Source organism: Mesorhizobium sp. CCNWLY176, from assembly GCF_037153935.1.
GTDB lineage: Bacteria > Pseudomonadota > Alphaproteobacteria > Rhizobiales > Rhizobiaceae > Mesorhizobium_M > Mesorhizobium_M zhangyense.
Window position 1 is genome coordinate 56,725 of record NZ_JBBBDZ010000008.1, and the last position, 56,058, is coordinate 112,782.

Annotated in this window: 55 protein-coding genes and 1 tRNA gene (1 of these 56 only partly in view); 25 read left to right on the plus strand and 31 right to left on the minus strand. The window is 61.1% G+C overall.

The genetic code is table 11. The features are described from left to right. Both WBQ96_RS14880 and WBQ96_RS14885 read left to right on the plus strand, forming a co-directional pair. Positions 1-588, plus strand: the 3' portion of a protein-coding gene (locus WBQ96_RS14880) for an SDR family NAD(P)-dependent oxidoreductase (RefSeq protein WP_336551103.1). 198 nt of this gene lie to the left of the window's left edge; 588 of the gene's 786 nt are visible here — the last part of the coding sequence; the start codon falls outside the window, past its left edge; it ends in the stop codon at positions 586-588. Positions 589-602: 14 nt separating this feature from the next. Next, positions 603-1,994 (plus strand): FAD-dependent oxidoreductase, encoded by a 1,392-nt coding sequence (locus tag WBQ96_RS14885; RefSeq protein WP_336551104.1) that lies wholly within the window; start codon positions 603-605, stop codon positions 1,992-1,994. Positions 1,995-2,000: 6 nt separating this feature from the next. Here WBQ96_RS14885 and WBQ96_RS14890 read toward each other — a convergent pair whose 3' ends face one another. Both WBQ96_RS14890 and WBQ96_RS14895 read right to left on the minus strand, forming a co-directional pair. Next, positions 2,001-2,336, minus strand: a complete 336-nt coding sequence (locus tag WBQ96_RS14890; RefSeq protein ID WP_336551106.1) for a hypothetical protein — start codon at positions 2,334-2,336, stop codon at positions 2,001-2,003. Next, entirely contained in the window at positions 2,336-3,202 is an 867-nt protein-coding gene (locus tag WBQ96_RS14895) for a DUF6772 family protein (protein ID WP_336551578.1), read from the minus strand. The genes WBQ96_RS14890 and WBQ96_RS14895 overlap by 1 nt, the downstream gene beginning before the upstream one ends. 214 nt (positions 3,203-3,416) lie before the next feature. Here WBQ96_RS14895 and WBQ96_RS14900 point away from each other — a divergent pair, with 214 nt between their 5' ends. From WBQ96_RS14900 to uxuA, 8 genes are read left to right on the plus strand one after another with little or no spacing between them, the layout of a single operon-like run. Next, positions 3,417-4,175, plus strand: a complete 759-nt coding sequence (locus tag WBQ96_RS14900) for a FadR/GntR family transcriptional regulator (RefSeq protein WP_165113790.1) — start codon at positions 3,417-3,419, stop codon at positions 4,173-4,175. Continuing rightward, positions 4,172-4,963 (plus strand): SDR family NAD(P)-dependent oxidoreductase, encoded by a 792-nt coding sequence (locus WBQ96_RS14905; RefSeq protein ID WP_336551108.1) that lies wholly within the window; start codon positions 4,172-4,174, stop codon positions 4,961-4,963. The genes WBQ96_RS14900 and WBQ96_RS14905 overlap by 4 nt, the downstream gene beginning before the upstream one ends. Continuing rightward, positions 4,960-5,865 (plus strand): SMP-30/gluconolactonase/LRE family protein, encoded by a 906-nt coding sequence (locus WBQ96_RS14910; RefSeq protein ID WP_336551109.1) that lies wholly within the window; start codon positions 4,960-4,962, stop codon positions 5,863-5,865. The genes WBQ96_RS14905 and WBQ96_RS14910 overlap by 4 nt, the downstream gene beginning before the upstream one ends. 33 nt (positions 5,866-5,898) lie before the next feature. Further along, positions 5,899-7,146: an ABC transporter substrate-binding protein gene (locus WBQ96_RS14915; RefSeq protein WP_336551111.1), complete on the plus strand. Its 1,248-nt coding sequence runs from the start codon at positions 5,899-5,901 to the stop codon at positions 7,144-7,146. A 13-nt stretch (positions 7,147-7,159) separates the two neighbouring features. Further along, positions 7,160-8,086, plus strand: a complete 927-nt coding sequence (locus WBQ96_RS14920) for a carbohydrate ABC transporter permease (RefSeq protein ID WP_336551112.1) — start codon at positions 7,160-7,162, stop codon at positions 8,084-8,086. Next, the gene (locus WBQ96_RS14925; RefSeq protein ID WP_336551113.1) at positions 8,083-8,925 is read left to right on the plus strand and encodes a carbohydrate ABC transporter permease; all 843 of its coding nucleotides are present in this window, start codon (positions 8,083-8,085) and stop codon (positions 8,923-8,925) included. The genes WBQ96_RS14920 and WBQ96_RS14925 overlap by 4 nt, the downstream gene beginning before the upstream one ends. Before the next feature lie 12 nt (positions 8,926-8,937). Further along, positions 8,938-9,966, plus strand: a complete 1,029-nt coding sequence (locus WBQ96_RS14930) for an ABC transporter ATP-binding protein (protein WP_336551114.1) — start codon at positions 8,938-8,940, stop codon at positions 9,964-9,966. Between the two features lie 59 nt (positions 9,967-10,025). Further along, positions 10,026-11,216, plus strand: coding sequence for a mannonate dehydratase (gene uxuA, locus WBQ96_RS14935; protein ID WP_336551115.1), 1,191 nt, complete (start codon positions 10,026-10,028; stop codon positions 11,214-11,216). A 105-nt stretch (positions 11,217-11,321) separates the two neighbouring features. On the opposite strand, the gene WBQ96_RS14940 is transcribed toward uxuA, so the two are convergent. The 4 genes from WBQ96_RS14940 to msuE all read right to left on the minus strand — a co-directional run bounded on the left by WBQ96_RS14940 (position 11,322) and on the right by msuE (position 14,582). Then, complete coding sequence (locus WBQ96_RS14940; RefSeq protein ID WP_336551116.1) at positions 11,322-12,599, minus strand: MFS transporter; 1,278 nt, start codon at positions 12,597-12,599, stop codon at positions 11,322-11,324. A gap of 126 nt (positions 12,600-12,725) precedes the next feature. Then, complete coding sequence (locus tag WBQ96_RS14945; protein WP_336551117.1) at positions 12,726-13,169, minus strand: cupin domain-containing protein; 444 nt, start codon at positions 13,167-13,169, stop codon at positions 12,726-12,728. A 38-nt stretch (positions 13,170-13,207) separates the two neighbouring features. Further along, on the minus strand, positions 13,208-14,017 hold the full coding sequence (locus tag WBQ96_RS14950) for an alpha/beta fold hydrolase (protein ID WP_336551118.1): 810 nt from the start codon (positions 14,015-14,017) through the stop codon (positions 13,208-13,210). Positions 14,018-14,030: 13 nt separating this feature from the next. Next, positions 14,031-14,582, minus strand: a complete 552-nt coding sequence (gene msuE / locus WBQ96_RS14955; protein WP_336551119.1) for an FMN reductase — start codon at positions 14,580-14,582, stop codon at positions 14,031-14,033. Positions 14,583-14,802: 220 nt separating this feature from the next. On the opposite strand from msuE, the gene WBQ96_RS14960 reads away from it, so the two are divergent. Beyond that, positions 14,803-16,026 carry an acyl-CoA dehydrogenase family protein gene (locus tag WBQ96_RS14960; RefSeq protein WP_336551580.1) on the plus strand — a complete coding sequence of 408 codons (1,224 nt, stop codon included), beginning with the start codon at positions 14,803-14,805 and terminating at the stop codon, positions 16,024-16,026. A gap of 147 nt (positions 16,027-16,173) precedes the next feature. Beyond that, complete coding sequence (locus WBQ96_RS14965; RefSeq protein ID WP_336551122.1) at positions 16,174-16,977, plus strand: LuxR C-terminal-related transcriptional regulator; 804 nt, start codon at positions 16,174-16,176, stop codon at positions 16,975-16,977. A gap of 113 nt (positions 16,978-17,090) precedes the next feature. On the opposite strand, the gene WBQ96_RS14970 is transcribed toward WBQ96_RS14965, so the two are convergent. Then, positions 17,091-17,166 (minus strand) — tRNA-Lys (locus WBQ96_RS14970). A 376-nt stretch (positions 17,167-17,542) separates the two neighbouring features. On the opposite strand from WBQ96_RS14970, the gene WBQ96_RS14975 reads away from it, so the two are divergent. Next, complete coding sequence (locus tag WBQ96_RS14975) at positions 17,543-18,070, plus strand: BA14K family protein (protein ID WP_165113761.1); 528 nt, start codon at positions 17,543-17,545, stop codon at positions 18,068-18,070. 67 nt (positions 18,071-18,137) lie between these two features. Here the strand turns inward: WBQ96_RS14975 and glpK are convergent, their stop codons facing one another. The 7 genes from glpK to WBQ96_RS15010 all read right to left on the minus strand — a co-directional run bounded on the left by glpK (position 18,138) and on the right by WBQ96_RS15010 (position 26,001). Then, positions 18,138-19,625: a glycerol kinase GlpK gene (glpK, locus tag WBQ96_RS14980; protein ID WP_336551123.1), complete on the minus strand. Its 1,488-nt coding sequence runs from the start codon at positions 19,623-19,625 to the stop codon at positions 18,138-18,140. A 149-nt stretch (positions 19,626-19,774) separates the two neighbouring features. Beyond that, a complete protein-coding gene (locus WBQ96_RS14985) occupies positions 19,775-20,539 on the minus strand; it encodes a DeoR/GlpR family DNA-binding transcription regulator (RefSeq protein WP_336551124.1) in 765 nt (254 codons plus the stop codon). 85 nt (positions 20,540-20,624) lie between these two features. Next, positions 20,625-22,037, minus strand: coding sequence for a pyridoxal phosphate-dependent decarboxylase family protein (locus WBQ96_RS14990; RefSeq protein WP_336551125.1), 1,413 nt, complete (start codon positions 22,035-22,037; stop codon positions 20,625-20,627). Between the two features lie 33 nt (positions 22,038-22,070). Then, positions 22,071-22,802, minus strand: a complete 732-nt coding sequence (locus WBQ96_RS14995; RefSeq protein WP_336551126.1) for a proteasome-type protease — start codon at positions 22,800-22,802, stop codon at positions 22,071-22,073. 30 nt (positions 22,803-22,832) lie between these two features. Further along, entirely contained in the window at positions 22,833-23,627 is a 795-nt protein-coding gene (locus tag WBQ96_RS15000; RefSeq protein WP_336551127.1) for a transglutaminase family protein, read from the minus strand. After that, positions 23,627-24,568 carry an alpha-E domain-containing protein gene (locus WBQ96_RS15005; protein ID WP_336551128.1) on the minus strand — a complete coding sequence of 314 codons (942 nt, stop codon included), beginning with the start codon at positions 24,566-24,568 and terminating at the stop codon, positions 23,627-23,629. Before WBQ96_RS15005 ends, WBQ96_RS15000 begins: the two co-directional genes overlap by 1 nt. 20 nt (positions 24,569-24,588) lie before the next feature. Beyond that, a complete protein-coding gene (locus WBQ96_RS15010) occupies positions 24,589-26,001 on the minus strand; it encodes a circularly permuted type 2 ATP-grasp protein (RefSeq protein WP_336551129.1) in 1,413 nt (470 codons plus the stop codon). 293 nt (positions 26,002-26,294) lie between these two features. On the opposite strand from WBQ96_RS15010, the gene WBQ96_RS15015 reads away from it, so the two are divergent. Further along, on the plus strand, positions 26,295-26,714 hold the full coding sequence (locus WBQ96_RS15015) for a DUF4864 domain-containing protein (protein WP_336551130.1): 420 nt from the start codon (positions 26,295-26,297) through the stop codon (positions 26,712-26,714). A 22-nt stretch (positions 26,715-26,736) separates the two neighbouring features. Here the strand turns inward: WBQ96_RS15015 and tgt are convergent, their stop codons facing one another. From tgt to coaD, 6 genes are read right to left on the minus strand one after another with little or no spacing between them, the layout of a single operon-like run. Then, on the minus strand, positions 26,737-27,867 hold the full coding sequence (gene tgt / locus WBQ96_RS15020; RefSeq protein ID WP_336551131.1) for a tRNA guanosine(34) transglycosylase Tgt: 1,131 nt from the start codon (positions 27,865-27,867) through the stop codon (positions 26,737-26,739). Beyond that, complete coding sequence (queA, locus tag WBQ96_RS15025) at positions 27,864-28,940, minus strand: tRNA preQ1(34) S-adenosylmethionine ribosyltransferase-isomerase QueA (RefSeq protein WP_336551132.1); 1,077 nt, start codon at positions 28,938-28,940, stop codon at positions 27,864-27,866. Before queA ends, tgt begins: the two co-directional genes overlap by 4 nt. After that, positions 28,940-29,389, minus strand: coding sequence for a DMT family transporter (locus WBQ96_RS15030; protein ID WP_336551133.1), 450 nt, complete (start codon positions 29,387-29,389; stop codon positions 28,940-28,942). The genes queA and WBQ96_RS15030 overlap by 1 nt, the downstream gene beginning before the upstream one ends. Before the next feature lie 18 nt (positions 29,390-29,407). Continuing rightward, positions 29,408-29,923: a peptidylprolyl isomerase gene (locus WBQ96_RS15035; protein WP_165113736.1), complete on the minus strand. Its 516-nt coding sequence runs from the start codon at positions 29,921-29,923 to the stop codon at positions 29,408-29,410. A 28-nt stretch (positions 29,924-29,951) separates the two neighbouring features. Further along, the gene (locus tag WBQ96_RS15040; RefSeq protein ID WP_442920838.1) at positions 29,952-30,542 is read right to left on the minus strand and encodes a peptidylprolyl isomerase; all 591 of its coding nucleotides are present in this window, start codon (positions 30,540-30,542) and stop codon (positions 29,952-29,954) included. Positions 30,543-30,559: 17 nt separating this feature from the next. Next, positions 30,560-31,060, minus strand: a complete 501-nt coding sequence (gene coaD, locus WBQ96_RS15045; RefSeq protein WP_165113732.1) for a pantetheine-phosphate adenylyltransferase — start codon at positions 31,058-31,060, stop codon at positions 30,560-30,562. Positions 31,061-31,232: 172 nt separating this feature from the next. On the opposite strand from coaD, the gene WBQ96_RS15050 reads away from it, so the two are divergent. Next, complete coding sequence (locus WBQ96_RS15050) at positions 31,233-31,367, plus strand: hypothetical protein (RefSeq protein ID WP_091913611.1); 135 nt, start codon at positions 31,233-31,235, stop codon at positions 31,365-31,367. 74 nt (positions 31,368-31,441) lie between these two features. Here WBQ96_RS15050 and gyrA read toward each other — a convergent pair whose 3' ends face one another. Next, positions 31,442-34,249 carry a DNA gyrase subunit A gene (gene gyrA, locus WBQ96_RS15055; protein ID WP_336551137.1) on the minus strand — a complete coding sequence of 936 codons (2,808 nt, stop codon included), beginning with the start codon at positions 34,247-34,249 and terminating at the stop codon, positions 31,442-31,444. Between the two features lie 254 nt (positions 34,250-34,503). Here gyrA and WBQ96_RS15060 point away from each other — a divergent pair, with 254 nt between their 5' ends. Beyond that, positions 34,504-35,136, plus strand: coding sequence for a MarC family protein (locus WBQ96_RS15060; protein ID WP_336551138.1), 633 nt, complete (start codon positions 34,504-34,506; stop codon positions 35,134-35,136). Positions 35,137-35,228: 92 nt separating this feature from the next. Here the strand turns inward: WBQ96_RS15060 and ssb are convergent, their stop codons facing one another. Next, positions 35,229-35,756, minus strand: a complete 528-nt coding sequence (gene ssb, locus WBQ96_RS15065) for a single-stranded DNA-binding protein (protein WP_336551140.1) — start codon at positions 35,754-35,756, stop codon at positions 35,229-35,231. Positions 35,757-35,967: 211 nt separating this feature from the next. Then, on the minus strand, positions 35,968-36,492 hold the full coding sequence (locus WBQ96_RS15070) for a dual specificity protein phosphatase family protein (RefSeq protein ID WP_336551143.1): 525 nt from the start codon (positions 36,490-36,492) through the stop codon (positions 35,968-35,970). An 894-nt stretch (positions 36,493-37,386) separates the two neighbouring features. Between WBQ96_RS15070 and uvrA the strand changes: the two genes are divergently transcribed. The 3 genes from uvrA to WBQ96_RS15085 are packed head-to-tail and all read left to right on the plus strand — an operon-like array spanning position 37,387 to position 41,680. Next, positions 37,387-40,308: an excinuclease ABC subunit UvrA gene (gene uvrA / locus WBQ96_RS15075; protein WP_336551145.1), complete on the plus strand. Its 2,922-nt coding sequence runs from the start codon at positions 37,387-37,389 to the stop codon at positions 40,306-40,308. Positions 40,309-40,349: 41 nt separating this feature from the next. After that, positions 40,350-40,847 (plus strand): GNAT family N-acetyltransferase, encoded by a 498-nt coding sequence (locus tag WBQ96_RS15080; protein ID WP_336551147.1) that lies wholly within the window; start codon positions 40,350-40,352, stop codon positions 40,845-40,847. A gap of 26 nt (positions 40,848-40,873) precedes the next feature. Continuing rightward, positions 40,874-41,680, plus strand: coding sequence for a DUF72 domain-containing protein (locus tag WBQ96_RS15085; RefSeq protein ID WP_336551149.1), 807 nt, complete (start codon positions 40,874-40,876; stop codon positions 41,678-41,680). On the opposite strand, the gene WBQ96_RS15090 is transcribed toward WBQ96_RS15085, so the two are convergent. Further along, positions 41,658-42,293: a TetR/AcrR family transcriptional regulator gene (locus WBQ96_RS15090; RefSeq protein ID WP_336551151.1), complete on the minus strand. Its 636-nt coding sequence runs from the start codon at positions 42,291-42,293 to the stop codon at positions 41,658-41,660. The two genes, WBQ96_RS15085 and WBQ96_RS15090, sit on opposite strands and share 23 nt — an antisense overlap. Before the next feature lie 101 nt (positions 42,294-42,394). On the opposite strand from WBQ96_RS15090, the gene WBQ96_RS15095 reads away from it, so the two are divergent. Next, a complete protein-coding gene (locus tag WBQ96_RS15095) occupies positions 42,395-43,153 on the plus strand; it encodes an SDR family NAD(P)-dependent oxidoreductase (protein WP_336551152.1) in 759 nt (252 codons plus the stop codon). Positions 43,154-43,533: 380 nt separating this feature from the next. On the opposite strand, the gene WBQ96_RS15100 is transcribed toward WBQ96_RS15095, so the two are convergent. Continuing rightward, on the minus strand, positions 43,534-45,087 hold the full coding sequence (locus tag WBQ96_RS15100) for an NAD(P)H-hydrate dehydratase (RefSeq protein ID WP_336551153.1): 1,554 nt from the start codon (positions 45,085-45,087) through the stop codon (positions 43,534-43,536). A gap of 361 nt (positions 45,088-45,448) precedes the next feature. Here WBQ96_RS15100 and WBQ96_RS15105 point away from each other — a divergent pair, with 361 nt between their 5' ends. Beyond that, on the plus strand, positions 45,449-45,787 hold the full coding sequence (locus tag WBQ96_RS15105) for a P-II family nitrogen regulator (RefSeq protein ID WP_091913600.1): 339 nt from the start codon (positions 45,449-45,451) through the stop codon (positions 45,785-45,787). 60 nt (positions 45,788-45,847) lie between these two features. Next, positions 45,848-47,257 carry a type I glutamate--ammonia ligase gene (glnA, locus tag WBQ96_RS15110; protein WP_165113706.1) on the plus strand — a complete coding sequence of 470 codons (1,410 nt, stop codon included), beginning with the start codon at positions 45,848-45,850 and terminating at the stop codon, positions 47,255-47,257. A 102-nt stretch (positions 47,258-47,359) separates the two neighbouring features. Here the strand turns inward: glnA and WBQ96_RS15115 are convergent, their stop codons facing one another. Beyond that, positions 47,360-48,406 (minus strand): class I SAM-dependent methyltransferase, encoded by a 1,047-nt coding sequence (locus WBQ96_RS15115; protein WP_336551154.1) that lies wholly within the window; start codon positions 48,404-48,406, stop codon positions 47,360-47,362. Between the two features lie 293 nt (positions 48,407-48,699). On the opposite strand from WBQ96_RS15115, the gene WBQ96_RS15120 reads away from it, so the two are divergent. Then, positions 48,700-50,697 (plus strand): putative bifunctional diguanylate cyclase/phosphodiesterase, encoded by a 1,998-nt coding sequence (locus WBQ96_RS15120; RefSeq protein ID WP_336551155.1) that lies wholly within the window; start codon positions 48,700-48,702, stop codon positions 50,695-50,697. A gap of 169 nt (positions 50,698-50,866) precedes the next feature. On the opposite strand, the gene WBQ96_RS15125 is transcribed toward WBQ96_RS15120, so the two are convergent. Both WBQ96_RS15125 and WBQ96_RS15130 read right to left on the minus strand, forming a co-directional pair. Then, positions 50,867-51,616 (minus strand): sulfite exporter TauE/SafE family protein, encoded by a 750-nt coding sequence (locus tag WBQ96_RS15125; protein ID WP_336551156.1) that lies wholly within the window; start codon positions 51,614-51,616, stop codon positions 50,867-50,869. A gap of 50 nt (positions 51,617-51,666) precedes the next feature. Beyond that, positions 51,667-51,798: a hypothetical protein gene (locus WBQ96_RS15130; protein ID WP_337035905.1), complete on the minus strand. Its 132-nt coding sequence runs from the start codon at positions 51,796-51,798 to the stop codon at positions 51,667-51,669. Between WBQ96_RS15130 and WBQ96_RS15135 the strand changes: the two genes are divergently transcribed. Next, the gene (locus tag WBQ96_RS15135) at positions 51,772-52,608 is read left to right on the plus strand and encodes a LysR family transcriptional regulator (RefSeq protein WP_337035904.1); all 837 of its coding nucleotides are present in this window, start codon (positions 51,772-51,774) and stop codon (positions 52,606-52,608) included. The genes WBQ96_RS15130 and WBQ96_RS15135 overlap by 27 nt on opposite strands. A gap of 68 nt (positions 52,609-52,676) precedes the next feature. On the opposite strand, the gene WBQ96_RS15140 is transcribed toward WBQ96_RS15135, so the two are convergent. Beyond that, on the minus strand, positions 52,677-53,714 hold the full coding sequence (locus WBQ96_RS15140) for a glutamine synthetase beta-grasp domain-containing protein (RefSeq protein ID WP_336551157.1): 1,038 nt from the start codon (positions 53,712-53,714) through the stop codon (positions 52,677-52,679). 413 nt (positions 53,715-54,127) lie between these two features. Between WBQ96_RS15140 and WBQ96_RS15145 the strand changes: the two genes are divergently transcribed. After that, positions 54,128-54,328 (plus strand): DUF2735 domain-containing protein, encoded by a 201-nt coding sequence (locus WBQ96_RS15145; RefSeq protein ID WP_165113695.1) that lies wholly within the window; start codon positions 54,128-54,130, stop codon positions 54,326-54,328. A gap of 48 nt (positions 54,329-54,376) precedes the next feature. On the opposite strand, the gene WBQ96_RS15150 is transcribed toward WBQ96_RS15145, so the two are convergent. Further along, complete coding sequence (locus WBQ96_RS15150; RefSeq protein ID WP_336551158.1) at positions 54,377-55,168, minus strand: ATP12 family chaperone protein; 792 nt, start codon at positions 55,166-55,168, stop codon at positions 54,377-54,379. A 7-nt stretch (positions 55,169-55,175) separates the two neighbouring features. Continuing rightward, complete coding sequence (locus WBQ96_RS15155; RefSeq protein WP_336551583.1) at positions 55,176-56,042, minus strand: DMT family transporter; 867 nt, start codon at positions 56,040-56,042, stop codon at positions 55,176-55,178. Positions 56,043-56,058 lie beyond the last annotated feature (16 nt).

The following is a 56,058-nucleotide window of genomic DNA, read 5'->3' on the forward strand; positions in this document are numbered from 1 at the left end:
CATGCGGTGACCGTCGATGTCGGCAATCCCGACAGCATCTCGAAGGCATTTGCCTATTGCGACGAGAAGCTGGAGCGTCTCGACAATGTGGTGACATGCGCCGCAGTCATCACCGCAAAGCGGATATTCGAACAGGACTGGGCCCACTGGGAGCGCGTGCTCGGCGTGAACCTGCTGGGCACGTTCTTCACCGTACAGGCCGGCGTGAAACGCTTCCTCGAAAATCCGCAAGGCGGCAACATCGTCTGCGTTGCGTCCGACGCGGGCGTCTGCGGCGGCGGCGGGCTGATCGCCGATACCGCATATGCAGCGTCAAAAGCCGGAACCCTGTCGCTGGTGAAATCGATGGCGCGTGAACTGGCCGGCAAGAAAGTGCGGATCAACGCGCTGAACCCGGGCCCGACCGATTCGCCGATGCATTCGCATATCGACCAGGCGCTGAAGGACCGTATCGCAGCCAACCTCCCGATGCGGCGCATGGGAAAACCGACCGACATGGCGGCCGCCATCATGTTCCTTTGCTCCGACGCCGCGAGCTTCACCTATGGCTCCGCCCTCGACGTCGATGGCGGATCGATGTTCCGCTGACCCTGGAGACGACGATGCTGCAGACCGAACGCACATACGCCTATTCGTCGCATATCCCGGAACTCGATGAAGTCGATGTGCTGGTCATCGGCGGTGGCCCCTCGGGAATTTCCGCAGCCATCGCTGCGGCGCGTCTCGGGGTGCGGGTGCGGCTGATCGAGCGCTACGGCTTTCTTGGCGGCAATCTCACCGCCGGACTTGTTGGCCCATGCATGACGTCCTACTCGCTCGACGGGTCGGAGCAGCTCATCCGCGGTGTCTTCGAGGAATTCGTGCAGAACATGATAGAAGTCGGGGGCGCCATGCATCCGAGCAAGGTGCCCGCCGGTTCGCCGTATAGCGGCTTCATCGTCTACGGCCACGACAAGGTAACCCCTTTCGAGCCCGAGGCCGCGAAGATCGTCGCGCAGCGCATGTGCGTGGAGGCCGGCGTCGACCTGCTGCTCCACACGATGGTGGTCGATGCGATCGTCGATGATCCCGATATCGCCAACCCGCGCGTGCTGGGCGTCGTCTGCGCCGGAAAGGGCGGTCTTCGCGCAGCGCGGGCGCGTATCGTCGTCGATTGCTCGGCCGACGGGGACGTTGCTCATTACGCCGGCGTCCACACCCGTCACGGCCGCGACAGCGACGGCCTCGCACAGCCGCAGACGCTGTTCTTCCGGGTCCAGAATGTGGACGATGCCATCGTCGAGGCCTATGTCGCAGCACATCCCGACGACTTCCGCCCCTATGCCTCGATAGTCGCTGCGGCGACCGCCGCGGGCCGCTTCCCTGCGCCACGGCGCGGCATCGGGCTCTACAAGACGATGGAGCCCGGTGTGTGGCGCATCAATACGGGCCGCGTGCTCAAGCTCAACGGTGCCGACGCTGGCGACCTGACGAAAGCCGAGATGCAGGGCCGCGAGCAGACGATGGCACTGTTGCGCTTCTTCCGCGAGGAGCTGCCGGGCTTCGAGAACGCAGAGCTGCGCGACACCGCAACGCAGATCGGCGTGCGTGAGACGCGCCGCATCGAGGGCGATTACGAGTTGACGCTGGATGACCTGCGCAGCGGACGCGCCTTCGATGATGTGGTGGCACTCTGCGGATATCCGCTCGACATTCATGACCCAGCTGGCTCAGGCGGCGGCACCGCCGAGGCATTGCCGACCGCCAATGTCTACCAGATCCCCTACCGGGTAATGGTGCCGAGGCGCCACGACGGGCTGCTTGTCTCGGGCCGGGCCGTATCGGCGACGCACGAAGCGCTCAGTGCGATCCGCGTGATGCCTCCATGCTTTGCGCTTGGCCAAGCGGCCGGCATCGCGGCAGCCCTGTCGATCGGAAATCGCGGCACGCCTCGCCATGTCGACTATGCGGACATTCGCCGCGAACTGCTCGCACAGGGCGCCTATCTCGGGTGAAAGGCTTCAGGCCTTGAGATGAAGCGTGACAAGGACGGTGCATTCCGCGCCGTCCTCGAATTTCGTCGCGACGCGCAGCCAGTTGCCGAAATGCGCAATGCGAGCGCACGCAATACCGTCACGCTCGGAAGGCATGCGGAACTCCGCGCCTTCGCGAATCCAGCGCATGCCGTCGGGCGAGATATCCACCCAGGCCATCGGGGCCGGGCCTATAGGCGGGTTGATCGCCCGGACGAAGAAGACGGCCTCGCGCGCCCACCCGGCCTCGTAGGGTTCGCATGCCGCCTCGCCGGTCCACCGCTCGTTGCGGGCAATGACCGCGGTGATGTTTTCGGGCAGCATCAGAAGTCTCCTGAGATGCAGATGGAGTCGACATAGAGGAAAGCCCGCTTGGCCACGTCGGTCTCCGCGAACAGGCCGAAGTTTAGCATGCACCAGAGGTTCTTCATCGCGGGGATCCGGATCGAATCGAAGCCGGAAAGGTCGAAGTTTCGATCATTGCACTGGAAGCCGGTGGCTTTCATCGTCTCAAGATCGAAATCGAACCGCAGGTAGCTCCAGTTCACCTTGGTCGGGATCTCGTTGTAGCAAAGCCGCTGTTCGGCATTGGGCAGGTCGAGCCATCCATCCGGCGAGAGATGGTAGTGGCTCACCGTCTTGTCCTCCGGGCCGACCGCCTTGAAAGTCGTCGTCTCGCGCTTGTACTGCCACTTCTGCCAGTGTTTGCCGTCGGAAGCGTTGAGAAAGCGCAGATGCGGCATCACGCGCTGTGCATCCGCATCCTGGTCTCCACCCTGCAGGTCGAAGAGGAAGCCTACGGAGCGGACGTCGGTCTCCGACAGCTTGAGCTCGTTGGCCTCGGGCTTGAAGGTGAAATAGGCCTCGAAACGGATCGGCCCACGCTTGCGGAACGTGTGACGCTTGATCGCCACGTTTTGCGCGCCCGGCTTCGGCCGGGTTGCGATCTTCAGTGCATAGGACGAATCCATCCCGCCATGCGACCCCGCCTCCCAATGGCCGAGTGTCGAAAGCATGGCGCTCGAATGCTGGGCATAGCCCGGCAGCATCGTGTCGAGATGGTCCTCATAGTTGCCGACCAGCTGCGACCAGCCGCAATGACCGCGCGAGAAGTCGTCCAGCGAAATTATCCGCGGGAGCGGATCGAACCGGCTGAGCGCCGGGTCGACGCGCAGCAGCGCTATGCGCATTGCTTCGGCGATTTCGGAAATGTTCCTGGACGTCACGATGAGTGCCTCATGCGGTGCGGAGCCTCGCGACGTTCATGATGTTTCGTCTACTCCGCGTTATCGGCAGGTGCGATGATGCATCGGTTCTAGCGATCGCCAAGCAGCTTGGCAACTGATAAACTTAGTTGCTAAGTTTTGTGCTGTCGTGCTAACAAACCTGAATTGGGAAAAACAGATGACCGCGACAACAACAAAGAAGCCGTTCTTTTCAGCGAAGCAAGCAAGTCCGCTGCGCCTGGCGGACAGCGTATCGGACGCCATTGCGGCCGCGCTCTTCGACGGGCGCATCCAGCCCGGCGAGCCTTTGCCGCCCGAAGGCGAAATCGCGCGTGAGTTCGGCGTATCCAAGCCGATCGCCCGCGAAGCGCTGCGCCAGCTGACCGCTGCCGGATTGATTTTCACCCAGCAAGGCAAGGTAGCGCGAGCCAAAGCGATCAGCGGCGAGCCTATGGAGAGGATCTACGGCTATGCGGTCCGCTCCAGCCTGAAGAGCCTGCAGGAAGCCAACGAAATGCGCCGCGTCATCGAGACCGGCATCGCTCGCCTTGCAGCCGAACGCCGCGATCCCGAAGGGCTGAAGACCATGACCCAGGCGATCGAGGACATGAAGACGTCTTTGCTCGATCCTGCTGGTTTCACGGAGGCCGATATCCTGTTCCATCTCGGACTGGCGATGGCGACCGGAAACACGATGATACGCGTCCAGATGGAAGGGCTGCGTTCGGTGCAGCGCGAGGTCTCCGAACTCTTCTCACGGCGTTCGAACCGGACCGATGCCGACTGGCGACAGACGATCAAGCGCCACGAGGAGATTCTCGACGCAATCTCCGCCGGCGATGCCGACCTTGCTGAAGCGAAGATCAAATCGCATTTCAAGGCCGCCGACATCGCCTCGCTGGAAGTCGCCGACAAGCTCGAGGGCAGACGCCAATGAGCGCAGGCCGCTTCTCGCTTGAGGGGCGTCGTGCGCTCGTCACCGGCGCCAGTTCGGGCATCGGCCGCGCCGTCGCACTTGGCCTGGCAGCAGAGGGCGCCGAGATCGTCATCCACCATTTCGGCGACGCCGGCGATGCAGAAGCCACTGCCCGGGAGGTAGGCGGCGGCACGTCCGTCTTCGAGGCGGATTTCACCCGGCCGGCCGCCGTCGAAAGCTTCGCCGATGAGGTTCTCTCGACTGCCGGTCCAATAGACATCCTCATCTCCAATGCGGCAATCGAGCGCCGCCTCCCCTGGCACGACGCCGATCCGGCACATGTCGAGGCGCATGTCGCCTCCAATTTTACGGCGCTGATTACTCTCGCCCGCAAATTCGTGCCACCGATGGCCGAGCGCGGCTGGGGCCGTGTCGTTGCCACAGGCAGCATCATGGCGAGCCGTCCGCGCGCCGAAACAATCGTCTACGCCTCGCTCAAATCTGCCCAGCTGACAGCAATACGGGCGCTTGCGCGTGACGTTGCCCCGCGTGGCGTGACGATGAACGTTGTGTCGCCAGGCGCGATCGAGACTGAAGCGACAGCTCCCCGCTACGAGGACGCCGCATTCCGCCGCGCGGTGGCCGTCAAAATTCCGGTCGGACGCCACGGCATGCCCGAGGATCTCGTGGGCGCCTACATCTTCCTGTGCAGCGATGCCGCCGCCTACGTCACCGGCGTGAACATCCCCGTCGATGGCGGCTGGTCGATCGGCGACGCCCCGGGCGTATTGCCGGGAGAGGCCGCATGACGGTCTCCCGCAACGTCTCCGTGTTCCACGTTGGCGAGGACCAGGTCGGCGAGAGCCCTCTCTGGGATGCCTCGACCGGGATGCTGTGGTGGGTCGACGCCGCCGGCGGCCGTGTCCACAGCAAACAGGCCGGTACGGGCGAGTTATCGACATACGAGCTGGACGTCTTACCGGGCGCGCTGGCCCTCTCCGATGGCGCGATCATCGTTGCCGCGTCGCACGGCTGGTACAGCCTCGACCCAGACTCCGGAAATCTCTCGTTGCTTGCCGGGATCCGGACAGCCGAGCCCGAGATGCGCTTCAATGATGGGGTCACCGATCCGCTGGGGCGGTTCTGGACCGGGACGATGCACATCCCGGTCGAGCGCAAGCCTATCGGAGCGCTCTATCGCTACGACGGCAGTTTCGCCGTGCAGGTCATTGGCGGTCTTCGCACCCAGAATGGCTGCGCCATTTCACCCGACGGCCACACCTTCTACCTCAGCGACAGTCATCCCGACATCCGCTGCATCTGGGCCTTCGACTTCGATGTCGAGACCGGCGCGCTAGATCGTCGCCGCGTGTTCCACGTTCCCGCCGAAGGGCGCCCTGATGGCGCCTGCGTCGACGTCGATGGCTGCTACTGGTTCGCGGCGGTAGACGTCGGGCTGATCGTCCGCGTCGATCCTGATGGGCACGAGATGGAAACGATCCGGCTGCCCGTGTCCCGCCCTTCCAAGCCGGCCTTCGGCGGCCCGGATATGACGACGCTCTTCGTTACCTCGATACGCGCCGGACTGACACCCGACGAGCTTAGGCAGCAGCCGCTTGCCGGCTCCGTCTTCGAAATCGAAACCGGAATAAGCGGGCACGAAATCCCGCGCTTCCAGCCTGTCCGCCAACCGATACGCATGCACACATAACCAACAACAACCAGCCACCAAGGGGAGGAACCCATGAAAGGTGCACGAACAGGAACAATCGCTTCCACATTGGCACTATGCCTGATGTCCGGGGCAGCGCTCGCGCAGGAATTGCGCGTGACCGTCTGGACCGGCAGTGAAGCCCACCTCAAGATGCTGAACGGCATCGCTGAACCGTTCATCGCCAAGCATCCCGGCGTTACCGTGAAGTTCGAGACGGTACCTGTCGCCGACTATACGCAGAAACTGACCTTCCAGGTCGCCGGCGGCAATCCGCCGGATGCTGCCTGGATGATGGAGGACGCAGCCCCCGCCTTCGAAAACGCCGGCCTGCTGATGGATATCGGGCCGACCGTCAAGGCCGCCGATGGCTATGATTTCGCCGACTTCTCGCAGCCTGCGATGGCACTGTGGCAGAATGGCGAAACCGTCTACGGCATCCCGTTCTCAACTTCGCCGTTCATGATCTACTACAACAAGGACATGTTCGACAAAGCAGGTCTCGAAGACCCGCTGGCGCTCGCTGCGAAGGGCGAGTGGGACATGAAGAAGTTCCAGGAAGTGTCGAAGAAGCTCGTCGAGGCAAACCCCGGCAAGTGGGCGTTCGAGTTCAAGGACGGCGAAGGCTATGCCTCGCGCATGACGCATGCGGTGCTGCCTCCGATCCGCGCCTATGGCGGCGAGATGTGGGCCGATGGCCAATGCGGCTTCGACAAGCCGGAGGCAGTCGCTGCCGTGCAGCAGCTTCACGACATGGTCTTCAAGGACAAGACCATCGTGCCGCCTGGCGAGCAGGGAGACTATTTCTCCGGAAATTCGGCGATGACGGTCAACCAGATATCGCGGGCTTCCAAGATGCCTGAGGCCGGCTTCAAGTGGGGCATCGCTCCTCTCCCGACCGGCCCTGGGGGCGAGGCTCCAGTCATCGGACAGGCGGCGCTGGTCGTCTTCGAACAGGGCAAGAACAAGCAGCTTGCTGCCGACCTTGTGGCGCAGATGACGACGAAGGAGAACGTCGCCACCATGGCGCAGTTCTTCCCGCCGGCACGCAAGTCGGTTCTCGAGAGCGACGCCTTCATCAACAGCAACAAGCTGGTGCCTGCCGAGCAGATGAAGAGCATCGCGGCGGCGATCGTGAATGGCCGTGTCCACCCGGCGCATGAGAAGGTGCCGCAGATATTCGCGGCAATGGCGCCGAAGATGGACGCGCTCTGGAAGCCGGACGCAAATGTCGAAGAGGCGCTGAAGGGCGTCTGCGCAGCCATTCAACCGTTGCTTTGACCTGCGGAAGATGATGGATCTTTCCCGCCCAGAAACCACGGCGCGCAACGATCGCGCGCCGTGGTTGACCTTGAAGAACCGGGAGATGCTTGAGGCCTGGCTTTTCGTCAGCCCGACCGTCATCGGCTTCCTTATCTTCTTCCTCGGCCCACTTGTCGCGGTCGTCTATTTCTCGATGACCGAGTGGAACCTCCTGTCACAGAAGGCCACGTTCGTCGGGCTGGATAATTTCAACGACGCGCTCTTCAAGAACCCTGACTTCTGGCACGTTGTCCGCAACTCCATCGTGTTTGCTGTCGGGCTCGTACCTCTCAACATGGCCCTTGCACTGACGCTCGCATTGGCGCTGTCGCGGCCATTCTTCGGTGTCGTCTTCTTTCGTACGGTTTTCTTTGCCCCTGTCATCACGTCGGCTATCGCCTGGGCCATCGTATGGAAGTTCCTGCTGCAGGGCGAAGGCGGCGTGATCAACCAGATGCTGGCCCTCATCGGCATAACCGGCCCGAATTGGCTGCGTGAGCCGAACTGGGCGATGGCCGCGGTCATCGTCACGCGCGTCATCAAGATGGTCGGCCTGAACATGATCCTCTACATCGCAGCACTCCAGGCCGTGCCACGCGACTACGAGGAGGCCGCGCGTCTCGAAGGCGCGTCGCGTTGGCAGGTTTTCACGATGGTCATCTGGCCGCTGCTGGCTCCCACCACTCTGGTGATCCTGGTCATCACGACGATCGGATCGTTCAAGGTGTTCGACCACATCTACCAGATGACGGGCGGCGGACCGGAGAACGGCACGCTGGTGCTGGCCTTCTACATTTACCAGCAGGGTTTCAAGTTCTTCAACGTCGGCTACGCCGCCGCACTGGCGATGATCATGTTCGTGATCGTCATGGCGCTTACCCTCATCCAGGTCCGGATACGTCGCAGGGGCATGCAATGACCCGGCGCCAGATCGACATTATCTACCGCACATGCTGGACGCTGGCGCTGCTGATCGTGGCGATCCCCTTCGTCTTTCCGTTTCTCTGGATGGTCTCGGCCGGCTTCAAGAGCACGACCGAGATATTCGGCACGCCATCGCTGCTGCCGCGCGTCTGGCGGTATCAGAACTTCATCGAGGTGTTCACCTACCAGCCCTTCGCCCGGCAGTATTTCAACTCGCTCTACATCGCGATCGCCGTGACGGTGCTGACGCTGATCATCTCCTCGCTCGCGGGTTATGCGCTGGCCCGGATGCGTTTCGCAGGGGCAGGCCTCCTGATGCTGTTCCTCGTTTCGGCGCTGATGGTGCCCGAGGAGGTCACCATCATTCCCAACTTCTTCCTCATCCGCTCGCTCGGCCTGATCGACACGCACTGGCCGTTGATCCTGCTGCCGACATTCGGGCCGCACGGCGTCATGGCGACCTTCCTCATGCGCCAGTATTTCCTGGCGCTGCCGAGAGAGCTTGAGGACGCCGGACGGATGGACGGGCTTTCGCGCATCGGCATCTGGTGGCGCATCGCCCTGCCGATGTCGCGCCCGGCGCTGGCGGCCGTCGCCATCATCACCTTCCTGTTCTCGTGGAACCTGTTCCTCGAGCCGCTGATCTTCCTGAGTTCGCTGGAGATGTTCACCCTGCCTCTGGCACTCTCCAACTTCAACGATAGCTACGGACTGCCGCTGTGGAACCTGCAATTGGCGGCGACCACGCTCGCAGTCCTGCCGATCCTGATCGTTTACCTGATCGCCCAACGCCAGATCACGGAGAGTTTTGCGCTTTCCGGCGTCAAAGGCTGACGAGGAATATGAATGGCTGATGTAGTCCTGAAAGACATTCGCAAACAATTCGGCGCGACCGAGATCATCAGGGGCGTCGACCTGACGGTCAACGAAGGCGAGTTCGCCGTGTTCGTAGGGCCGTCCGGTTGCGGCAAGTCTACCCTGCTGCGCATGATATCCGGGCTCGAGGATGTCTCCAGCGGAGAACTCCATATCGGCGGGCGGCGGATGAACGACGTTCAGGCGGCAAAGCGCGGCGTCGGCATGGTGTTCCAGTCCTATGCGCTCTACCCGCATCTCAATGTGCGCGACAATATGGGCTTCGGCCTGAAGGTCCGCAAAGTTCCAGCCGACGAGCGCGACCGGCGCGTGAGGGAAGCTGCCGCAACACTGAAGCTCGAAGCCTTGCTCGACCGCTATCCTCGCCAGTTGTCCGGCGGCCAGCGGCAGCGCGTCGCCATTGGACGGGCCATCGTCGGCAGCCCGGACGTCTTCCTGTTCGACGAGCCGTTGTCGAACCTCGACGCGGAGCTTCGCGTCCATATGCGTTCCGAGATCGCGGCGCTGCACCACCGCCTGAAGACCACGATGATCTACGTGACACATGACCAGATCGAAGCGATGACGCTGGCCGATAAGATCGTGGTGCTGCGTGACGGCAAGGTCGAGCAGATCGGCTCGCCGCGTGACCTCTACGAGAAGCCGAACAATGTCTTCGTCGCGCAGTTCATCGGCAGCCCGAGGATGAATCTGCTGCCGGCCGCGGAAGCAAAGCTCGTATCCCCGACGCATGCCCTGCCCGCCAATGCGGTTTCGGTCGGCGTGCGTCCCGAGCATCTTCGCGTTGTCGAGCCAACGACCGACGCGCTGTCCGCCACCGTGACGCTAAACGAATACACCGGTGCCGTGACGCTGATGCATGTCGAGCTGCCCGGTGGACAGACCTGCCTTATCGTTGATGACAAGCGGGACATGCCCCCGATCGGCACCCGCATCGGACTGACTGCGGATAAGGACAATCTGCATTTCTTCGATGCCGACGGGCGCGCTGTTTCGTAGTGGTCCGGCGGGTGGCCACGCCAAAATCTGACAAACCGCCCAATCGGGGAGCTGATGAAATGGAAGAAACCTGGCGCTGGTTCGGCCCTGATGACGCCTGCGAACTCAAGCATGTGCGCCAGGCCGGCGCGCGCGGCATCGTCACCGCGCTGCATCATATTCCTTACGGACATGTCTGGAGCGTCGAGGAAATCCACAAACGGCAGGCAATCATCGAGGCCGAAGCCTCGCTCCGCCTGAAATGGCGCGTGGTGGAAAGCCTTCCGGTGCATGAGAGCGTCAAGCTTGGTGGCGAGGGGTTGGAGCCGATCTTCGATGCTTATCGCCAATCACTGCGCAATCTTGCCGCCTGCGGCATCGAGGTGGTCTGCTATAACTTCATGCCGATCCTCGACTGGACCCGCACGGAACTGGACGCGCCCCTTCCCGGCGGCGGCACTGCGCTGCGCTTCAATATCCACGAATATGCGGCCTTCGACTGCTATATGCTGAAACGGCCCGGCGCGGAAGACGAGCACGACGAGACCACTCTCAACCGGGCGCGGAGCTGGTTCCAGAGTTCTTCCGAAAGCGACAGGGAAAAGCTGCTGGCCAATATCATGGCTGGTCTGCCGGGCGCCTATGACCGCTATGACGTGCCGGGCCTGCGCGCCATGCTGGATCGCTACAAGGAAGTGTCGCGCACCGACCTTCAAGCCAACTACGTTCGCTTTCTGCGCGAGGTGGTGCCAACCGCGGAAGAGGTGGGCGTGCGACTTTGCGTACATCCGGACGATCCGCCCCGCCCGCTGTTTGGCCTCGACCGCATCGTCTCCAACGCCGATGACATCGACTTTGTCCTGTCGGCGGTACCCTCTCCGTCAAACGGGCTGACATTGTGCTCCGGTTCGCTGGGTGCGAACCCGGCCAACGACGTGCCGGCGATCGCCAGACGCTTCGCCGACAAAATCCATTTCGCCCACCTGCGCAACGTCGCCAAGGAAGCCGATGGCTCCTTCATGGAGGCAGATCATCTCGGCGGCGACACCGACATGGTAGCGCTGGTGCGTGTGCTCATGGCCGAGTGCAGGCGCCGCAAGGCCGAAGGACGCAGGGATTGGAATATTCCGATGCGCCCCGACCACGGCCATGAATTGATCGACGACGCATCGCGAAAAACCCATCCCGGCTATCCGGTAATCGGGCGTCTTCGTGGCTTGGCCGAGCTACGCGGTGTGATGGCCGCTGTCGAGAAGATCGAGGCCGAATGACGGTCGGTGCCAGATCGATCGCCGAGCGCTGCCGTCAGCGATTTGCTGCTTAGCGGGCGCCCGGACTCTCGAAAGCAAGAGGCGATAAATGCGATCCTGCTGACTTCAGTTGGTCGCGACCGGAGCAGCGACCCCTGCCCTCCCGACGTTCTCCCGCGCCAGGATAACGAGGACGATAAGGAAGATCGCCTCAACGACCGCGAACGCCACGAACGCCTCCGTGAAGGAGCCGCCTGAGGCGCGGATCACCAGGCCCATCATCCATGGCGACAAGAAGCTCGAAACCACGCCGAAGACTTCGGCGTAACCGACCGCCGCGGTTGCCAGTTCGTCGGGATACTTTTCGCTGAGCAGCGAGAAGATCGCACCACCGCCGAAGACGGCAATGCCACTAAGACCGGCGAAGAGCAGAAGCCAACCGAAATCCATCGGATAGATGGTGGCGACCGTGAAGGCGATTGCAGTGAGCAGCGCCAGCACCGTGCCGAACTTGATAATGAAGGCCTTGCCGATGCGATCGGCTACGTAACCACCGATGACGAGGAACACCACCTGCGACAGGCCCATCAGCGTGCCGACCAGGGCGGCATCTTCCACCGGCATGTTCTGGACGGCGATATAGGCAGGCACCACCCAGGTCGCCGTACCGGCAATAGCGAGTGTACAGGCGGCGATTCCGAGCCCCCCAACCAAAATCCACCGCGAGCGGAAGATGGCGCTGAGCGGGATCGCCGCACCACGCGGCAGCGGCTCTTCCCAGGCAAAGCCACGCACGCCGATCTCGGCCGGGCCATTGCGACCAAACAGCACGATTGCAAGCGCGACGAGCAGGGTTCCGCCGGCCAGCAGGGCAAAGAATGTGCGCCAGCCATAGGCGATGGTAAGCGGAATGCCGAGCGCGAAGTCGAGCGTTATGGCAAGGCTGTAGGCAGCCAGGATCATACCGACGATGCTGCCGCGCCGCGCCTGCGGAAACCAGCCGATGACCAGCTTCATGTTGCCAAGAAAGATCGCGGCATCGAAGAAGCCGATGAAGAGCCGGAGCGCGATCAACTGGCCATAGCTCTGGACATAAACCTGCAGCACCATACCAAGGCCGGTGCCGGCAAGGCCGATCAAGAGCATGTTGCGGGCGCTCATGCCGCGGCTGACCTGCGACCAGACGATCATGCCGAGGCCGTATGTCAGCGCGAAGATGCCTTGCGCCAGGCCGGCCTGAGCCGGATCGAGTTGCAACGTCTCCGAGATGAAGGGAATGACCGCCGCAAAGGCGTACCAGTCCGCAGCGAGAAAGATCTCGCATATCAGCGCGAGCGCCAGCATGCCGAATTGCCAGCGTTTTATGTGTGACCTGTCCGTTTCAGAAATCGTATCCCAATTCATCGTCCGTTCCCCTGTTCGGAAATTTATTTTCGCGAATTGATGCGCCTTTGCGGCGTTTATGATTGCCGGGCCGTACCCGGTTCCCGCGCGCCGCAATGGCAGCGAACGGGAAAGGCATGGATGTCTTCAGGCCGGTGGTGGCAGGAAGTCGACCTCGTGCTCGGCGGCGATGCGCACCACTTCGGCCGGATCGCCGACATTGTGAATGCGTTCGAAAAGGCCGCGCAGCGCCCGCGTCGGCGACACCCAGAACAGGCAGCTGACCGTACCGGAGGATTTGTTGAAGATGCCGTGTGGTTCGCCCATCGGCAGGCGGATGAGATCGCCGGCGTTGGCGATCACTTCCTTGCCGTTGAGCCAGAGGTCGAGACGGCCCTCAAAGACCGAGATGAACTCGTCCTGCGTCGGATGCGTGTGCGGCGGCACGAAGGTGCCGGGCGGCAGGATTGCATGCCAGGCCATGGAGGCATCCGACTGTTGTTTCAGCGTGTAGGTCTGGCCAAGAATGCTCCATTTGGCGCCGTCATAGGCTTCCTCGCTCTTGGTCACGCCGGCCTGCATCACAATCATTGATCTGTCCTTTTCGAGATGTGTCGGTTCGGTGGTCTTCACGCGGCGAGGAAGTCGCGAAAGATTGCGACAGCGGCCTGCGGCTTTTCCTCGAACAGGAGATGGCCTGCATTCGCCACCTGTTCGAACCGCGCGTTTGGAAGTTCGTTCAGCCAGGCGGACGCCTGGGTTGCCGGGCGCATCCGGTCCTCACTGCCCCAAAGCAGCAGCGTCGGAACACCGATGCGATGGAGCCAGCGGTCAAGCTTCGGATTGCCCTGCGGCTCGTCGCCGAGAAGCTTGCCGAACGCCATCATCTCGCGGCCGAGCGACTGGTCGAAGGCCGGGTCCGGCGACTTCGGGAAATAGCCGATCGCCACTTGCGGATCATGCGTCAGGTAGCCCGGCAAATCATGCGGCGCGACAATCGAAAGGTCCGGCGCCGGATGCGCGCGCACCACCAGCCCGGCAGGTGCCACCAATGCCAGCCGGCGCAGGCGGCTGCTCATGCGCGCGGCATATTCGGCGGCGATCCAGCCGCCGAACGAGAATCCGGCAAGGTCGAACTCTGCGAGGCCGAGACGATCGAACAGGTCGGCATAATGCAGGACATGGTCGTCGATCGATGTGATGTGCTCGTCATCGGCGGATTCGCCGAAGCCTGGATGATAGGGAATGATCACGCGCGCATCGGCAGCCAGAAGACGCGCGAATTCGAAGCCGGGAAAAGTGCCGGCACCATGGAGAAAGACCAGCGGCCTGCCCTTGCCGATGCTGTGCACGACGGTGCGCACGCCGCCGATATCATACTCGGCGCGCTCGAAGCCGCTCATTGCAGGAGCGGATCTGGAGACGATTGCCTGGTTCATCCTGAACTCCTTGCTATTCGGCGGCGACGCAGCCGGGACGCCCGACCAGGCTCGCCAGTTGATCAACGGCGGCGGCGATGCGTTGCAGCACGAACGGACTTGAGGGAATGCCGTCGGAAAAATCCGTTTCGCTGGCATAGATCGCGGTTGGGATGGTGCAGGCCTCGAAGAAGCCGAACAGCGGCCGGAGCTGATGCTCGACCACGAGGCAATGACGTGCGCCGCCGCCGGTGGCGGTGAGCAGCACCGGGCGATTGATCAGTGCCGTCGGCTGAACCAGATCGAAGACGTGCTTGAACAGGCCAGTGTAGGAACCCTTGTAGACCGGGGTGCCGACGATGAGTGCGTCGGCGGTTTCGATCGCATTGACGATCGCCTTGGCACTACCGCTCAGTCCGGCCGGCGAATACGCGCCGAGCCCATCGTCGGCATCGACGAGATCGAAGATATCGACGTCGATACCGTGGCGTTTGCGCAGATTGGCGCAAACGGCCTCGACAAGCGCGCGCGTTTTCGACGGCCTCTGCGTGTTGCCGCAGAAGCCGATGACCCTGATGCCAGCCATCGATACGATACTCCCAGATCAGCGCCGCCGGCTCTTGGTTCTTGTGCGGGCCGCGCTTCAATTCCCGTCGACCGGCATCTTTCAAGTGCAGCGCGAGGCGCACAATCCCCCCAGTTGGGGGGGTTGCTGCGCCCCTGCCCCGTTGGAACACTGCCACGAGAAGGAACCCGGCCGCCGAGCCTGGCCCGACAACCGAAAGACAAGGGTGGAGCCCGTGAACATGCCTGTTGCCAATCTCAAAGAAGCAGCCAAACCGTCGCTTGCCGAAATGACGGCCCGTGTCGAAAGCATCCTGCCGGCGATCGAAGCGGCGGCGGAAGAAAGCGAGCAGCTGAACCGGCTCGCCGACGGCACGTTCAAACTTCTGCAGGATGCCGGGCTCTACAGCATGATGATGCCGAAGGAGGTCGGCGGCGCGGAGCTTTCCCATGTCGACGCCATGCGGCTCGGCGAGCGCGTCGCCTGGGCGCATGGTTCGGCGGGATGGTGCGTCATCGTCAACAACGCCGTCGGCGGGGTGATGTCGCTGTTCGTTTCCGACAAGGGCGCCAGCGATATCTTCGCGCATGGACCCGATGTCATGGTGGCCGGCAACGGCGTGCCGCGCGGCTATGCGCGACCTGTCGAAGGCGGCTACATGATCCGCGGCCATTGGGCCTATGGCAGCGGCATCCAGCACGCCGAGTGGATCCATTCCGGCTGTTTCGTCACCGACGCGACCGGCAAGACCATGGTAATGCAGCCGAACGGCCAGCCGGAAGTCGTCGTCACCCATCACCCGCGCGCGACGATCGAACTGAAAGGCAATTGGGACGTGCTCGGCCTGCGCGCCACCGGCAGCTTCGATTACACGCTGAAGGATGCCGACGAGCTCTTCGTGCCGCATCATCTCTGCTACGGCCTCAACGAGGGCAATGCCAAACGCGGCGGTCCGCAGGGCAGCCTCGGATTAGTCGGCTATACCGCCTGGGGCCACACGACATGGGCGCTGGGCGTCGGCCGGCGCATGCTGGACGAACTGGCCAAGCTTGCCGCCAAACGCGTCGATGCCTTCGGCAAGATGAACGAAAGCGCGACGTTCAAATATGAATTCGCCCGCGCCGAGGCGCGCTTTCGGTCGGCCCGCGCCTTTGCCTATCAGGCCTGGACGAGCATGGCCGAAACCTTCGCCGAAGGTGGCGAAGCATCGCTCGAACAGATCGCCGACGTGAAGCTGGCGATGCGCCATGTGCATGACGTGATATCGGATGTCGGCACCTTCGCCCACCGGGCTGCACGGGGCGCTTCCCTGCACAATGGCATCATGCAGCGCTTCTACCGCGACATCCATTCGGGAACGCAGCACATTTTGATGGCTGACGAGATCGTCCAGGAATGCGGACGCGTCTATCTCGGCGCTGTCGGGGCGGACGCGAAATGGGGCGTGTTCGGCGTCGACGGCTGACCGTCGCGGGATCGCACGCACCCGCTTGCTTTTTCCTGCTTTTGCTGGAAACTCCTTGTCCGGCAAACAGGGTGCTCGCTGAGGGTGGCGAGCCTTGCCGTGTCCGACAAGCCTAAAAATGGGCGCGGGCAAAAGGAGGAGTGACAGATGCGCCGGTCCCCGGCCACGATAGCGGACTACTCGGCGGGCGCGGTCAGCGATGCCGCGCTCAACGTTGCCGCCAGCCGTACGCTGGAAGCGCTCGGCGACGCCTGTCACCGCGAGATCGGCCGGCTGATCGGATCGCCGACGGTAGGCCTCTATCTGCTCGACCGGGACAAACCTTATCTGTTCTACAGCAAGCACGCGCCGGACGGGTTCATCCAGGAGTACAGCGCTGAATTCGACAAATACGATCCGCTGCTGGCGTATATCTGCGAAAAGGGCCAGCCCGTGGACGGCTCGACGCTTGTCGGCGCCGCCGGCTGGCAAAGCTGCAACAATTTCGAGCTGCTCCGGCGCTGGGGGTTCATGCATTGCATGGCGGGGCCGCTTCGTGTCGACAACCGCGTGGTCGGCGTCGTCTATACTGCCAACCAGGGCGAGGTCGGAGCCTATGCGTCACCGGCCGTTGACAGCATGCAGATCCTTTGCCGGGCCGGATCACTCGCGCTCACCACAATGGTCGAGACCGGTCGGCTCAATGGCGCTCCACCTGCTTGGATTTCGCAGTCCGGCGCGGCCTCACACAGCGAATACGCGTCACTGGCCAATGCATCGGCCCTGAACCAACTGCCGACGCGCTCGCGCGAAGTGGCGCTGCTGCTGTGCCACGGCCAGTCCAACAAGGAGATCGCACGAGCCCTCGGAATATCAGCCTATACGGTCAAGGACCATATTGGCAGCCTCTGCCAGAAGCTGCATGCACACAACCGCACCGAACTCGTCCAGCGCCTGTTGACTACACATTGAGGAACCTCAAGTCGTTGCGCTTGGGCCCTGTATAAACTGCCTTCGCAGTTCAGACCCGTCGCCCACTTGAGCACGGGCAAAAAGCCAATAAAATCAGAGGCCGAAATTGGTGTTGGTGGGCTGGATGGGACTCGAACCCATGACCCCAGAATTAAAAGTTCCGTGCTCTACCATCTGAGCTACCAGCCCTTCACCAATCACCCGTGTTCTTGTCAGAACGAATGCCCTGAACCCCGGTAAGCCGGAAATGCCCACGTTATCCGTATGCATCGATTTCAGAGCGGGCGGCCGAAAGCCGCAACGAGTGTTTCGCAGCGCACAAAAGGCGCCCCGAAATTGCGCCGGAACATAGGGAGAGTGCCCCTGCCGGTCAACCGGAAAAAGCAATGTCCATCAGCCTTTGTTCGCGCTCGCGACTTCGTGCTTGCAGCATTCTTGCGCCGGGCTCGATCACGCGCCATAAATCACTGCGTTTCAATCACTTGCATTCGGCGGGAACCAATCGCGCCGTTTGCACGTTGCTTGGGGCACAAGGGACAAGTTCATCCTTTGCGAGGAGATCATCATGAAGAAGTTTCTCTCAGGCCTCTGCGCTTCGGCGCTTGCATTGTCCTTCGCGATCGTACCGGCCATACCCGGAGCCAGCGCAGCACCCGCCTATGTGCCGCCGGCAGCAACGACGCAGTCTGACGTACAGCAGGTACAATACGACCCGTATCGCAGAGCCATTCCTTCCGCCCGGCACTTCCGTGGCGATCGGCGGGATTTTCGCCGAGGCTGGCGCGATGGGCGTCGTGACGGACGCCGTTTCGAACGCCGCGGCGACTACAACTATTATCGCGGGCATCGCGGCTATCGAAACTACCGACGCGGCTACCGCGAATATAATGGCTACTGGTTCCCGGCTGCCGCATTCATCACCGGGGCAATCGTCGGTGGCGCAATAGCAGCACCGCCGCCGGTTCGTGAATATCGCGGTGGCGGCAACGCCCATGTGCGTTGGTGCTATAACCGCTACCGGTCGTATCGGGCCTATGACAACACGTTCCAGCCCTATAACGGCCCGCGTCAGCAGTGCTATTCGCCCTATTGATATCGGTCATAGTGAAATCGGGCCCGCGCTCAGCGCGGGCCTTTTTCCATGTGATTTCGCTCAACGCTTAAGAAAGCGTCCGCTTCACCGCATTGCGCCAGCCCTTCAGCTTGGCTGCTCGGACGGTCTCGTCCATCTGCGGCTTGAAGCGATGGTCCAGCGCCCATGACTTGGCAAAAGCCTTGGCTTTGGGCCATACCCCTGCCCGCGAGCCGGCAAGCCATGCGGCACCCAGCGCGGTGGTCTCCAGTATGGTCGGACGATCAACCGGCGCGTCGAGGATGTCGGCAAGCCGCTGCATGGTCCAGTCCGACGCGACCATGCCGCCATCGACACGCAGCACGGTCTGTTTCGAACCGCCCTTCCAGTCCTTTCGCATCGCATCGAGTAGATCACGCGTCTGGTACGCCACCGATTCGAGTGCGGCGCGCGCGAATTCGGCCGCGCCGGAATTGCGCGTAAGCCCGAAGATCGCGCCGCGTGCCTCCGCATCCCAATGCGGCGCGCCGAGGCCGACGAATGCAGGCACGAGATAGACGTTCTGGGTATCGTCGGCCTTGGCCGCCAGCACGCCGCTATGCTCGGCCTTGCCGATGACGCCGATGCCGTCGCGCAGCCACTGAACAGCAGCGCCTGCGACGAAGATCGAGCCTTCAAGCGCATAGGTCGTCTCACCGTTCAGGCGGTAGGCGATGGTCGTAAGAAGCCGGTTCCTCGAGCGCACCATGTCGGCGCCGGTGTTCAAAAGCGCAAAGCAGCCGGTGCCGTAGGTCGACTTCATCATGCCGGGCTCGAAACACGCCTGGCCGATGGTCGCCGCCTGCTGGTCGCCGGCAACTCCCATAATGGGGATTTCCGCACCGAACAGCTTCTTGTCGGTGACGCCGAAATCGTCGGCGCAATCCTTCACTTCGGGCAACAGCGCTGCCGGAATACGCAGGATCTTCAGGAGTTCGGTGTCCCATTCGTTGGAACGGATGTTGTAGACCAGCGTGCGCGAAGCATTCGTCGCATCCGTAGCGTGAACCTTGCCGCCGGTCAGCCGCCAGATCAGGAAACTGTCGATCGTGCCGGCCAGCAACTCGCCCTTTTCCGCCCGCTTGCGCGCGCCCTTAACCTTGTCGAGGATCCACGCGATCTTGGTGCCGGAGAAATAGGGATCGAGCAGCAATCCGGTTTTTCGCGAGAAAAGCGGTTCAAGTCCTTGTTTTTTAAGCTTTTGGCACAGCGGCGCGGTTCGGCGATCCTGCCAGACGATGGCGTTGTGGATCGGCTTGCCGGTGGCCTTTTCCCATATCACGACGGTTTCGCGCTGATTGGTGATACCGATCGCCGAGACATCCGCGGCGGTGTATTTCGCCTTCTTGAGCGCCGTCCTGCAGGTGGCAACGACGCTTTCCCAGATCTCGTCGGGATCGTGTTCGACCCACCCGGAGGCCGGAAAATGCTGGGTGAATTCCTGCTGGCCGGTGCCGACCGGCTTCATCGCCGCATCGAACACGATCGCACGGCTCGAGGTTGTGCCCTGATCGATCGCCAGCACCAATCCACCCATCGTCTCCCCCTCTTTGTCTCGACTCCGGGAGTGTGAAGGATGGTCCGGAGCTTCTTCATTCCGCGATTTTGCGAGTTACGAAGCTATTTCCTATCAATTCGAAACACAAACGAATTTCAACGAAAATACATCAAGACACGACGACGGCTTCAGCGCATGGTTTCAATCAGCTGGACTTCCGACTCCTCGCAGATTGCCCGCACCGTTTCGATGTCGCAGCGATCCGTGATGAAGGAATCGACCTGCGACAGATGCCCGATCCGCACCGGTGCGGTGCGCTCGAACTTGGTCGCATCGGCAACGAGGATGACGTGGCGCGCATTGGCGATGATCGCCTGCGCCACCTTCACCTCGCGGAAATCGAAATCCAGCAGCGCGCCGTCATGATCGATGGCCGACGCTCCGATGACTGCGTAGTCAACCTTGAACTGCTTTATGAAATCCACCGCCGCTTCGCCGACAACGCCGCCGTCCGATCCGCGCACGACGCCGCCGGCGATCACAACCTCGATCTCAGGAAAAACCCGCATCCTGTTGGCAACATTTATATTATTGGTAATAACCATCAGGCCTGAATGATCAAGAAGCGCCTGGCTTACAGCTTCGGTCGTCGTGCCGATGTTGATGAAGAGCGAGGCGTTGTCCGGGATCAGCTTGGCGGCAGCGCGGCCGATCGCGTCTTTCTCCTCGGCTGCTATCTTGCGACGGGCCTCATATTCCATGTTCTCGATGCCGGAGGGAAACAACGCGCCACCGTGAATGCGGCTGAGCAGGCGCTGCTCGCAGAGATCATTGAGATCCTTGCGTATGGTCTGCGGCGTCACGCCGAAATGCGCCGCCAGATCGTCGACGAGAACGCGGCCGGAATCCTTGGCCAGTTGTATGATTTCCGAATGCCGCGTCGACAGGAACACGCTGCTTCTCCGATCTTCGTTTGAGGCAACAATCAAGGTAAAACGAAACGCCGCAAAAACATAGCTGGCGAATTGGGAAGTGCCCTCACCGAAGCGAAGCCGCAATCTCGGTGATCACCGAATAGGCCGTCTCCACATCCTGCTCGGTAGCCTCGAACTGGCCGACCTGAAAACGAATGGCAAAATGGCCGTCGACCCGCGTCTGCGTGAGGTAAATACGGCCATCGTCATTGATCGCGTTGATGAGGCGCAGATTGTGCTCGTCGAGGTCGGTCACGCCTGAAGGCATGTGACGGAACGAGAACAGCGACAGCATAGGCTCGGTGACGAGCTCGAATTCCGGCGTCGCAGCAATCCGCGCGGCCAGCTTTTCCGCCCAGGCGACATGGTTGCGGATCATGGTGCGCAGGCCGGAAAGGCCATGGGCGCGCAGTAGGAACCACAGTTTCAGCGCGCGAAAGCGGCGGCCGAGCGGCACCGACCATTCTGAATAATTGACGACGCCGTCCTTGCCGTGCGTCTTCAGATATTCCGGCTTGATTGCAAGCGTGCGAACCAGATAGTCGGGATTGCGCACGAATTGCGCCGAGCAATCGAACTGCGCACCCAGCCATTTGTGCGGATTGAAGACGATTGAATCGGCATGCTCGACACCGGCCCAGAAATGCCGAAATTCTTCGCAGATCATCGCCGAACCGGCCCAGGCGGCATCGACATGCAGGTAAAGTCCATATTTCTGCGCAACTGCAGCGACGGCGGCAATATCGTCGGTTCCGCCAGTGCTGGTGCCGCCGACGCAGGCAACGATGCCGGCGGGAAGCAGGCCGCTTGCCTTGTCGGCAACGATCGCGGCTTCAAGGACGGCCACATCCATCGCCCGCCAGCGCCCGGCAGTCGGGATGCGGACAAGGTTTTCCTCGCCGAGGCCCGCAACCCAGATCGCCCGGTCGATCGAGGTATGGACCTGATCGGAGGAATAGACGCGGATGCGCGGCTGACCAGACAGCCCTTGCTTGTTGCCCTGCCAGTCCAGCGCCTTCTCGCGCATGGTCAGCACGGCAGCGAGCGTCGCCGACGATGCCGAATCCTGCAGCACACCGGAAAACCCTTCCGGCAGGCCCAGGGCCTGGCGCAGCCAGTCGATGATGCGCGTTTCCAGTTCGGTCGCGGCGGGCGATGTCTGCCACAGCATGCACTGCGCCGCCATGACCGTCACCAGATATTCCGCCACCACCGAGACTGGTGCTGCATTGGCCGGGAAATAGGCGAAGAAGCGTGGATGTTGCCAATGCGTCATGCCCGGCAGGATCTTTTCTTCGAAGTCGGCGAAAATCGCCTCCATCGCTTCGGGCGCTTCCGGCGGCGAAAGTGCGATGCCTGCCGAAATCTCGCCGGGCTGGGTTTGCGCCCGTACCGGGCGTTCCCGCAGCGTCTCGCGATAGTCCGCGCCCCATTCGGCCGCCCTCAGCGACCAATCGCGAAATTCCTTGGCGTCCAAGTGCTTCCTCCCACCGGCAAACGCCGGTCGATATCAGATGGGGAAATCAGGCAGGCTCTTGAACGCCAGCTTCAGCGCATTCGACCAGCCGTCTGTAATCGTCCGATAATAGGGATCGTCAAGCGCGATCCGCTTTTTCAGCTTAACGTCGAAGGTGTCGTTTTCGTAAAGAAGGAGGTCGAGAGGAAGGCCAACCGAAAGGTTGGATTTTAGTGTAGAATCAAAGGATACCATCAAAAGCTTGACGGTTTCCTCGAAGCTCATCGTGCGGTCGTAGGCACGCACTATGATCGGCTTGCCGTATTTGGTCTCGCCGACCTGGAAGAACGGCGTGTCATCCGTGGATTCGATGAAATTGCCTTCCGGATAGATCATGAACAGCCGCGGCGGGCTGCCCTTGATCTGACCGCCGAGGATGAAAGAGGCGTTGAAATAGGAATCGGCGCTCTCTCCGGTCGGCGATGCATGAGCGATGACTTCCTTGACGACATCGCCGATCAGCCGCGCCGTCTGATACATCGACGGCGTTTCAAGCACGACGGAAGATCGTTCTTCCGGCGCCTTGGAGCGCTCCTCAAGCAGGCTGACGACAGCCTGGGTCGTCGCCAGATTGCCGGCCGACATCAAGACGATGACGCGCTCGCCCGGCTTTTCCCAGGTGTGCATCTTGCGGAAGGTGGAGATGCTGTCCATTCCGGCATTCGTGCGGGTGTCCGACATGAACACCAGACCGCGATCCAACTTGAGGCCGACACAATAAGTCATGGAATCCCGTATTCTAGAACAATACCGGGATTACTGCTCGACCGTGATGTGAACCGCAAGCTGTTCCGACGCCTGTCCCAAGCGAATCCCGGAAACCGGCATAGCATCGCGATAATCTCGGCCCGTCGCAAGTCGCACATAGCGTTCGTCTGGGGAAATGCCGTTGGCGGCGTCGAACGCGACCCAGCCCAGCGTGGAAACATAGGCTTCCGCCCAGGCATGGCTCGCCACCTGTTCGATGGTGCCGTCCATCATCAGATAGCCGCTGACATAGCGCGCCGGAATGCCGAGCAGCCGTGCTGCAGACGAAAACACATGGGCATGATCCTGGCAGACGCCACTGCCCTGCTTCAGCGCTTCCTCCGCCGTGGTCTCGGCATCGGTCGCGCCGACGATATAGGCAACGCGCTCGCGCACCATGCCCAGCAGCTGATGCAGACGATCAATTTCAGCGCCCGGAGCGATCGAGGCGGCGAGGTCGCGAATGCCTTCACCGGCCTCCGTCAACGGTGTTGCCTGACTGAACAGCCAGAGCGGCGCAAAACCGGTGTGAGGCCCGCTCACACCGGCTGTGTCATGGGTTTCGACCTCGCCCGTGGCCTCGACGCTTACAACCCGCGGATCGCCTTCGATGCTGACCAGCCGCGTGTCGTTGCCGAACTGGTCGGAAAACCGCACCTCTTCGCGCGCGCCGCCGACTACGACGTTCCAGGACAGCACCGATTGCGTCTTGCCTTCGCGCGGCAACAGCCGCAGCCGCTGCAGACCGTACTGCACTGGCATGTCGTAGTGATATTCGGTGCGGTGCTTGATTTTGAGGCGCATCAGTGGAACCTGTAATCCTGTGCAACCTCGTCGCCGAGCCGGTAGTTGTCGCGGATGAAGCACGACAGGAATTCATGCAGGCCGGCGTCGAAGATGGTCTTTACGTTGCCTACTTCCAGCTTGGCCATCGTCTCGCCCGCCGTCTTGTGGCAGGGATGCAGCGCGCCATAGTCGTCAGCGAGATAGGCCAGGCTTTCGGCGATATTGCGATAGCAATAGGCGAGCGAGCGCGGCATGCGGTTATTCAGGATGAGATAATCGGCGATGTTGGCCGGTCTGTAGTCGGCTTCGTAAACCCAGCGATAAGAACGATGCGCCGACACCGAGCGCAGGATCGATTCCCACTGGTAGTTGTCGAGCGTCGAGCCGACCCAGGAAATCGACGGCAGGAGAACATAGTATTTGACGTCAAGGATGCGCGCCGTGTTGTCCGCCCGTTCGACGAAAGTGCCTATCTGGGAGAAGTCGAAGATCTCGTTGCGCAGCATCGTGCCGTGGAAAGCGCCGCGGATCAGCGCGGTCTCGCGCTTGACGGCGTCCAGCACTGCCGGCACGTCGCGCTGGTCGACCGGGCTGCCCAGCATGCGCTTCAGCGACATCCATGCCTCGTTGATGCTTTCCCAGGTTTCGCGCGTCAGAGCGGTCCGCACCATGCGGCCATTATTGCGCGCCGTCTCGATCGCCGACATCACGCTCGACGGATTGGATGTGTCGCGCAGCAGGAAATCGGTGACCGTTTCGGCGCTGAACTCGTCGTGGCGCTCGCGAAATGTCGCCTCCACCCCGGCGCTCAGTATGACGGATGTCCATTCGTCCGCCGAACTCGACGTTCGGGTCAGCGCCATGCGCATGCCGGCATCGATCAAACGCGCCATATTCTCGGCCCGCTCGATATAGCGATGCATCCAGTAAATGCCGTTTGCGGTGCGTCCGAGAAGCATTGATACCCTTTAAAACTCACTCAATCGTCGAGAACCCACGTATCTTTCGTCCCGCCGCCCTGCGAGGAATTCACGACCAGCGATCCTTCCTTGAGCGCCACCCGCGTCAGTCCGCCGGGCACGATCTGGATACGGTCCGAAACCAGAACGAAGGGCCGCAGATCGACATGGCGCGGGGCAAGGCCGCTTTCAGTCAGGATCGGACAGGTCGACAGCGATAGCGTCGGCTGGGCGATGTAATTCGATGGACGCGCTTTCAGCTTCTGCGAAAACGCCTCGCATTCCTTCTTGCTCGCTGCCGGCCCGACCAGCATGCCGTAGCCACCCGAGCCGTGGACTTCCTTCACCACGAGTTCGTCCAGGTGCTCGAGAACATATTTCAGGCTGTCCGGCTCCGAACAGCGCCAGGTCGGGATGTTGCCCAGCATCGCCTTGCGGCCGGTATAGAATTCGATGATTTCCGGCATGTAGGAGTAGATCGCCTTGTCATCGCAAATGCCGGTGCCCGGAGCGTTGGCAATGGTGATGTTGCCGGCGCGGTAGACATCCATGATGCCCGGCACGCCGAGCGCCGAATCCGGACGGAAGGTCAGCGGATCGAGATAGGCGTCGTCGACGCGGCGATAGAGCACGTCGATCTGCTTGTAGCCTTCGGTCGTGCGCATCGCGACATGGCCGTCGACCACGCGCAAATCCGATCCCTCGACAAGCTGCACGCCCATCTGGTCGGCAAGGAAGGCATGTTCGAAATAGGCGGAGTTGAAGCTGCCCGGCGTCAGCACTGCTATCGTCGGCGCATCCTTGACCCCATCCGGCCGCACCGCGCCGAGCGATTGACGCAGAAGCTGCGGATAGTTTTCCACCGGCCGCACCTTGATGCGCTGAAACAGCTCGGGAAAGAGCTGCATCATCGTTTCGCGGTTTTCCAGCATGTAGGAAACGCCGGAAGGCGTGCGCGCATTGTCTTCCAGAACGTAGAACTCGTTCTCGTTGATGCGCACAATGTCAGTGCCGATGATGTGGGTGTAGACGCCGCCCGGCGGCCGTACGCCGATCATTTCCGGCAGGAAGGCGACGTTGCTGGCGATCAATTCGCGGGGTATGCGCCCTGCCCGCAGGATTTCCTGGCGATGATAGATGTCATCGAGGAAGGCATTCAGCGCCTGAACGCGCTGTTCGATGCCTTGCGTCAGGCGTCGCCATTCCTGGCCTGAAATGATGCGCGGAACGATGTCGAAGGGGATAAGGCGCTCGGCCGCTTCTTCTTCGCCATAGACGGCAAAGGTGATGCCGGTCTTGCGGAAAACGCGCTCGGCATCGCGCATCTTTTCGGTCAATCGGGCCGCATCCTGATCTTTGAACCAGTCATCATAGCCCGTGTATGGTTTTCGCAATCCGGTAGTTTCCGGAAGCATTTCATCGAATGCAGCCAATCGCGCACTCCCCTCTGAACCTCATTTGAAATGAGGTCGAAGACGAAAAGCAAGCGCAATCGCACATTCCATGATCAAGGCGATGCATCTTCCGCCTTTTGCCCAGAATATAGGCATGCTGCCTACGGGGTTTGAAAATCGCTTGGGCAAAGTTGGCACCGCCTTCAGCGGTTTCCGATAGCGAATCTCGCAGCGCGATGAAACCGGGAGGCCGCGCCTTGCGTATGTTAAACTGAAGCTCGGCGCATTTTCGCTGAGCTGCGGCATTGCGCTCGATAGGACGGAGAGAATTCATGCGCCGAAGACTCTTAGCTCTTGCCCTCATTCCCGCGCTCTACACCTCCATAGCCTTTGCCGGAGATGCCGAGATAAAGGCGGCCCAAAGCTCGATCGACAGTCAGCTCAAGGCCTTCCGCGCCGGTGACAACGCCGCCGCCTACAGCTTTGCCGCACCCAATGTGAAACGCATCTTCCCGACGCTGGAAAACTTCATGAACATGGTGACGGGCGCCTACAAGCCGGTCCATCAGCCGCGCAGCTATGCTTTCGGCAAGGTTCAGGAATTGAGCCCGACCTCGATCATCCAGCAGGTGATAATCGTCGGGGCGGACGGCAAGGATTACGAGGCGGTCTATACGCTGGAACTGCAGCCCGACGGCGTCTTCCGCATCACCGGCGTCAGCATGCGGGCGTCGAATTCGCTGAGCACTTGAGGCCTGCCGAAGGAGCCCAACCTCACAGCGCCGGAATGTCGCCCCGCGCCCAGCCTTCCGAAATCTCCGCCGTGCGGTCGACGAAGGCATCGGCCTCGATCGCGTCGCGAACGTCCTGCATCAGGCGCTGATAATAGGAAAGATTGTTCCAGGTCAAAAGCATTGCGCCCAGCGCCTCCTGCGACTTGACCAGGTGATGAAGGTAGGCACGCGAATAGTCGCGCGCCGCCGAGCAGTCGCTTTCCTCATCGAGCGGACGATGATCGTCGGCATGGCGGGCGTTGCGAAGATTGACCTTGCCGCGCCGCGTATAGGCAAGGCCATGACGGCCGGCGCGGGTCGGCATGACGCAGTCGAACATGTCGATGCCTCGCGCCACGGATTTGACGATGTCATCGGGCGTGCCGACGCCCATCAGATAGCGCGGCTTCTCAGTCGGCAGTTCCGGGCAGGTCACGTCGAGCATGTCGAGCATGACTTCCTGCGGCTCACCGACCGCCAGCCCGCCGACGGCATAGCCTTTCAGCCCGAGCCCACTCAGCGCCTGCGCCGAACGCACGCGCAATGCCGGCTTGTCGCCGCCCTGCACGATGCCGAACATCGCCTTGCCCGGCTGTTCACCGAAGGCCACCTTGCAGCGTTCGGCCCAGCGCAGCGAAAGCTCCATCGCTTTCTCGATATCCTTGTCCTTGGCCGGTAGCGCAACGCATTCGTCCAGCTGCATCTGGATATCGGAATCGAGCAGGCCCTGGATCTCGATCGAGCGCTCGGGCGACATTTCATAGGCCGCGCCGTCGATATGCGAGCGGAAGGTCACGCCCTGTTCATTGAGCTTGCGCAGTTTCGACAGCGACATGACCTGGAATCCGCCGGAATCGGTCAGGATCGGATAGGGCCAGCGGGCGAATTCGTGCAAGCCGCCGAGCCGCGCGACGCGCTCTGCGCCCGGCCGCAGCATCAAATGATAGGTGTTGCCGAGGATGATGTCGGCGCCGAGATCGCGCACCTGGTCCATATACATGGTCTTGACCGTGCCGCCGGTGCCGACCGGCATGAAGGCCGGCGTGCGGATGGTGCCGCGCGGCATGGTGATCTCACCGCGCCGGGCCTTGCCGTCGGTGGCGAGAACCTTGAAGGAAAATTCGGTGCTCATGGATCGGCCCTGAACAGGAGACTGGAATCTCCATAGGAGTAGAATCTGTAGCGGTTTTCGATGGCATGCGCATAGGCCGCGCGCATCGTGTCCGTTCCGGCGAAGGCCGAGACCAGCATGAACAGCGTCGAGCGTGGGAGGTGAAAATTGGTCATCAACACATCGACGGCACGGAAGCGATAGCCCGGCGTGATGAAGATATCGGTTGGGCCGGACCAAGCGGCTAACTGCCCGCTTTCGCTCGCTGCACTTTCCAGCAATCGCAATGAGGTCGTACCGACGGCGACGACACGGCGACCCTCGGCGCGGGCCTTGTTGATCGCGTTTGCCGTTTCTTCCGACACATGGCCGACCTCGGCATGCATCTTGTGATCGGCGGTGTCGTCGACTTTCACCGGCAGGAACGTGCCGGCACCGACATGCAACGTCACGAAATGGCGCTCGATGCCGCGCTTGTCGAGCGCATTGAAAAGCGCCGACGTGAAATGCAGCCCCGCGGTCGGGGCAGCGACTGCCCCTTCTTCGCGAGCATAGACGGTCTGGTAGTCGGTCAGGTCGCGCGCATCGTCGGGACGCTTCGAGGCGATATACGGCGGCAGCGGGATGTGACCGACGCTATGCAGCGCCTCATCGAGTACCGGGCCGGACAAGTCAAAACCGAGTAGCACCTCGCCGCCCTCGCCTTTTTCGAGCACGGTGGCGTCAAGCGCGCCGAGAAAACAGGAATTGCCGTCATGGCCGAAATGGATGCGGTCGCCGGCGGCCACACGCTTGCCCGGGCGGACAAAGGCCAGCCAGCGATCCGGGCCGGTGCGCATATGCAGCGTGGCATCGACATGCGCGGCAGCCTCGGCGCGCCGTCTGATGCCTTTCAATTGGGCCGGGATGACCTTGGTGTCGTTGAAAACAAGCAGATCACCGGGCTGGAGCAGCTGCGGCAGGTCGCCGACATGCCTGTCCTCCAGAGATTCTCCGGGCCTGACGACCAGAAGCTGCGCGGAATCGCGCGGTTCAGCCGGGCGCAATGCAATGCGCTCTTCCGGGAGTTCAAAATCGAAAAGATCGACGCGCATCAGTAGATGCGGATCATCAGCGCGCCGGCGAGCAGCAGCATCGCTCCGGCGATGCGGCCAACCGAAATTTCGCGGACGGCAACGCCAAGAAAGCCGACACGATCGATGAGCATGCCGGCAAGCAATTGGCCCGTGACGAGAAACGCCATCAGCGCCGCAGCACCCAGCTTGGGCGTCAGGATGGTGGCGCTGGTGACATAGGCGCCGCCGAGCATGCCGCCGGCGACGAACAGCCAGGGTGCAGGCGCGCGCCAGTCGAGCGAAATGCCCTGGGCGCGCGTGATGGCGAAGGAGACGATGCCGAGCACGATCGCGCCCGACAGGAAGGAAAAGGCGGCCGCAGCGACGGGAAGTCCGAGCCCCTTGCTGAGCTCGGAATTGATCGGCGCCTGTATGGCGATGAAAGCGCCAGCCAGAATGCCAATCAGTGACCAGAGAACCCCCGCCATAACGGCCTGCCCTACCTGTTATTCCGCGACGTCTGCCGCGACCTTCAGCGACACGATCTTGTCGGGATCCTGAACCGGCTCGCCGCGCTTGATCTTGTCGACATTGTCCATGCCTTCGATGACCTGGCCCCAGACCGTGTACTGGCGGTTGAGGAAGCCGGCATCCTCAAAGCAGATGAAGAACTGCGAATTTGCCGAATTCGGGTTCTGCGAACGGGCCATCGAGCAGGTGCCGCGCGCGTGGTTCATGTTGGAGAATTCGGCCTTCAGGTCCGGCTTGTCTGAACCGCCCATGCCGGCGCGCGACGGGTTGAAGCTCGGGCCGTCGGACTTGCCGAACTTGACGTCGCCGGTCTGCGCCATGAAGCCTTCGATGACGCGGTGGAAGACCACGCCATCATAGGCGCCTTCACGGGCCAGTTCCTTGATGCGGCCGACATGGCCGGGCGCCAGGTCGGGCAGAAGTTCGATGACGACCTTGCCCTTCGTGGTTTCCATGATGAGCGCGTTTTCGCGATCCTTGATTTCGGCCATAACAAATTTCCTTTTTCGTAATTTTGGTTTACTTGCCGTCGGCGGCGATGCGCACCTTGATCATGCGGTCGGGACTGCTGACAACCCCGTTGGCGGCCGCATCACCCTTTTTTATGCCGTCGACGAACTCCATGCCGCTCTCGACATTGCCTACGATGGTGTAGTCGCCGTCGAGGCCGGGATTGGGTGCATACATGATGAAGAACTGCGAATTCGCCGAATTCGGGTTCTGGGCCCGAGCCATGCCGACCGTGCCGCGCACGAAATGTTCGCTCGAGGAGAATTCGGCCGGAAGATCGGGCTTCTTCGAGCCGCCGGTGCCGGCGCGCTCGGCGTTATAGCCAGACTTCATATTGCCGAACTCGACGTCGCCGGTCTGGGCCATGAAACCGTCGATGACGCGGTGGAAGGCGACGTTGTCATAGGCGCCTTCGCGCACCAGCGCCTTGATCTGCTCGACATGCTTCGGTGCGAGGTCGGGCCGAAGCGCAACCGTAACATCGCCACCCTTCAGGGTGATGACCATGGTGTTTTCCGGCTCAGCCGCGAAGGCGGAAAACGACGAGCCGACAAGACCGGCGATGACGACGAACGACGAAGCAAGCTTTCTCAGCTGCATGGACATCTCCACTCCCTTTACTTTGCGAATTTTGCAGTCAGCGCAGTGGCGACCACTTTTGGCACGAACGGCCGGATATCGCCGCCCATCGACGCTATCTGGCGGACAAGTGTGGCGGTAATGGTGCGAACCGACGGGCTGGCCGGAAGGAATATCGTCTGCAGGTCGGGCGCCATGGTCTCGTTCATGCCGGCCATCTGCATCTCGTAGTCGAGATCGGTGCCGTCACGCAGGCCGCGGATCATGATCGAAGCGTTGTGCTCTTTGGCTGCATCGATGACCAGGCCGTCGAAAGAAACGACCTTGATGCGCTTGGCATCCTTGCCGAACTCGGTGGCGATCGACTGTTCGATGAGGCCGACGCGCTCCTCGAAAGCAAACAGCGGTTTCTTCCCGGGATGAATGCCGATCGCTGCAAACACCGTGTCGGCGATGGCAAGCGAGGCCTTCAGCACGTCGAGATGGCCGTTGGTCAAGGGGTCGAACGACCCGGCATAGATGGCGATGCGCTCTGTCATGGCGTGGTTTCTAGCGGGCAGCGTGACCAAAGGCAATCTGCTCACAGGCGCAGAATGAACACCGCATGAATGGAGCGATCACGACAAGTTCAAGCAATGCGAAGTAGCGTGATCTGGAAAACATGAAACCAAATCGCCACATCATCGTTATCGAGGTCAGGAGAACAAGACCATGATGATTTACATGCTCGCTGCTGCAATGACTATCGCCATGTTGATCGCAACCGCTTTCGGCATCCATCAAGAGTCGGAACGCATGCGCCTTCAGGAACAGAAGGCTCGCTCGAACGGTTTCGGTCCCCGCTGATTTCTTGAACCACCACCTCACCGTTTCCGGCGAGGTGGGTTAGCGCGAAAGCAATACTTCCGCGCTCCTTGGTATTACTCGGTCGGAGCTTGATCCTCGGGCCCGTTTTCCACCGGACCTTCAGCCGTTCCTTCGATAACGATCTCATCCGCCTCTTCGTCGCCCTGCGGCTCGGAAATGCGCTCGACGGAGACGACTTTCTCACCATCTGCCGTATTGAAGATCGTGACGCCTTTGGTGGCGCGGCTGGCGAAGCGTATACCGTTGACTGGCACGCGGATGACCTGCCCGCCATCGGAAACCAGCATGATCTGGTCCTCGTTGCCAACCGGGAAGGTCGCGACGAGGCGGCCGATTTCAGCGACCTTCGACACGTCGGTGGCACGAATACCCTTGCCGCCACGCCCCGTCAGACGGAAATCATAGGAAGACGAACGCTTGCCGTAGCCATATTCGGTGACCGTCAGCACGAACTGCTCATGCTGCGACAGGAACTGGTAGCGTTCCTCGGAGATGTCGGCTTCCTCGCCGACTTCCTCGTTGGTCAGCGCGATCTCTTCCTCTTCGCCGACAGATGCATCGGCAGCCAGACGCCGTTCGGCAACCGAACGCTTGAGATAGGCCGCACGCTCCGGCGCGTCCGCATCGACATGTTCGAGGATCGCCATCGAGATGACGCGGTCCTTTTCGCCCATGCTGATGCCGCGAACGCCGACGGAGTTGCGGCTCTGGAAGACGCGCACGTCACCGACTGAGAAGCGAATGCACTGGCCGGTATCTGCCGTCAAAAGCACGTCGTCATTGTCGGTGCAGGTCTCGACGCCGAGAATCTCGTCGCCGGCCTCCTCCAGCTTCATCGCGATCTTGCCGTTGCGATTGACCTGGACGAAGTCGCTGAGCTTGTTGCGGCGAACGGTGCCACGCGTGGTGGCGAACATCACGTCGAGCTCGCCCCAGCTCGTTTCGTCCTCGGGCAGGGGCATGATGGTGGTTATGCGCTCGCCCTGTTCCAGCGGCAGCATATTGATCAGAGCCTTGCCGCGTGACTGCGGATTGCCGATAGGCAGGCGCCAGACCTTTTCCTTGTAGACGATGCCGCGCGAGGAGAAGAACAGCACCGGCGTATGCGTATTGGCAACGAACAGCCGCGTGACGAAATCCTCGTCCTTGGTCGACATGCCCGAGCGGCCCTTGCCGCCGCGGCGCTGCGCCCGGTAGAGCGAAAGCGGCACGCGCTTGATGTAGCCGGAATGGCTGACGGTGACGACCATGTCCTCGCGCTGGATCAGGTCCTCGTCGTCCATGTCCGAGCCGCCGTCGCTGAGCTCGGTGCGGCGCGGCGTGCCGAACTCGTCGCGGACGGCGGCAAGCTCATCCTTGACGATCTGCTGGATGCGCGCGCGCGACGACAGGATGTCGAGGTAATCCTTGATCTCGTCGCCGATGGTGTTGAGTTCGTCCGAGATTTCGTCGCGGCCAAGGGCCGTCAGGCGCTGCAGACGCAGCTCCAGAATGGCGCGTGCCTGTTCCTCGGACAGATTGTAGGTGCCGTCGTCGTTGATGCGATGGCGCGGATCGTCGATCAGCAGAATCAGCGACTCGACATCGCGCGCCGGCCAGCGGCGCTCCATCAACTGTTCGCGCGCCGTCTGCGGATCGGGCGCCTGCCGGATCACCCGGATGACCTCGTCGATATTGGCGACGGCAATAGCCAGGCCGACCAAGACATGGGCGCGATCACGCGCCTTGCGCAGCAGGAATTTCGTCCTGCGGCTGATGACGTCTTCGCGGAAGGCGACGAACGCCTTCAGCATGTCGATCAGCGTGAGGACTTCCGGCTTGCCGCCGTTCAGCGCAACCACATTGGCGCCAAAAGACGTTTGCAGCGGCGTGAAACGGTAGAGCTGGTTGAGAATGACGTCGGCAACCGCATCACGCTTCAATTCGATAACGACGCGGTAACCCTGCCGGTCGGACTCGTCGCGAATATCGGAAATGCCCTCGATACGCTTGTCGCGCACCAGCTCGGCCATCTTCTCGATCATCGTCGATTTGTTCACCTGATAGGGAACTTCGGTGATGATGATGGCTTCACGGTCGTTGCGGATCTGCTCGATGGCGACCTTGCCGCGCATGACGATGGAGCCGCGCCCGGTCGAATAGGCGTTATAAATGCCGGAGCGGCCGAGAACGATGCCGCCGGTCGGGAAATCCGGACCCGGAATGATTTCCATCAGCGCCGGCAGGTCGATCGCCGGATTGTCGATGAGCGCAATGGCACCATTACAGACTTCGCTCAGATTGTGCGGCGGAATATTGGTCGCCATGCCGACCGCGATACCGCCGGAGCCGTTGACCAGAAGGTTGGGGAAGCGCGCCGGTAGAACGCGCGGCTCGCGGCCGGACGCATCATAGGTCTCCTGGAAATCGACCGTATCCTTGTCGATATCCTCCAGAAGCTCGTGCGCAACCTTGGTCAGGCGCGATTCCGTATAACGCATCGCCGCAGGCGGATCGCCGTCGATAGAGCCGAAATTGCCCTGCCCGTCGATCAGCGGCACGCGTAGCGACCAATCCTGCGCCATGCGAACCAAGGCGTCATAGATCGAGGCGTCGCCATGGGGGTGGTATTTACCCATGACGTCGGCGACGGGGCGCGCCGACTTCACATATTTGCGGTTCCAGTGGTAGCCGCTCTCATGGGCGGCAAACATGATACGCCGGTGAACCGGCTTCAGCCCGTCGCGAACGTCCGGAAGCGCACGACTGACGATGACGCTCATCGCATAGTCGAGATAGGAACGCTGCATCTCCTCGATGATCGAGATAGGCTCGATATCGGAGGGGCCGCCGGGTCCACCCGGTATTTTCTGGTCGGTCAAATCGGATCACTTAAACTAGGAGAATCACTGCCCTCTTATATAGGAACGATACCGATTTCACCAATACCGAGCGCTTTTTTCCAGAACTGATTTTCGTCACAAATTCAAATGGATACCGACGATTCGGGCAATCCTGCGACACCATGTCGAAAATATGCCTCCCAAGAAATCGGGAGGCCTTTGCCCTGATCTTGCTGTGAGGGGACTGGCGCGCGGAAAGCCGGCAATGTAGCCTGCGCGCAGGAGGACGCGGGATGCCGAATTTCGATAGTGTTTTCAACGCCTTCGTGACGCTCCTGGTCACCATCGACCCGCCGGGGCTGGCACCTATCTTTCTGGCGGTGACGCGGGGCATGACACGCGCGCAGCGCAGTCAGGTTTCGATCCGCGCCAGCGTCATCGGCTTCGGCGTCATGGCGTTGTTTGCCATTGCCGGCGCATCGATCCTGTCAGTGTTCGGCATCACCCTGCCGGCCTTCCGCGTCGCCGGCGGTTTTCTGTTGTTTTTCATTGCCTTCGAGATGGTTTTTGAAAAGCGGCAGGATCGGAAGGAAAAAATATCGGATGTCGCAATCACCAAGGATCACATCCACAACATCGCGGCGTTTCCGCTGGCGATCCCGCTTATCGCGGGTCCCGGCGCCATCTCGGCGACGGTGCTGCTGTCAGGCTCGTTCCAGGGCTGGGCCGCGCAGGCAGCGCTGGTGGGCATCATCTTCCTGTGCCTCGCCCTCACCTACCTCGTCTTCATCCTGGCGGAACGCATCGACGGCCTGCTCGGCCAGACCGGGCGCTCGATCCTGACGCGACTTCTCGGCGTGATCCTGGCCGCGCTTGCAGTGCAGTTCGTTGCCGATGGCATCAAGGCGATGGTGACGGCAGGCTGATCGGTTTTCGGGAGCCAGCAAGACTGCCAGCAAAGTCTTTCTAGACAGAAAATGAGTTCGCGGGAGCGTCGGACGCCCCCGCGAAAAATCAATCAGAACGGGATTTCGTCGTCGAGATCACGTGACGAACCGCCACCACCGCCTCGGTTTCCACCACCACCGCCGCCACCGCCACGGTTGAAGTCATCGTTCGGGCCGGACTGGCCGAAATCCGAACCGCGGCCACCGCCACCGCCGTAACTTACCTGGCCGCCGTCGCCGCCTTGCCCGCGCGCATCGAGCATCTGCAACTCGCCACGGAATTTCTGCAGCACGATTTCGGTCGTGTAGCGCTCGTTTCCGGTCTGGTCCGTCCATTTGCGGGTCTGCAACTGACCCTCGACATAGACCTTCATGCCCTTCTTCAGATACTGCTCGGCGACCTTGGCGAGATTGTCATTGAAGATGACGATGTTGTGCCACTCGGTCTTTTCCTTGCGCTCGCCGGAATTCTTGTCGCGCCAGCTTTCGGAGGTGGCGACACGAATGTTGACGACCGGTTCGCCCGAGTTCAACCGCCTGATTTCCGGGTCCGCGCCGAGATTACCAACCAGAATGACCTTATTGACGCTACCCGCCATGACACCGCTCCGCGCTTATCCTAACAAAACCGGCAAATTCGCCGGCACACCTTAGCCCATAGACACCATCCCGGCCACAACGGGGATGAAATTCAGGCTCTGTCCACAAGTTGTTTGTTCTCATTTTGTTCTATACTCCAACTCGTCGCATTTCAAGCGCTACCATCAAATTCCATGTCTTTTTGATTGAAAGCGTCGATTGCGTGAAAACTCAGCCGCTGGGATGACCGGCCGCGGCGCCAAAAGCTTTCAAAGTCAGATCCATGGCGTAGGTCCGGCTGAACGGCATCGAAAAATGCCCATATCGGATCGAAAGCTGGCGCGCAGCCTCTTTGACATCCACACCATCGACCGCAGCCAGATAGAGTGCCGATACCAGCCCGCTGCGATCAGCGCCCGACTGACAGTGAACGAGCAGCGGCTTCCTGGCCTTGCGCATTATCGCAACAAGCCTGGCGATCTGCTTGCTGTCCATCTCCGTGATCGAACTGACGCGAAAATCGATCTGCTTGATCCCAAGTTTTGCGTTTTCCGCCTTCTCGGCCTCGTACCAGGCGAAGCCATTATGCGGCCCCCTGAGGTTGATAACGGACTTCACGCCATACTTCGCAGCGTATTCTCCCAACTGGCGCGGCGTCGGCTGCGCCGCCCGATAGAACTCGCCGGGCACGACCGTATGGAAGTTTCCGGACAGTTGCAGGTCACAAAGGAATGCGCCGAGCGCCAGCAGCGGCACTGCGAAAGCCACTGAGATCCAGACGCCCGCCCGCGCAGGCGCCAACCGCTTTCCAAACAACGTCATACTCAAGGCCTCGCGAAACCGGGCGTTGCCTTGTCTTGATGAAAAAGGACGTCGGCATTGGCAGGCGCGAATTTCCTCGGCGATTGCGGCAAATCGCGGTTAGCCGTGAGGCGGCACGGCGGCGGAGATTTGTTATTGTGGCGTCAAACCACGTTTTCGAGGGGGATGTCGGCCCGGATCACGAAAACAGCCTCGCCGCTCATTCAAGAGCGGTCGAGGCTTTGATGACATTCTTGCCAACTGCCGGGAGTGTTTTACCGGCTTTGCTTTCGGATGCTACGCGGCTTCAGCCAACGATCCGACTAGTGGTCTCTGATTTTCGTTTTGGGAACGGCAGGTCACAGTCTGCCGGGCAAGCCCGGCACTTATGCCTGGCGCGGCTCCGCGCATTCGCAGAGCCATTGGGAACTATCAGGTGGGGTCATGCCTCGCTCCTGTGTCAGTTTCTCCAAAGTCTTCCGAAGCGCTTATTCGCTCGTTTGCGGCGTCTCGCAAACCGCCTACCGGCTGCGAAGAACATCGAAGGATGCTCGGCTCCAGATGACCTTTGAAGTCTGCTCCTTCGATTTTTGTGCGTCAACCGCGCGAAGCCTTGCCGGCAAAAATGTGATCGGCCTGTAACAAAGCCATATGGCTTATGCACAATATGTCAGTAGCGTGTTCGGCCTTTGTTCTTTCTGCTTGCTCCGCGCGGCCAAAGGCGGCTAAACCCTGCTGACAGCGAGGGACGATGCGTCCCTCGACAGAGCGGCAAAAATACCTACATGACCGGTTGGCCGGATAAACCAGCCAATCCGACAAATTCCTGATCGAGGCGGCAGACCCGGCATGGTCGACCATAAATATCTTTCCATTCGCGGCGCGCGCGAACACAATCTGAAAAACATCGATCTCGACCTTCCCCGGGATTCGCTGATCGTCATGACCGGCCTCTCAGGCTCCGGCAAATCGTCGCTGGCGTTCGATACGATCTATGCCGAGGGCCAGCGCCGCTATGTCGAGAGCCTTTCGGCCTATGCGCGCCAGTTCCTCGAGATGATGCAGAAGCCGGATGTCGACCAGATCGACGGCCTGTCTCCGGCCATCTCCATCGAGCAGAAGACGACCTCGCGCAATCCGCGCTCGACGGTCGGCACAGTCACCGAAATCTACGACTATATGCGCCTGCTGTTCGCGCGCGTCGGCGTGCCCTATTCGCCGGCGACGGGCCTGCCGATCGAGAGCCAGACGGTTTCGCAGATGGTCGACCGCGTGCTGGCGCTGGAAGAAGGCACACGTCTCTTCATCATGGCGCCGATGGTGCGCGGCCGTAAGGGCGAGTACCGCAAGGAACTGGCCGAACTCCTGAAGAAGGGCTTTCAGCGCGTCAAGGTCGATGGCGTCTTCTATGAGATCGCCGATGTTCCGGCGCTCGACAAGAAGTACAAGCATGACATCGACGTCGTCGTCGACCGCGTCGTCGTGCGCGGCGATCTGGCGACGCGGCTTGCGGATTCGATCGAGACCGCGCTGAAGCTGGCTGACGGGCTGGCTGTCGCGGAATTCGCCGACAAGCCGCTGGACGCCAGCCAGACCGGCGAGGATTCCGTCAACAAGTCGAAGAACGAGACGCATGAGCGCATCCTGTTCTCGGAAAAATTCGCCTGCCCGGTTTCCGGCTTCACCATTCCTGAGATCGAGCCGCGGCTGTTCTCCTTCAACAACCCGTTCGGCGCGTGCCCGGCCTGCGACGGCCTCGGCAACCAGCGCGCCATCGATGCCAGCCTGATCGTGCCCGACGACAATGTCTCGCTACGCGACGGCGCCGTCAGCCCGTGGGCGAAATCGACATCGCCTTACTATTCCCAGACGCTGGAAGCGCTGGGCAAGGTCTATGGCTTCAAGCTCGGCGACAAGTTCAAGGACCTGACCGCGGAAGCGCAGGAAGCCATACTGCGCGGCACCGGCGAACGCGAAATCGCCTTTACCTATGACGACGGGCTTCGCTCCTACAAGACTACCAAGACTTTTGAGGGCGTCATCCCGAACCTTGAGCGCCGTTGGAAGGAAACGGAATCGGCCTGGATGCGCGAGGAAATCGAGCGCTTCATGTCGGCGACGCCCTGCCCGACCTGTAACGGCTTTCGCCTGAAGCCTGAAGCGTTGGCGGTAAAGATCGCCGGCAAGCATATCGGCGAGGTCACGGCACTGTCGATCCGCAAGGCCAATGGCTGGTTCGAGGACCTGCCTGCCTCGCTCAACGACAAGCAGAACGAGATCGCGGTGCGCATCCTCAAGGAGATCCGCGAGCGCCTGCGCTTTCTCAACGATGTCGGCCTCGATTATCTGACCATGGCGCGCAATTCGGGCACGCTGTCGGGCGGCGAAAGCCAGCGCATTCGCCTGGCCTCGCAGATCGGCTCGGGCCTCACCGGCGTTCTCTATGTGCTCGACGAGCCGTCCATCGGCCTGCACCAGCGCGACAATGCCCGCCTGCTTGACACGCTCAAGCACCTGCGCGACCTCGGAAACACGGTCATCGTCGTCGAGCATGACGAGGACGCGATCCTGACCGCCGACTATGTCGTCGATATCGGCCCCGCCGCCGGCATCCATGGCGGCAATGTCATTGCCGAAGGCACGCCGGCCGAAGTCATGGCCAACCCCAATTCGATCACCGGCAAATATCTGACCGGCGAGCTCGAAATCTCCATGCCGCGGCATCGTCGCGAGATGAAGAAGGGCCGGCGCATAAAGATCGTCGGCGCGCGCGGCAACAATCTGAAGAACGTCACCGCCGAAATCCCGCTCGGCACTTTTACTGCCGTCACCGGCGTTTCGGGCGGCGGCAAGTCGACTTTCCTGATCGAGACGCTGTTCAAGGCCGCCTCGCGCCGCATCATGGGTTCGCGCGAGCATCCGGCCGACCATGACCGCATCGAAGGGCTGGAATTCCTCGACAAGGTCATCGACATCGACCAATCGCCGATCGGGCGCACGCCGCGCTCGAACCCGGCGACCTATACCGGCGCCTTCACGCCGATCCGCGACTGGTTCGCCGGCCTGCCGGAAGCCAAGGCGCGCGGATATGCGCCCGGCCGTTTCTCGTTCAACGTCAAGGGCGGTCGCTGCGAAGCCTGCCAGGGCGACGGCGTGATAAAAATCGAGATGCACTTCCTGCCCGACGTCTATGTCACCTGCGACGTCTGCCACGGCAAGCGCTACAACCGCGAGACGCTGGACGTCACTTTCAAAGGCAAGTCGATCGCCGACGTGCTGGAAATGACGGTCGAGGAAGGCGTCGAGTTCTTTGCCGCCGTGCCCGGCGTGCGCGACAAGCTGGAAACGCTGGCCAAGGTCGGCCTCGGCTACATCCATGTCGGCCAGCAGGCCAACACGCTGTCGGGCGGCGAGGCACAGCGCATCAAGCTCGCCAAGGAACTGTCGCGCAAGGCCACAGGCAAGACGCTCTACATCCTCGACGAGCCGACAACCGGCTTGCATTTCCATGACGTAGCAAAGCTTCTTGAAGTGCTGCATGAGCTTGTCGAACAGGGCAATACGGTCGTCGTCATCGAGCACAATCTCGAAGTGATAAAAACCTCCGACTGGGTGCTCGACCTCGGTCCTGAAGGCGGCGACGGCGGCGGCGAACTTGTGGCCTCAGGCCGCCCGGAAGATATCGCCGAGGAACCGCGTAGCTATACGGGGCAGTTCCTGAAGGAACTGCTGGGGCGACGCCCGGGCAGGAAGGCCGAAGCTGCGGAATAGAGTGGGCGCATCAAGGCGCTAGTCATTCGGAAAGGGCCTCTATGCAGATCAGAAGAGCACTTTCCGACGATTTGTCGGCCGTCGTAGCGCTCACCGAGCAGGCCTATGCGCCCTACACGGCATTGTTTGGCGCACCGCCGATCCCCGTTACCGAGGACTACGCACCTCGGATTGACGCCGGCGAGGTCTGGCTGCTGGAAAGCGATGGCGAACTGGCAGGGCTTGTGGTGTTCGAACTGCACGAAGATCATTTACTGGTCTTCAGTATCGCAGTCTCCCCTGCGTTCCAGGGCAAGGGCCTCGGCGTCACCTTGCTGCGTTGGCTGGAGGACAGGACTCGCGCGGCCACCTTGCCGGAGATACGGCTCTACACCAATGCCCGGATGGAGCGGAACATTGCGCTTTATCTGGCTTATGGTTTTCACGAGACGGGCCGCCGGCCAAATCCCGTTCGGCCAGGCTGGGTAGTTGTCGATATGGCGAAGGATGTAGCTCCTGCGGAAGATGCGGGACAGGCCCAAGCGATCGATGTCGCTTGACCGAATGTAGAAACGGAGGAGAAGCAATGAGCAATTCCGGAAAAATCCGCGCCGGCATGGGCGGCTGGACGTTCGAGCCGTGGGACACATCCTTCTATCCGGAAAAGCTGTCCAAGGCCAAGCAGCTGCAATTCGCGACCCGGCAGGTGCCGACCATCGAGGTCAACGGCACCTATTATTCCAGCTTCAAGGAGCCGACCTTCGTCAAATGGGCCAATGAGGCGCCGGACGGCTTTGTCTACGCGTTGAAGGGCAATCGCTTCGTCACCAACCGCAAGGTGCTCGGTGAGGCCGGCGAATCCATGATGCGGTTTCTCGAGTCCGGCGTTGCAGCACTCGGCGAGAAACTCGGGCCGATCCTGTGGCAGTTCGCACCGTTCAAGAAGTTCGACGAGGACGATTTCGGCGCGTTCCTGAAACTGCTGCCGGAAAAGCAGGACGGCGTGAAATTGCGCCACTGCGTCGAGGTGCGCAATCCGAGTTTCGTCGTGCCGGAATTCGTCGCGTTGGCGCGCAAGCACGATGTCGCCATCGTCTTTGCCGACCATGCCACCTACCCCGCCATTGCCGACGTCACCGGTGATTTCGTCTACGCACGGCTGCAGACAGGCTCGGACGATATTCCGACCTGCTACGCACCGAAGGCGCTGGTCGAATGGGTCGCTCGTGCAAAAACATGGGCGCAGGGCGGCGTGCCGGACGATCTGCCACGCGCCGATCCTTCAAGCGACGCGCCGGTGAAACCGCGCGACGTCTTCGTCTACTTCATAACCTCCGGCAAGGTCCATGCGCCGCATGGCGCCATGGCTTTCATGGAGCGCGTGAAGGGCTGATGCCCGCCGAGCCTGACGTCAGGCCGTCCCACGCAGCCATTGCTCCTTCGCCGATCGAAAGCAGCCTTTCGCGCGAAGCTCCGTCGCGCGCCTGGATCGACATGCCTTGCTGGACAGCGAGATAGAAGACGGCGATCGCCTCACAGTCGATCGTCTCTGGCAATTCGTCCTGTTCGATTGCAAGCTTCAGGCGATTCTTGAAGTCTTCCACATTGGCTTGCCGCCTGTGGCTCAGATCGCGGAAGACCTCCAGATTGCCGTCGCTGGGATTGAGCGCGCCAAGCACGATCAGGCATCCCTTCGGATCGCCGGGCTCGCTGAACGCGATTGCCGAGGCGCGCAGAAAATTCGCCATCGCTTCCCGCGCCGTGCTCGGGCTTTCGAACGCTTTCCAGATATCGACGCCTTCGGTTGCGCTGTAGAGATCGGCCGCTTCGCGAAACAGCGCTTCCTTGCATCCGAAGGCGGCGTAGAGGCTGGGCGAGTTGATGCCCATGGCGGCCGTCAGGTCCGACAGCGACGCTCCATCATAGCCCTTCTGCCAAAATACGCGCATCGCCCGCCGCAAGGCTTCATCGCGGTCGAAGCTGCGTGGCCGGCCCTTCTGAGACATCGAATACCTTTCTGTTGTGATCGATACATAAATCACTTGACTGGCGCAGGCAAGGTTGCCATCTATTTTGTATTGATTGATATAGAAAGGCAGTGAACAAAATGTCTACCCACGAAAACACGATCGAACTCCGGGGCAAGGTCGCACTGGTGACCGGCGGCAGCCGCGGCATCGGCGCTGCGATCGCAAGGCAACTGGCCCGCGCCGGTGCCGATGTCGCGCTGACCTATGTGCGCTCGGCCGAAAAAGCCGAAGCAGTCGTGAAGGAGATCGAAGCGCTTGGCCGGCGCGGCCTGGCGATACAGGCCGACAACACCGACGCCAAGGCGGTCGAAGCATCGGTGGCAACCACCATCGCGCAGCTTGGACGCCTCGACATTCTCGTCAACAGCGCCGGCATCTGGCACGCCGGCCCCCTGGACACGGTAACGCTGGAACAGCTGGATGAAACGATGGCGGTCAATTTCCGCGCTCCCTTCATCGCATCGAAGGCAGCCGCAGCCGTCATGCCCGAAGGCGGACGCATCATATCGATCGGCAGCAATCTTGCAGAACGCGTGCCGGATGCAGGTATCGGCCTCTATTCGGCAAGCAAGGCGGCACTTGTCGGCCTGACCAAGGGCCTGGCGCGCGATCTCGGCCCGCGCGGCATCACCGTCAATGTCGTGCATCCCGGCTCCACCAACACCGATATGAACCCCGCCGACAGCGACCACGCCGACGCCCAGCGCGGCCGGATGGCGATACCGAAATACGGCTCCCCCGACGACATCGCCGGATTGGTCGCGTGGCTGGCTGGCCCGCAAGGCCGCTTCATGACGGGAGCCGCATTGATCATCGATGGCGGCGCCAACGCCTGATTCCGAAACGTCGCTTTTCGCGCGGCGAGGCCAACGGCGCAAAGACCGTAGTGAGCTTCAGGTATCAAAATTGTAGGGCTCGGGTTTTTAATTCATCTCACAAGGTCTAGACTTGCCGTGAACAGGTGAGTGGCGGGGATACCACCCAACCAGGATGAATGATGGCAATACGCCTGACACTGGTGCTTGTGCTTCTGGCGGGCTTTGCGTTTGCCTTCTCCAAACTGGCCAAGCACAACAATGGAGAAGACCCGGGCTCTCCTTGCCAGGAATGGTCGAATCCCGACTGCCGCCCGCCAGGAGTTGCCCCTCCATCTTGATGCGCAGCGGAACGAAACAGCGCCCACGGCGTTGAGGCGCGCATGCGGATTTTTCCGGTGTTAGCTCAGGGTTTTCCCCGCAGCTAGGGAGCCTGGTGGTACAGGCAATGCGCCGGGCTCCCGCAAATTCCGAAGGACAGAAAGCAGCGCCAACGGCAGATCCTCGGCGATCAGCCCCGGCCCAAACCGCTGCGCTGCATCGGCGTGTATCCAGACGGCGGCGCATCCCGCTTCGAAGGCAGGCATGCCCTGAGCCAGCAGGCCGGCGCAGATGCCCGCCAGCACGTCGCCGGAACCTGCCGTTGCCAGCAAAGGCGTGCCGTTGGAATTGATCGCGGCCCGCCCGTCAGGCGCTGCGATCACCGTGTCCGGCCCCTTGTAGACGACAACGGCGTTGGAAAGCCGAGACGCGGCGCGGGCTTTTTCCAGCTTCGACAGTTTTTCGTCCTCGGCAATGCCCGGAAACAGCCGGCGAAACTCCCCTTCATGCGGCGTCAGGATCGCCCGTGGCGCGCCCATGCGATGCAAGGCGGCAAACAATGCCTCAGGCTGCGCGGCTAGCGACGTCAGCCCGTCGGCATCCAGCACGAGCCCCTTTGGCGAATTTTCCGCCGCCGCCAGCAAATCGAGAAGAAAGTTTCCGACGCCCGGCTCCGGTCCCAGCCCAGGGCCGTAGACCAGCGCTTCCGGATGGCGCGCATCGAGAAAGCCGAACACTTCCTCCAGCGTGTCGGCCTTGCGCAGCATGATCGAGGTCAGATGGCTGGCGTTGACGGCAAGCGAAAGCGATGGGGAAAGCACGGTGACCGCCCCTGCCCCAATTCGCGCCGCCGCCATCGCAGCCAGCCGGGCAGCGCCGGTCGCCGAGGGTCTGCCTGAAAAGACGCCAACATGACCACGACTGTATTTGTAGGCGTCCAGCGCAGGCATCGGAAACTGATCCAGCCAAAGCGCCGGCATGTTTTCAAAGCAGCGCGCGCCGACTTCGCCAATCACTTCGTCGCCGATGCCGATATCCGCCACGACGACCTCGCCGCAGAAATTGCGCCCCGGCAGGATTAGGTGGCCGGGCTTCTTGCGCGCGAAGGTGACCGTAACCGTCGCCTGAAAAGCCTCGCCGAATACCATGCCGCTTTCGCCGGAAACGCCGGACGGCAGATCGACCGAAACGACCGGGACATTCATGTCCGCGGCGATCTGCGCAGCGCGACCGGCCTCACTTGAAAGGGGCTTCGATAGCCCTGCTCCATAAAGAGCGTCGACTACCAGCGCATCCGGCCCGATTTCAAAGCCGGCTAATGATTGTGGTGTTACCGTACAATCTGCAGCAGCCAGCGCTGCATCGCTCCCGGGTTTCGGCGTTCCTTCGGCCCACAGCACCACCGCACATCCAGCCTCAGCCAGCAATCGGGCGATAACATAGCCGTCACCACCATTATTACCCGGCCCGCAAAGGACGTGGATCGATGACACGGACGGAAAGCGCGCCAGTACAAGCGCCGCGACAGCAGCACCGGCATTGCGCATCAGCGCATATCCATCGAAAGGCCCACTTTCGATCGCGAGGCGATCGGCCTTGGCCATTTCATCGGGTATCAGGATTTCATGCGACATGCGAGCAGCCCGTTCGACCCCTTTGGGGAAATCATGATTAGCACACCGCACCGGCCCGCCGAAATGCAGGACGACAAGATAGATGTTCCGCGCGTCGCGTAGAATCCGGCGCAAACAAAATGCAAATGCCCAAAATTTAGGCGGAATGCACAGATTTTACCCCGTTGCAAAAGCACTCCGATAAGCGATATTCAGGGTATCGCTTAAGCGCCCTGCGCTTTGCCCGAAAAACGCAATTTTTTTCGATCTTTGTGGATTCGAAGAAGGTTTGTTGCGCCTGTAGGCATCTGGCACGCTTCCTGCTTTGTGATGCGCAAGCGGGGCGACACCCGTACAGTCCCTAGCGGAGGCCGCATTTTACATGAAAAAGATCGAAGCGATCATCAAGCCTTTCAAGCTCGACGAAGTGAAGGAAGCGCTTCAGGAGGCCGGGCTGCAAGGCATTACTGTCACCGAAGCAAAAGGCTTTGGCCGACAGAAGGGCCATACCGAGCTTTATCGCGGCGCTGAATACGTCGTGGACTTCCTTCCCAAGGTGAAGATCGAGGTTGTGCTCGGCGACGAATCCGTCGAAGCGGCGATCGAGGCCATTCGCAAGGCGGCCCAGACGGGCCGCATCGGCGACGGCAAGATCTTCGTCTCCAACATCGAGGAAGTGGTGCGCATCCGCACCGGCGAAACCGGCATCGACGCCATCTGATCGGCCAGGCCGACGGAATTTCGTTTTCAACGCCATCATTAAAATCACAGGAAACGCGACATGACGACAGCCAAGGACATTCTCAAGCAGATCAAGGACAACGACGTAAAATTTGTCGATCTGCGCTTCACCGACCCGAAGGGCAAGCTCCAGCATGTGACGATGGATATCTCCGAGGTCGAGGAAGACATGTTCGCCGATGGCGTCATGTTCGACGGCTCGTCCATCGCCGGCTGGAAGGCCATCAACGAATCCGACATGGTTCTGATGCCCGATCCGGAAACCGTCCACATGGACCCGTTCTTCGCGCAGTCGACCATGGTCATCCTGTGCGACATTCTCGATCCGGTCTCCGGCGAGTCCTACAACCGCGATCCGCGCGGCACCGCCAAGAAGGCCGAAGCCTACATGAAGGCAGAAGGTATCGGCGACACCATCTTCGTCGGCCCGGAAGCCGAATTCTTCGTCTTCGACGACGTCAAGTACAAGGCCGACCCCTACAACACCGGCTTCAAGCTCGACTCGACCGAACTGCCGTCCAACGACGACACCGACTACGAGACCGGCAACCTCGGCCACCGTCCGCGCGTCAAGGGCGGCTACTTCCCGGTTCCGCCGATCGATTCCTGCCAGGACATGCGCTCGGAAATGCTGACCGTGCTCACCGAAATGGGCGTGCGCGTCGAAAAGCACCACCACGAAGTCGCTGCCGCCCAGCACGAGCTCGGCGTGAAGTTCGACGCACTCGTGCGCAACGCCGACAAGATGCTGCTTTACAAGTATGTCGTGCATCAGGTCGCCAACGCCTACGGCAAGACTGCAACCTTCATGCCGAAGCCGATTTTTGGCGACAACGGTTCGGGCATGCACGTCCATATGTCGATCTGGAAGGACGGCAAGCCGACCTTCGCCGGCAACGAATATGCTGGCCTGTCGGAAAACTGCCTCTATTACATCGGCGGCATCATCAAGCACGCCAAGGCCATCAACGCCTTCACCAACCCGCTGACCAACTCCTACAAGCGTCTGGTTCCGGGCTATGAAGCGCCGGTTCTGCTTGCCTATTCGGCGCGCAACCGCTCGGCCTCCTGCCGCATCCCCTTCGGCTCGTCGCCGAAGTCGAAGCGCGTCGAAATCCGCTTCCCCGATCCGGGCGCGAACCCCTACCTCGCTTTCGCGGCTCTGCTGATGGCCGGCCTCGACGGCATCAAGAACAAGATCCACCCCGGCCAGCCGATGGACAAGGATCTGTACGACCTGCCGGCGAAGGAACTGAAGAAGATCCCGACCGTCTGCGGTTCGCTGCGCGAAGCCCTGCAGAGCCTCGACAAGGACCGCGGCTTCCTCAAGGCCGGCGGCGTCTTCGACGACGACCAGATCGACGCCTATATCGAACTGAAGATGGCCGAAGTGATGCGCTTCGAAATGACCCCGCACCCGGTCGAATTCGACATGTACTATTCGGTGTAAGGCGAGTTCACATCGCTGAAAAACAAAAACCCCGGCGGAAACGCCGGGGTTTTTGTTTGAAGGCCTGCTGCGATGCCGGCGGCCTGTCTGAATTCCGAGAGATCAGTCCTTTTTGCGGATAACGCCGTAGACGATGTTGCGGTTCTCGCCAAAAAACACCTCCGCCTCGACCGTGTTGCGGTCAACGCTGGCATTGATGATCTTCCACATATCGGCTTCGGTACGCAGCAGCAGCGCCCAGTTCATGAAGGTTTCCATGTAGCCGTCGTCGGTCAGCTCCGGCGAAAAGTTGGCGAACAGCAGCGTGCCCTTGGGCTTGAGCATGCGCAGGCACCGCCTGTTGAGCCTGATCGCTACGGCGTCGGTGAGATAATCGTAGAGGCCGGCGGAATAGACGAAATCGAACGAACCCAGCTTGTAGGCGTCCGTCAGCAGGCCACGCACGGAACCGTCTATGGCCTCGACGGGCGTTCCGGCATAATCGCGCGCAACCGATCCCACGCTCAGCGGATCCTGATCAAGCGCGACCCAGCGCGCTATGCGCCCCTGCTCCAGCGCGACCGAGCTGCCGGCCTCGCGCAGATGGCCCGAGGCGATCGCAAGCACTTCCGTCCCGCCGCCCCTCTCCTCGGCAATCTCGTCGACATACTGCGCCAGGAGATCGCGGCGCTCCCGCACCGCCACGCATGAGGGGTAATATTTGCTGTACGCATAAAGCGCGCTACCGATCGGAGAGGCCTCCGCCACATCCTCCCGGATATTCTCGTGCTGATAGATGAAGTCGAGCAGCCGGGCATCGCCCGAATAGCCGCGAGGCTTTTCGAACGACCAGCGGGTAAACGGGTCCTGGTGAAAATAATCGGCAACGGGATGTTCCTGTGCCAGCGGTATCAGCGCCTGCCAGACACCTGGCTCGACTTTGCGCCGCATCTTGTGCAGCGCCTCGACAGTCCAGCGCATCGTCTGCGCGGGATCATTGCCAGCCTCGAACCACTGCCGTGCCGAATGGAGGACAAGGCCGAGTTCCGCCGTCGCGGTCGCGAGATGATCGCTACTGCCTTGGGAGGGATAGAGGGCCGCCATGTCGGCTGCGATGGCTGTTGGGGTGATAAGGCTTTCGCCATCCAGTACCGGCTGCGGTTCATTCATGCAATTTACGCCCCCGCGTTAATCATTTGTTAACCTATGTTTAAGCCGCGGCGGGCGCAACTCAAGCCAAACCGTCGCGCATGGTTAATAACATTGAAGTGATTTTCTTCATGCTTTGCTAACGCTGCCGCGGAATTGGCACGGCGCTTAACGGAAACTTGTGTTCCTGACGCGAGAATCGTCCGCAGTCTGAAGGTTCCCGCATTGCGGACAGTGTTCGAAACAGCGAAGGCGTTGTTCAACAGGCAGCCTAGTCGGCAGGCGTTGAGTCACCGCATTTCGACGGAAAGCGCATGACACAAACGATGGCCGACCCGATCGACAGTGATCTGCAAGGACCAATAGAGCGTCCTTCGCCTGCAATTCTGCAGACGCTTTACCGCAAAGACAGCGAAGAAATGCAGCGCGTGGGCATCCGCCAGGGCCTGTGGGCCGCAGTCCTTGTCTATCTGCTCTTTTCGATTACCGACATTCTGCTCATTCCCGACGCCGCCCTGCCGGCGATCGCAGTGCGTTTCACCATCGGCATCGGCACATTGATAATGGTGGAATTGCAGTATCGCGAGAACGCGCCGGCAGCCCGTATGGACCTTACCTGTGCGGTGGCCCTGGTTCTTGCATATGTGGGCTGGCTCTTTGCAGCCATCACGACGCGACATACGGAGACGATTTCATACTACCTGGTATTTGGGGCCATCTTCATGATGAGCGCCAACCTGTTTTTCAGCTTCAGGTTTCAGTTCTCCATTTTGGTCTCAGGCGTCATGCTGCTGGCGTCCTTGTCCGTGCTTTTCTATCTGTTTCCATACAACCGGATCTATCAGCTTTCTTTCGGCATATTTCACGTTTCGTGCTTCATCTTCACGTCCTACGTGAACTGGAAACTGAACAGGGAGCGATACAACGTCTTCCTGAATGCGCTGGAAGCCAAGATGCAGCACAAGGAAGCGACCGAACGGGGCAAGGCGCTGCTGAAGCTTTCCCGCACGGACCCGCTGACCGGCCTGGAAAACCGTCGTGCCGTGGATGAGCGGTTGCGCGACCATTGGGGCGCCTGGCAGCAGCAGGGACGACGCTTTGCCGTTCTGCTGATCGATGTCGACTTCTTCAAGCGATACAATGACTGCTATGGCCATCAGGAAGGCGACCGCTGCCTGATCTTGGTAGCCGCCGCGCTCAGCAAGACGATCGAGGCCCATGACGCCTCGATCGGCCGCTATGGTGGCGAGGAATTCATTGTCATCACCTCGCTCGACAAGCAGGAAGAGGTGGCCGACTTTGCCGACGAAATACGCAGCACGATCGAGAAACTTGCGCTCAGGCACGACCAGCGCCGCGATGGCATGCAGATCGTCACGGTAAGCATCGGCGCCGCCTTCACCCGGCATCAGACCGGCGCCAAGCTTGAAAAGATCATCCACGAAGCAGACCGTGCGCTCTATTTGGCCAAGGCCAGCGGCCGCAACTGCGCGAAGCTCTTCGATCCCAACGACCCGCAAAGCAGCGACGAGAGCGAAAACATCGCAGCCCTTCTGAAGATCGCGATCGAGAAAGATCTCGTCTCGCTCGTTTACCAACCCATCCAGAACGTCAAGACTGGCCGGGTCGAAGCGCTGGAGGCCCTTATGCGCCTCAACATGCTGGACGGCACCTCCGTCCCGCCAAGCCTGTTCATTCCTGTCGCGGAACGGACAGGGGCAATTCTGGAACTGGGCCGCTGGGCGATAAGGACGGTGTGCCGCGAATATCTTTCCAACGACCACACGCGCATCGTCAGCGTCAATGTCTCGCCCATCCAGCTCAAGGCCCCCGGTTTTGCAACTTCGGTCGCCGCGATACTTGGTGAAACGGGAATTGCCGGCAACCGCCTCGCCTTCGAGATCACCGAAGGGCTCGAGATGGAGATGCATTCCGATGTTCTGCGCTGCATCTCAGACCTCAAGCTTTTGGGCATCAAGATCTGGCTCGACGATTTCGGCACCGGTTTTGCCGGCCTGTCATGGCTGCGCCTGATCGATTTCGACACGGTCAAGATCGACCGCTCTTTCCTGCACGACTGCAGCTCGCCACGCGGCGAAGCGATGCTTCAGGACATTGTCAGCCTGCTCAGGAATCGCGGGCCCAAAATCCTGGTCGAGGGCGTGGAGGTCGAAGACCAGATGGAACTGATACGCGAACTCGGCATCGACCAGGTCCAGGGCTTCCATGTCGGCCGGCCGGCCCGGGTGGAAAGCATCGGGGCCGAAGCACCGGTCCGGCAACGCCAGTTGCCCATACAGAAATCCGCGTAATCACGGACGAGCATTTTAGGGTGTGGGAGATTCAGGTCAGGACGAGTCGAAAATGGTGGTTTTTGAGAACCGGAGCGGAGTGGACATTTGGGTCCATGAGCACCGGAAGCGCAGAAAATCGCCATTTGCAGGCCGTCATGGAGTGAATCCTCACGCACCCTAGACGGCATCAAAGCAGCGGCCTTATCAGCAGGTCCGCGCCGAGCAGAAGCAGGCCAAGCAGGAACCAGCGGCGGAAGGCAACTGGGCTGACTTTCTTTCGCACCGCCTGCCCCACCCACATGCCGGAAAGCGCCGGCGCTATGGCAAGCGCCGACATCGTGACGTTTCCCGGCTGGAACGCGCCGTGCCAGGCAAGACTGGCCGCAAGCGCGATGGTCGAAACGGTGAAGGAAAGCCCCAGAGCCTGAATCAGATCGTCCTTTTCGAGGCCAAGCGCCTGGAGATAGGGAACCGCCGGAATGACGAACACACCGGTTCCACCCGTTACGACGCCGGTGGCCGCGCCTATCAACGGCGATAACCATCGCTCCAGTCGCGCAGGTATGGCCAGTTGGCGGGCAATGAGCGTGTAAGCGGCGTAGACCAACAGCGCCGCGCCAAGGGCGCTCGTTGCAAGCCGCGTATCGCCGCTCGTCAGAAGCGACGATCCTGCGACCGTTCCAACGACGATCGCCGCCATCATGGGCCAGAAGCGCATGATCAGTTGCAGGAAGCTCGGGCCGGTGAAAAGCTGCCAGACATTGGTGACGAATGACGGCACGATCAGAAGCGTCGCGGCCGCCACAGGCGAAACCAGTGCCCCGAGCACGCCCATGGCGACCGTCGGCAATCCCATTCCGGTAACACCCTTGACGATACCGGCGAGGAAGAAGGTCGCGGCAACCGTGCCGATGAGCCATGTAGACGATTCCATCATGGCTCATCCTCGCCGTTCCTTCTCCCGGCCACAATGCGGATGATCCGCAGTCAGCCTTCGGCTAGCCCGAAGGCTGACTGCACGCTAACATGCCCGTCATGCATTTCGACCTCACCGACCTCCGCCTGTTCCTTGCCGTCATTCAGGCGGGCAGCATCACGCATGGCGCCGCCGAAGCTCACCTGTCGCTTCCGGCGGCCAGCGAGCGCCTGCGCGGTATGGAACTGGCCGGCGGCGTCAAGCTGCTCGAACGGGGGCGCAGAGGCGTGGCACCGACAGAGGCGGGAGAAGCTCTCGCTCATCATGCCCGCCTCATCCTTCGCCAGATGGAGCATATGCAGGGCGAGCTCGGCGAATACGCCAATGGCATCAGGGCAACGATCCGCCTGCTGGCGAACACCGCGGCCATCACCGAGTTTCTGCCCGACAGGCTTGGGCCCTGGCTCGCCGCCCATCGCCGGATCGATGTCGATCTGAAGGAGCGCCAGAGTTCGGAGATCGTGAAGGCCATCTCGGCCGGCCTTGCAGACATCGGCATCATTTCCGATGCCGCCGATTCAAGCGGATTGCAGCTTCGCCCCTTCGCGATCGACAGGCTTGTTGTCGTTGTTCCGCGCAGCCATCCGTTGGCAACCGTTGGGAAAATAGCCTTCGCGGACATTCTTCAGCACGAGTTCGTTGGGCTCGCCGAAGGCAGCGCCTTGCAGGATTACATTGAAGCACAAGCCGCTCGGACGGGAACCAAGCTAAAATTCCGGATGCGCGTGCGCACCTTCGAGGGGATCTGCCGCCTGGCGGCTCACGGTGTCGGCCTCGGCATCGTGCCGGAAACCACGGCCCGCAGATGCCAACGCCCGATGGCGATCGCCTCGCTGCGCTTGACGGAAACCTGGGCAACGCGCCGCTTGCAGATATGTTTTCGTTCACAGGTAGAACTATCGCCCGTCGCGATCGATATGATCGAGCACCTGAGTACAGCTGGGCGTGCGTGACGAGCCAAACGCACAAAAAAGCCCGGCGGTTTCCCGCCGGGCGTTTTCATTGAACCAGTTAAGGCGTGTTACGCGGCAGCCTTCTTGGCTTCCGCCGAGACGGAATCGATCGTCTTCAGGATCTGCGAAGCGATCTGGTAGGGGTCGCCCTGCGAGTTGGGGCGACGATCTTCCAGATAGCCCTTGTAGCCGTTGTTGACGAAGGAGTGCGGAACGCGGATCGAAGCGCCGCGATCGGCCACGCCGTAGCTGAACTTGTTCCACGGTGCGGTCTCGTGCTTGCCGGTCAGACGCTTGTCATTGTCCGGGCCGTAGACGGCGATGTGGTCCATCAGGTTCTTGTCGAAGGCAGCCATAAGCGCCTCGAAATACGCCTTGCCGCCCACTTCGCGCATATAGGTGGTCGAGAAGTTGGCATGCATGCCCGAGCCGTTCCAGTCGGTGTCGCCCAGCGGCTTGCAGTGGAACTCGATGTCGATGCCATACTTTTCGCACAGGCGCAGCAGCAGGTAGCGGGCCATCCAGATCTGGTCGGCGGCGCGCTTGGAGCCCTTGCCAAAAATCTGGAATTCCCACTGGCCCTTGGCAACCTCGGCATTGATGCCTTCATGGTTGATACCGGCTGCCAGGCAGAGGTCGAGGTGCTCCTCGACGAGTTGGCGGGCGATGTCGCCGACATTCCTGTAGCCGACGCCGGTGTAGTAAGGGCCCTGCGGGGCCGGATAGCCGGATTCCGGGAAGCCGAGCGGGCGGCCGTCCTTGTAGAAGAAGTATTCCTGCTCGAAGCCGAACCATGCACCCTCGTCGTCGAGGATGGTGGCGCGCTTGTTCGAAGCGTGCGGGGTGACGCCATCCGGCATCATGACTTCGCACATGACCAGCGCGCCATTGGTGCGGGCCGGGTCAGGATAGATTGCGACGGGCTTCAGCACGCAGTCGGACGAATGGCCCTCGGCCTGCATCGTGGACGAGCCGTCGAATCCCCACAGCGGCAGTTGCTCAAGGCTCGGGAACGAATCGAATTCCTTGATCTGGGTTTTCCCGCGCAGATTGGGGACCGGGGTGTAACCGTCCAGCCAGATATATTCGAGCTTGTATTTTGTCATGCCGGCCTCTCGTAACCAGTTCGCTTAATCTTTGAGGAAGCGCTGAAATGCGCCCGGCCGTCATGGGCCGAGTACCTCAATGCTGAAAAAGCAAGTAGCGTGCCACTTGCGCCGACTTGCTAGAATCCGGTGCAAAAACTCCAGGAAAAGCCGGCCCTTGCGACAAAATGGCCGGCGGAGTGCAGGCGCTCGGGAGAAAAATGGCGATGCTTAGAGTTGCCAGGCTCGCAGATGCGCTTTGGCCTAACGCACTGCACATGGTTCAAAGATGCCGCACGAACCGGCAAATATAAGATCGCCTAAAAAATGAGCAAAACAAGATATTTTACTGTTCATATTGCACAAAACTGATGCACGCCCTATCTTCTCTTTATCCAATGCGGCTATCGCGCCGTCGAGGGAGAGACACGACAATGACTAGTACTGGCATTCATCGTGAATCGGCCAAGATCTACACCTTCAAAGCGAAGGTTCGCTCAACGGCCGATAGTTTTCATGGAAAAACCGGCTCGGTTACAGAGCTCGTAGCAAAGCGTTTGCCCAATATTGCTTGCGGCAGCGCATGGTATCATGAGGAAGCAGTTCAGAGCGCCGACCGCGATCTGAAGAGCTGAACCTCCGAGCCAGGATTGAATGCGTTCCGGATTGCCCGGAACGCTCATTTAAGCTTTCAACGCTTCAAGCAATGCGATCGCCGCCATGAAATCGCGCTTGCGATAATTGCGCCGGGCGACCGCTTCCGAATCCTGGCCCCATTGCTCGATCTGCCAGTCCTCGTCGACATGAGCGGCATTCCAGCCCGTCTCGGCGTCTATCTCGCCGGTCTCTACCGCCAGCGCCAACAGGGCCGATCCTGTCAGCGTCGTCATCACATGAAGCGACGCAAGCTTCAGCGGCTCCGCGCGCTGGCTGAGATGAATGCCGATCGCGCCGATCGCCTCTCGCGGCTGCTCGACATGAATGACGCCCTCGGTCAGCACGAAACGCGCACCGAGCGAAGCGCGAGCCCAATCCAGCACGCCGTCCCAGGCTTCGGCCTGCCGTTCGACCAGCTTCTCCGGCGCCTCGGCGCGGTAGCAGAGAAGGTCCGACGAGGCGAAGCGCAGGATATCTTCCAGCACAGCCTGCGGGTCGGTAGCGACACCATCGATCGCCGTGTTGACCAGCCGCATCACCGGCATGGTCGTCGGATCGATATTTTCCTCTTGCGCTGAAAATTCCGCGGCGACCAGTTCAGCCGCCTCGGCGGTAGGCAATGTCAGGATCGCCTTGGCGGGCGTGCGAACGGGCTTGCCATCGAGATGCACGGCAAAACCGCCCTCGACGGGCGCAACCGTGACGGATTTATAGAACCGCTTCGGCAACTGCCGCTTCAACTGGCTTTGTGCGCGACGGATCGGATCGGGGTCCGACAGCAGGTCGCTGATTTCGAGATCGTTCAGAATTTCACGCATCTTGCACTCACTGAGGCAGCCGTCGCGGCGGCCTGTTGACGACGATCAGGCCGATAGCAATCAGTCCGAGCGCCAGAAAGATCCTGACGGTGAGCGGTTCACCGAGAATGAGACCACCGCATAATACGCCAAAAGCCGGCGTCAGGAAGGCAAAGCTCGAAAGGCCAGATGCGGGATAACGGCGCAGCAGCCAGAACCAAAGCACATAGGTGAACGCTACGACGTAGACGGACTGGAAAAGCAGCGCCAGCGTCGGCACCAGCGCGAACTCGCGAACGGACGGGCCGGCGAAAGGCAGCACGAATGCGCCGACCACCGCCGCCCCGGCCAGTTGGTAGAGCAGAAGTTTCTCGGCGCTCGTGTTCGTCAGATTCGAACGCTTTATGACGATATTGGTCAAGGCCCAGAGAATGCCTGCGCCGAGACTCATAAGATCGCCGATCAGTGTCCCGCTCGCCCCGAGCTTGTCGGAAAAAACTGCAACCAGACCCGCAAATGCCAGCAAAAGGCCTATCAGCTTGCGCGTGGTGATGCGCTCGCCAAGCAGGAAGTGTCCACCGATCAGCACCCAGAACGGCATGGTGTTGACCAGAAGCGTGTTGCGCGCAACCGTCGTATGATCAAGGCCTATGTAGAGAAACAGGAATTCGAGACCGAAAAGCACGCCCACCGCGACGCCCGAAACAAGCGTGCCGTCTTTCCTAAAGAGCGCAATGCCGCGCCAGCGGCACCATGCCAGAACTAGCGCGCCGCCTATAATCGCGCGGGCGATCGAGAGAAACACCGGATCGTAGCCGGCATAGGAAATCTTCGCGGCAACGCCATTTAACCCCCACGAAAAGGTGAGGCCAACCATGATGGCTGCCGCCGCCATGTCGATGGTGTCGCGG

Coding starts and splice junctions, on each gene's coding strand:
- WBQ96_RS15050 (WP_091913611.1), top strand. CDS start 31,233: ATGATGATTTACATGCTCGCTGCTGCAATGACTATCGCCATGTTGATC.
- WBQ96_RS14965 (WP_336551122.1), top strand. CDS start 16,174: ATGCGCCGGTCCCCGGCCACGATAGCGGACTACTCGGCGGGCGCGGTC.
- uxuA (WP_336551115.1), top strand. CDS start 10,026: ATGGAAGAAACCTGGCGCTGGTTCGGCCCTGATGACGCCTGCGAACTC.
- WBQ96_RS15140 (WP_336551157.1), bottom strand. CDS start 53,714: ATGACAAAATACAAGCTCGAATATATCTGGCTGGACGGTTACACCCCG.
- WBQ96_RS14930 (WP_336551114.1), top strand. CDS start 8,938: ATGGCTGATGTAGTCCTGAAAGACATTCGCAAACAATTCGGCGCGACC.
- WBQ96_RS14945 (WP_336551117.1), bottom strand. CDS start 13,169: ATGATTGTGATGCAGGCCGGCGTGACCAAGAGCGAGGAAGCCTATGAC.
- WBQ96_RS15035 (WP_165113736.1), bottom strand. CDS start 29,923: ATGGCCGAAATCAAGGATCGCGAAAACGCGCTCATCATGGAAACCACG.
- queA (WP_336551132.1), bottom strand. CDS start 28,940: ATGCGCGTCGATCTTTTCGATTTTGAACTCCCGGAAGAGCGCATTGCA.
- WBQ96_RS15005 (WP_336551128.1), bottom strand. CDS start 24,568: ATGCTTCTCGGACGCACCGCAAACGGCATTTACTGGATGCATCGCTAT.
- WBQ96_RS15100 (WP_336551153.1), bottom strand. CDS start 45,087: ATGTCGCATGAAATCCTGATACCCGATGAAATGGCCAAGGCCGATCGC.
- tgt (WP_336551131.1), bottom strand. CDS start 27,867: ATGAGCACCGAATTTTCCTTCAAGGTTCTCGCCACCGACGGCAAGGCC.
- WBQ96_RS15125 (WP_336551156.1), bottom strand. CDS start 51,616: ATGATGGAATCGTCTACATGGCTCATCGGCACGGTTGCCGCGACCTTC.
- WBQ96_RS15015 (WP_336551130.1), top strand. CDS start 26,295: ATGCGCCGAAGACTCTTAGCTCTTGCCCTCATTCCCGCGCTCTACACC.
- WBQ96_RS15090 (WP_336551151.1), bottom strand. CDS start 42,293: ATGTCTCAGAAGGGCCGGCCACGCAGCTTCGACCGCGATGAAGCCTTG.
- WBQ96_RS14975 (WP_165113761.1), top strand. CDS start 17,543: ATGAAGAAGTTTCTCTCAGGCCTCTGCGCTTCGGCGCTTGCATTGTCC.
- WBQ96_RS14910 (WP_336551109.1), top strand. CDS start 4,960: ATGACGGTCTCCCGCAACGTCTCCGTGTTCCACGTTGGCGAGGACCAG.
- WBQ96_RS14960 (WP_336551580.1), top strand. CDS start 14,803: ATGCCTGTTGCCAATCTCAAAGAAGCAGCCAAACCGTCGCTTGCCGAA.
- glpK (WP_336551123.1), bottom strand. CDS start 19,625: ATGGGTGGATTGGTGCTGGCGATCGATCAGGGCACAACCTCGAGCCGT.
- WBQ96_RS15120 (WP_336551155.1), top strand. CDS start 48,700: ATGACACAAACGATGGCCGACCCGATCGACAGTGATCTGCAAGGACCA.
- WBQ96_RS14890 (WP_336551106.1), bottom strand. CDS start 2,336: ATGCTGCCCGAAAACATCACCGCGGTCATTGCCCGCAACGAGCGGTGG.
- WBQ96_RS15155 (WP_336551583.1), bottom strand. CDS start 56,042: ATGGCGGCGGCAGCCATCATGGTTGGCCTCACCTTTTCGTGGGGGTTA.
- WBQ96_RS14900 (WP_165113790.1), top strand. CDS start 3,417: ATGACCGCGACAACAACAAAGAAGCCGTTCTTTTCAGCGAAGCAAGCA.
- WBQ96_RS15030 (WP_336551133.1), bottom strand. CDS start 29,389: ATGGCGGGGGTTCTCTGGTCACTGATTGGCATTCTGGCTGGCGCTTTC.
- WBQ96_RS15105 (WP_091913600.1), top strand. CDS start 45,449: ATGAAAAAGATCGAAGCGATCATCAAGCCTTTCAAGCTCGACGAAGTG.
- WBQ96_RS14920 (WP_336551112.1), top strand. CDS start 7,160: ATGGATCTTTCCCGCCCAGAAACCACGGCGCGCAACGATCGCGCGCCG.
- WBQ96_RS15060 (WP_336551138.1), top strand. CDS start 34,504: ATGCCGAATTTCGATAGTGTTTTCAACGCCTTCGTGACGCTCCTGGTC.
- WBQ96_RS14915 (WP_336551111.1), top strand. CDS start 5,899: ATGAAAGGTGCACGAACAGGAACAATCGCTTCCACATTGGCACTATGC.
- WBQ96_RS14995 (WP_336551126.1), bottom strand. CDS start 22,802: ATGACTTATTGTGTCGGCCTCAAGTTGGATCGCGGTCTGGTGTTCATG.
- WBQ96_RS15145 (WP_165113695.1), top strand. CDS start 54,128: ATGACTAGTACTGGCATTCATCGTGAATCGGCCAAGATCTACACCTTC.
- WBQ96_RS15085 (WP_336551149.1), top strand. CDS start 40,874: ATGAGCAATTCCGGAAAAATCCGCGCCGGCATGGGCGGCTGGACGTTC.
- WBQ96_RS14925 (WP_336551113.1), top strand. CDS start 8,083: ATGACCCGGCGCCAGATCGACATTATCTACCGCACATGCTGGACGCTG.
- coaD (WP_165113732.1), bottom strand. CDS start 31,060: ATGACAGAGCGCATCGCCATCTATGCCGGGTCGTTCGACCCCTTGACC.
- WBQ96_RS14905 (WP_336551108.1), top strand. CDS start 4,172: ATGAGCGCAGGCCGCTTCTCGCTTGAGGGGCGTCGTGCGCTCGTCACC.
- glnA (WP_165113706.1), top strand. CDS start 45,848: ATGACGACAGCCAAGGACATTCTCAAGCAGATCAAGGACAACGACGTA.
- WBQ96_RS15115 (WP_336551154.1), bottom strand. CDS start 48,406: ATGAATGAACCGCAGCCGGTACTGGATGGCGAAAGCCTTATCACCCCA.
- WBQ96_RS15080 (WP_336551147.1), top strand. CDS start 40,350: ATGCAGATCAGAAGAGCACTTTCCGACGATTTGTCGGCCGTCGTAGCG.
- WBQ96_RS15095 (WP_336551152.1), top strand. CDS start 42,395: ATGTCTACCCACGAAAACACGATCGAACTCCGGGGCAAGGTCGCACTG.
- msuE (WP_336551119.1), bottom strand. CDS start 14,582: ATGGCTGGCATCAGGGTCATCGGCTTCTGCGGCAACACGCAGAGGCCG.
- WBQ96_RS15000 (WP_336551127.1), bottom strand. CDS start 23,627: ATGCGCCTCAAAATCAAGCACCGCACCGAATATCACTACGACATGCCA.
- WBQ96_RS15040 (WP_442920838.1), bottom strand. CDS start 30,542: ATGCAGCTGAGAAAGCTTGCTTCGTCGTTCGTCGTCATCGCCGGTCTT.
- WBQ96_RS14895 (WP_336551578.1), bottom strand. CDS start 3,202: ATGCGCATAGCGCTGCTGCGCGTCGACCCGGCGCTCAGCCGGTTCGAT.
- ssb (WP_336551140.1), bottom strand. CDS start 35,756: ATGGCGGGTAGCGTCAATAAGGTCATTCTGGTTGGTAATCTCGGCGCG.
- uvrA (WP_336551145.1), top strand. CDS start 37,387: ATGGTCGACCATAAATATCTTTCCATTCGCGGCGCGCGCGAACACAAT.
- WBQ96_RS14885 (WP_336551104.1), top strand. CDS start 603: ATGCTGCAGACCGAACGCACATACGCCTATTCGTCGCATATCCCGGAA.
- WBQ96_RS15150 (WP_336551158.1), bottom strand. CDS start 55,168: ATGCGTGAAATTCTGAACGATCTCGAAATCAGCGACCTGCTGTCGGAC.
- WBQ96_RS14950 (WP_336551118.1), bottom strand. CDS start 14,017: ATGAACCAGGCAATCGTCTCCAGATCCGCTCCTGCAATGAGCGGCTTC.
- WBQ96_RS14940 (WP_336551116.1), bottom strand. CDS start 12,599: ATGAATTGGGATACGATTTCTGAAACGGACAGGTCACACATAAAACGC.